The organism is Glaciihabitans sp. UYNi722, from assembly GCF_040549465.1.
Lineage (GTDB): Bacteria > Actinomycetota > Actinomycetes > Actinomycetales > Microbacteriaceae > Lacisediminihabitans.
In genome coordinates this window covers 1-56475 of record NZ_JBEPTL010000020.1, presented here as the reverse complement: position 1 = coordinate 56475, position 56475 = coordinate 1, and the positions used below count along the sequence as shown (strand labels likewise).

Here is a 56475-nt window from a genome sequence, read left to right as displayed (position 1 = left end):
CGGCCAGATCCGCTCGACCCTCGCGTCCGGTGGCTCTGCCAACGAACTCCTCGACCAGCGCAACACGCTCACCACCACGATCGCTGCTCTCACCGGTGGCACCGTGCGAGACCTGCCGGATGGCACGGCCGAGGTGCTGGTCGGCGGCAACGCCCTCGTCACCGGCGACACCTTCCGCGCCGTCAACGTCGTGGGCAGCACCACCATGGCCGGAGCGGGCGCCTCCGCAGTCACACTCGAATGGGCCGGTCGCCCCGGCTTCACCGTCGCCGTCGAGTCGGGCGAGATGGCCGGGTCGGTGGCGATGCTGGCCGCTGCCAATGCCACCGGGACCGGCGGTTCGATCGCCGAGGCCGCCGCGAGCTACAACGCTTTTGCCACCTATCTCGCTGACAAGGTGAACACGGCACACCAGGCCGGAGGCACCAGCAGCGGAGCGACCGGGCTCGACTTCTTCGGCGTCTCGGCCAGCGGGCCAGCGGCACTCGGGCTCAGCGTGATCCCGACTTCGGCCGCCGACATCGCCACCGGTACTCCTGGTGCGGGTGCGCTCGACAATGCCAATGCCGTCGCGATCGCCGCCCTCGGCAGCGCATCCGACTCCCCTGACTCCGTCTGGTCGACCTTCGTGACCACGATCGGCGTCACCACCAAGAGCGCGTTGCAGCAGGCGACGCTGGCCGAGTCGGCCGCGACATCCGCCTCCAGCGCGCAGCTGTCGAACTCCTCGGTCGACCTCGACGAGGAGAACGTCAACATGCTCACGTTCCAAACCGCATACCAGGGCGCCGCCCGCGTGATGACCGCCGTCGATCAGATGCTCGACGTGCTCATCAACCACACCGGAATCGTCGGAAGGTAGCCCATGCTCACCCGTGTGACCGCCCAGACCAGAATGACCACCGCGTCGTTGAACCTGCAGTCGAGCGCAGCCCAGCTCGCCCGCCTGCAGAACACCGCCTCGAGCCTCAAGAAGATCGCCGTGCCATCGGACGACCCGGCCGGCACGGCGGATTCGATGCGCGTGCGCGTCGCGCAGAGCGCCACAGCCCAGTACGGTCGCAACATCGACGACGGCGGCAACTGGCTCACCACCATCGACTCCGCCATGTCGGCCAGCACCGCGATCCTCAACAAGGTGCGAGACCTCACTGTGCAGGGCGCCAACGACGGAAGCCTGTCGGTGACCGCCAAGGAGGCGATCGCCAAAGAACTCGAGGGCCTCAGAAGCGACCTGCTCGCCCAGGCGAACACCACCTACCTCGGGCGCACCGTCTTCGCCGGCGATTCCGACACGGGTGTCGCCTTCACCGGCACGCCGGCCGCCTACACTTTCACCGGCACCGGCAGCCCCGTGCAACGCCCCATCGCACCGAACACCACAGTGCAGGTGGATGCCGACGGAGCCGCCGTCTTCGGCACCGGTGGGAGTTCCGTCTTCGCCCTGGTCGACAATATCGTCGCCGACCTGCGCGCCGGCGTGAACATCGGATCCCGTATCGGCGCCATCGACGACGCCACGACAGCGGTGGTCAGCGCCCAGAGCTCGGTCGGAGCACGTGCCTCCCAGATCACGAAAGCGAAGGACGCCAACTTGCAAACCTCAGGAGCGCTCGAGGCCCAACGAAGCGACATCGAGGATGTTGACCTCAGCCAGATCATCATCCAGTTGAAGCAGCAGGAGGTCACCTACCAGGCCGCCCTCGCGATCACCTCGCGCACCCTGCAGCCGACCCTGATGGATTTCCTCCGATGAGCGCCACCCTGACCTTCGTCACCCCGCCTCCCGGGCTGGAGCCTCTTCTCGACTTCACCCTCACCGACATCGAGGGCGCGAACGGCCTGTACTCGGTGCGCTCGGTCGACAACGACGCCATCCGCCTCTTCGTCATCGACGCCGCGCTGTACCTGCCCGACTACTCGCCGGAGATCACCGACGAGCAGGGTACCGCGCTCGACCTGAACACCCCGGAGGATGCCATGGTGCTCGTCGTGGCCAACCCCGGCGAGAACGGCACCAGTATGAACCTGATGGCGCCGATCATCGTCAACGCGAAAACGGGTTCCTGCGCGCAGGTCATCCTCGAAGGCCAGGACTGGCCGCTGAGGGCAGAGCTCTCCTTCGCCCGGTCGGCCTGAACGCCCGGTCGGCCTGAACGCCCGGTCGGCCTGATTCCGCGAAGGGGCGCCCTCGGATAGAGTGACGGCAACGAGACCGCGATCGTTCTCGGAAGGGCCGTCATGTCGGATCTGGTCGCCATTCCCTCCCCGGGGACTCCGCTGTACTACGGCGAACCGGGCAGACCTCTCGTCGTACTCGTGCACGATTGGTATGGCCGCTTACCGTGGCTGGAGAACTACGCACGAGGTCTCGAGCACCAGGGTTACCGTGTCGCAGTGCCCGACCTGTTTTCCGGCGTCGCAACGACCGACGAGGCCACGGCCGAAGAACTGATGAACGAGTTGGATGTCGCCACCGCGCTGGCCTCCCTCGACGAAGTGATCCAGGCCGCCCACACAGAGGGCACCGAGAGGGTCGGCGTCGTCGGCTTCTCGATGGGCGGATGGCTCGCTCTCCTGCACGCGCAGGGTGGCGCAGTGGATGCCGTGGTCGCCTACTACGCGACCCTCGGCGCTTCGCAGCACGGCGTCATCCCCTGCCCCGTGCTGCTGCAGTTCGCCGAGACCGACGACTGGCGGCAGGGGGAGGAGCCGGAGTCTTTCGTCGGCCGTCTCAAAGATCACGGCACCCCGGTGACCGAGTTCAGTTACCTCGGTACCGTGCACTCCTTCGCCAACGCGACCATTGTCGACAAGACCGACGTCAACGCGGCGGCGCTGGCATTCGCCCGCACCGCGTCATTCCTCACCGATCACCTGGTCGACTGACCCCGTCGCTCACCGAGCCCTACCGCTCACCGAGCCTGTCGAAGTGTGCTCTGTCGTCATGCGTCGTGCGTGACATCCCACAGGTGATGCACCGGGTCGTGGATGAAGTACTTCGCGAAGCTCGTGATCGTGAACTGCACGCCGTCGCTGCGACGTCCAGGCCGGCCCCAGGCATCATCCGGCACCGCGTCGAAGGCGTCGGCGAGAACCCGCGCCGCCCGGAGCAGTTCGTCGGACACGATCGCGGGATCCTGCTCGTTGTAGCGCTCGGCGAGCGCCGTGGCATCCTGGTCCCAGTTCGGGTAGAGCGGGTCGTCCTGCTCCAGCATCAGAGCCAGGCGCTCGGTGTAGAGCCTGATCACATCGCGCACGTGAGCTCCGTACTCCAGGGGCGACCAGGTGCTGTCGTCTGGGCGCAGCCGCACCTCGGCGCGGTGGAGAACGGTCGGCCATGACTGGGCATTCGCGCGGAGGATCGCCGCGACATCCGTCTCGCCGAAGCCGGATGCGTCGAAACCGCACTCCGGGCACGGCTTCTCGATGACCCAGGTCCAGTTTTTCGTGTCAGGTGTAATCGCCATGGCTCCATCGTGCGGCACGCCGATAACCGGATACCGTAGATTTTGTGCCAACTTTCCCCGATGATGTCGTATCCGCCGTGCTCACCCATATGAACAGCGACCATCGGGACGACAATCTGTTGATCGTGCGAGCCTTCGCCGACGCATCCGCGGATGCCGCCACCATGGTTTCACTCGACGGCGCCGGCGGCTACTGGACCTATGCCGCGGTCGGAGAGACGAGAGCGCTCACACTGCCGTGGTCTGTGGCGATCACCGAGCGGGCGGAGATCCGCCGCGAGATCGTCGTGCTCTACGAGGCCGCCTGCGAGCGCCTCGGCATCGAACGCCGCCCGCACTGATGTAATGACCGGTTGCCAATTACCTACCAAACTGTGATGGCGTCGAGTACGAATACCCAGCGGGAGCGACGTTCGTCGGACCCTGGAAGAGGAACTTCATGACCAGATCTCCTAACCGCCTGTTGGCCGTCGTCTTCGGTGCGGTCTATCTCGTTGTCGGGCTGCTCGGTTTCATCACGACCAGCGCGTCCAACACCGGCTTCTTCGAGACCTCGGGTGGCCTGCTGCTCGGCATCTTCGAGGTGAATGTCTTCCACAATGTCGCCCACCTGGTGATCGGTGCTGCGCTGCTGCTTGCCGGCCTGTCCGGGGTGAGCGCGGCGAGAACCGTGAATAGCGTGGTGGGTGCTACCTATCTCGTGCTCGGTATCGTCGGCCTCTTCATCACCGGTACTGATGCGAACATCCTGGCCCTCAACGGGGCGGACCACATCCTGCATTTCGCGAGTGCCGTGCTTCTTCTCGGCGTCGGGCTCGGGGCTGACAAGGGTGTCAGCCACGCCGCTGTCGCCTAGTCTGCGCCGACGACAGAGAAGCCGACAACGGAAAAGCCAACGACGGAGGCTGATGACGGCGACCATGCGGGAGGGGAGAGCCACCGTGTCACAGATCACGCGTACCTGGCTGGCGTTCATCATTCTTACGATCTCAACGTCCCCGGCCGGGCACTGAGGCCGTTTAGCTGTACCGGTCGCGCCTGTCCAGCCAGGCGCGGCCGGTGCTTTCGCGGTCGATTCGCAGATGCGCGCGAGCAGAGTCTGGCTAAACTTAGGGCAACCTAACCTCGATCCTCCGGAGCGCCCTGCCGTGTCTGCCGTCATTCCCTTCTCGCAGGCCCTTCGCGAGCGCACCTGGTCGAGCCACGGCGACAGCGAGGGGGCATCCTTTATGTCCGATCTCATGACAGGCAAAGGCACCCGCGACGACTACATCGCCCTCGTCACCCAGCACTACTTCATCTACGAAGCCCTCGAGGCGGCAGCGGCCGGAATGGCGGATGACGCGGTCGCCGCGCAGTTCATCTCACCCCAGCTCACCCGCCTTCCCGCCATCGAACAAGACCTGCACTTTCTGATCGGCGATGACTGGCGCGACACGGTCGTCCCACTCTCCACCACGCAGCGCTACGTCGACCGACTGAACACCGTGGCGGCAACCTGGTCGGGCGGGTTCATCGCCCACCACTACACCCGCTACCTCGGCGACCTGTCTGGCGGCCAGGTCATCCGCACACTGATGCAGCGCCAGTTCGGCTTCGAAACCAACGGTGTCGGGTTCTACCTCTTCGACCAGATCGCCAGACCGAAGCAGTTCAAGGAGACCTACCGCCACCAGTTGGATGCCGTCGGCTGGGATGCGGAGGAGCGTGAGCGCGTGATCGACGAAGTACTCATCGCCTACCGTTTCAACACGGAGCTCTTCGAAGACCTGTCGCGAGCGAAGGCCGCCGCTGCGTAGTAAACGCCCCACGTGGCCCCGGCGACGAACGGCTTTCGGGGTCGATGCGGCCGGATGGGGTCACCGCGTTGACCCCATCCGGCCGCATCGACCCGCTTTACCAGACGCGCACGTCGAGCACAGGAACCGCGGCGACCGATCAACTTGGGCAGTCCCCGCCCGATCTGGCGGCAGTTCAGGCCTCGATGCCCGGCACCGTTGTCGCGCGGCTCATGAAACGCTCGACATCCGGGTCGACGCGGATGTCGCTGGGTCGCAGCGGGCGGCTGAGGTACAGGCCCTCGAGTTCGGTGAGCCTGCTCAGTGCGACATAGGTCTGGCCGGCGCTGAAGGTGCCGGAGCCCAGATCCACGATCGCACGATCGTAGGTTTTACCCTGCGATTTATGGATGGTGACCGCCCAGGCCAGTCGGAGCGGAAACTGCTGAAACTCGGCGACGATGTCTTTGCGCAACTGTTTCGTGGTGGCCGAGTAGGTATATTTGAACTTCTCCCAGATGGCCGGCTGCACCTCGTGAATCTCACCGTCGACCTCCACGAAGACAGTGGAGGCGATCCTGGTGACCGTTCCGATGGTGCCGTTCACCCAGCGCTGGCCACCATCGGTGCCTGAGTCATTGCGCAGGAACATCACGCGCGCGCCGACCTTGAGATCGAGCGCTTCGTCGGCGGGAAAGGCCCTGCCGCCGAACTCTCCGGTGATCTCGGCCTTCGCCGTGAGAACCCGGCCGGGCAGACGCCCGAGCTCAGCGGCATTGATGCGATTGACGGTGTCGTTGCGGGTGGCCAGGGTGATCGTGCCATCCGTAGGCGCCGGCCTCGCACCTGTCTCGTTGAGTCTGCCCGCGATCTCTGCGGTGACATGCCCGTGGCGCACGGCGTTGAGCATGTATTTGAATTCGGCCTCGTGCTGGCGGTGGATGGTGGTGAGCTCGAAGATCCGTAGCTCGGTCTCCTGCCAGACTTTGGCGTCGAAGAACCACATCGAGCGGTACTGGTCGGAGAAGTAGGCGCGCTCGTCAGCATCGCCTGGCACGGGGGCCAGCTGGTATGGATCCCCAAACAGCACCACCTGCACTCCCCCGAAAGCAGTGAACGGCTTCTGGCGCGCCTGGCGCAGGCTGCGGTCGATGGCATCCACGAGGTCGGCGTTGACCATCGAGACTTCGTCGATCACGAGGGTGTCGATGGTGTTGAGCAGCTTGCGCAGATCGCCGCTCTGATCGATGTCGTGGTCGGCTATCACCCCGATCGGCAACCGGAACAGCGAGTGGATGGTCTGGCCGCCGACGTTGAGCGCCGCGACCCCGGTGGGTGCGGCGATAACGACCTGCTTGTCGGTGTTCCACGACAGATGGTTGAGAAGAGTGGACTTTCCGGTGCCCGCGCGACCGGTGACGAAGATGTTCTCCCTGGTGTTCTCGATCGTCTCGAACACCGCGGCCTGCTCGGCGGACAGGGCGAATCCACTCACGATAAGCCCTCCACCACGGTCGCCGAACAGTCTCTCCAATCTACCCTCGCTCGCGCGCACGGCACGCTGCGCGAGACGATCGGTGGACAACGCGCCAGCTTAGGATGTGGGGATGGAGCGCAAGGTACTCACCCGTCTGCTTGTGCTCGCAGGGCTCCTGGTGGTCGCCTTCGTCGGCACCGTCGCGACGCTCAACCTCACCCTGTACAGCGCCTCCGGCTTCGTCCACTCCTACCTCGACACGCTCGCCCGACACGACGTGGAGAGCACACTGGACATCCCCGGCGTGAGCCTGGACAGGAAGGCCTCGACGAAGCTGACCGCGCCGGGTGCACTGGGCGACCTCGCCGACATCCACCTGGTCAGCGATACCGACAACCGCGACGGCACGCACAGTGTGAAATACGGCTACGCCTTCGACGGAACGAAGGGCACGACCACCTTCCACGTGGAGCAGACCGGCGCACGCCTCGGGCTCTTCTCGGGTTGGCGCTTCGTGGAGAGCCCGGTGAGCACGCTGCAGGTCACTCCGAAGAACGACGCGGAGTTCGACGCCAACGGCGTGCACCTCGCTTCGACGGGCGGCGCGAGCGTGCCTGACAATTTCCTGGTCTTCACGCCGTCTTCTGTCGAACTCAGCCACAGCTCCGCCTTCCTTACCGCGCCGAAGACGACGGTGCTGGTGAGTGAGGTCGGGGGCACCGTGCAGGCTGCGGTCGACATTCGGGCGAACAAGACCTTCGTCGCGGACGTGCAGAAAGAACTGCGCAGCTACCTCGGCGACTGCGTCACACAGAGAGTGCTGCTGCCCACCGGATGCCCGATGGGCAAACCGATCACCGACCGGATCCAGAACGACCCAACCTGGTCGATGACCGCCTACCCGACTGTCGCGATCATCCCCGGGAGCAAGGCCGGTACCTGGCAGGTACCGGAGACGCCGGCGATCGCGCACCTCGTGGTGAAGGTGAAGTCGATCTTCGACGGCACGATCTCGAACTTCGACCAGGACGTGCCGTTCACCGTGCGCTACCTGATCACCTTCCAGGCCAACGGCGATCCGCTCATCACCGCCCAATACTAATCAGCGGCCCAGGGACCAGCGGCGCAGTACTGACAGCGCGGCGCCGGCGATCAGCCCCGCTGAGCCCTGTCGGCCAGCATCCTGTTGTACTCCGTGAGCTCGGCATCGCCATCGCGGTCGGCCTTGCGGTCCAGTCGATTGGCATCACGCTCGTCGCTGCGGCTCCACATGATCGCGACCGTGATGGCGAGGATCACCGTGGGGATCTCCCCCACGCTCCAGGCGATACCGCCGCCGGTCTGCTGGTCGGCAATCGCGCTAACACCCCAGGTGCGGCCCATCGCCCCGAACCAGTTGGCCAGCAGCAGGCCGGATCCGGTCATCAGCGACAGCCCGAAGAACGCATGGAAGGCCATGGTGGCCAGCAGCGTCAGCAGTCGCATCGGATACGGTGCGCGATGCGGCACAGGATCGACCCCGATCATCGACTGCACGAAGAGGTAGCCGGCGGTGAGGAAGTGCACGACCATCCAGGTATGGCCGATGTGGTCCGTCGTCGCCCAGCTGAACAGCGGCGTGTAGTAGAAGAGCCAGAGCGAGCCGACGAAGATCACCGCGGCCACGACCGGATTGGTGAGGATGCCGGCGGCCCTCGAATGCACGGCGAGCATGATCCACTCCCGCGTACCACGACTGCCGTCCCCCCGTTTCACGATGGTGCGCAGGGCGAGAGTGAGCGGTGCCGCTGGAACAAGCAGCACAGGGATCATCATCCCGAGGACCATATGGCCGAGCATATGCACACTGAACAGGTACTTCTCGTAGGCGTTGATGCCGCCGTTGGTCACATAGAAGAGCCCGGCAAGTCCGGCGAGCCAGAGCACAGTGCGATACCAGGGCCAGCGGTCACCGCGCTTGTGCAGGCGCCAGACACCGGCGAGGTAGAAGAACGCCAGGAAGGCGATGATCAGCATCCACATGAGGTCGAAGTTCCACGTGGTGAAGTAGCGCGCGAAGGTCAGCTCCGGTGGCAGCGGTGACTGCGTCAGGATCCAGGCCGGACTGGTGGTCACCGCCACCTGCGGAATGAGCGGGTCGGTCTTGGCCAGGGCGGCTGCGGCCCCCGAGGCGAGACCCATGAATCCGAGTTCGGCGGCGACCATCCACCAGAAGTAGCCGCGGCCGCCGTTGTCTGCGCGCTGCATCCTGGCCACCAGGAAGCGGCGCTGGGCGAGTCCGAAGATGCCGAGCGCGCCCAGCGCGAAGACCTTGATCAGCACGAGGATGCCGTAGGGCTTGAGCAGACTCTCGAAGTTGGGCACACGCAGCGACGCGTTCACGACACCGGAGGCACCGACGACGATGAAGCAGATGAACGCCAGCGTGGAGTAGCGCGAGATGATCGGTCCGATCCGCCCGTGCTCGAGCGTCTTGCGCGCCAGCACGATGGTGACCAGCCCGCCCAACCAGACGGCGGCGAAGGCGAGATGCAGGCCGAGTGAGGTGACGGCGGCGTCGTGGCCGACGGCATCCGAGGAGTGGCCCTGCTGCGCCTCCGGCAGCAGGCCGGTGGCCGCGAAGATCGTGACGAACACGAGCACGGTGCGGTTGCGAACAGCGAAGCAGAGCACAGTGACGGCGGCCGGGATCAGGGTGGAAGCGAGCGCGGCCTGCCCCACCTCCTCGCCGGTGAGAAACTGCCCGAGCTGGGCCCCGAAGGTCGAATCGAGGCTGATCGGCGCCGTGTGGAAATTCATGAAGGTCAGGAATCCGACGAGGGCGGCGGCGATCGACCAGAAGGCGGCGGCTCCGGCGGCGATGTCGAGGGTCCTGGCGAACTCCTTCTCTCTCTCGCTCATGGCGAAACAGACCAGGATCAGCGCGCCGATAGTGACGGAGGCGCCGAGGTTGAAAAGCACGTTGGCTGCCGGGAGGCCGTAGCGGACGACGGCGCCCGGGTCGAAAAAGCGGTACGGATCGGCCGCTCCACCGATCTTGAGAGCCACAAACAGGGAGGCGAAAGCGACGACCAGCAGCAGGGCTGGACCGGCGACTTTCACGAGTCTTGGCACGGCATCCAGCCTATTCGAGGCGCCTGAACGTTGGAGCCGTCAGCGTTCACGCCGCCCGCGTTCACGCGCTCCGGGCGTTAACGCCGAAGGGGATGCCGGCCAGTGGCCGACATCCCCTTGCGGTGAGAGAAGTGAACTACTTCGCAGCAGCCTTGAGCTTGCTGCCAGCGCTGACCTTCACGCCGTAACCGGCAGCGATCTGGATCGCCTCGCCGGTCGAAGGGTTGCGACCCGCGCGAGCGGCACGGTGCGTGCGCTCGACTGCGAGCCAGCCCGGAATCGTAACCTTGGTGCCTTCGCCGACCGAGGTCGCGAGGGTGCTGAACAGGGCGTCAAGGACGCCATTAACTGACGCCTGGCTCTGGCCAGACGCAGCGGCAACTGCCGCGACGAGCTCGGTACGGTTTAGTGACTTGTCAGCCATTGAAGTCCTCCTCGGACGTTGTGCTTTTCAGAACAAACATTCCTGCTCACGAGAACAGTTCTGTTGCTTGGATCGAGCGTTTCAGTTATATGCAAAGTCGGCCATCAGGACCGAAACCCTGCAACCGCCTGTAATTTACCAGCTTGACTTGGTAATTCCGGGCAATTCGCCCCGGTGCGCCATATCGCGGAAACGAACACGGGAAACCCCGAACTGGCTGAGGAAACCACGCGGACGGCCATCGATGGCGTCACGACCACGCACGCGCACCGGAGATGCGTTGCGAGGAAGCTTCTGCAGGCCGAGGCGAGCGGCTTCGCGCTCAGCGTCGGTCGACGTCGGGTCGACGAGAGCCTTCTTCAGCTCCAGTCGCTTGGTCGCGTACCGCGCAACCACGATCTTGCGCTGCTCATTGGCAGCGATCTTGCTCTTCTTCGCCATGCTTAGCGCTCCTCGCGGAATTCGACGTGCTTACGCACAATGGGGTCGTACTTCTTGAGCACGAGTCGGTCGGGGTCGTTACGACGGTTCTTCTTGGTCACGTAGGTGTAACCGGTACCGGCGGTCGAACGGAGCTTGATGATCGGACGAACGTCCTGTGACTTAGCCATCAGATCTTCTCCCCACGGGCCAGGATGTCCTTGACCACGGACTCGATGCCGCGAGCATCAATGACCTTGATGCCTTTTGCGCTCAGCGTGAGCGTGACGTTACGGCGAAGCGACGGTACGTAGTACGTCTTCTTCTGCACGTTCGGGTCGAAACGTCGCTTGGTGCGACGGTGCGAGTGCGAAATGTTGTGTCCGAAGCCGGGAACGGCTCCGGTCACCTGGCACACTGCGGCCATGGTTTTCCTCCAATACCGTAGAGAGGTCGTCTCTACCCAAGGTCTCTTGTCGGCACACACCATCCACCAAGAAACTGCTGATGGATTTGTGTACAGGCTCGGGCGCAAAATGCACCCAGCAGCGTCTAATACTACGGATTGGCGCCGCCGGGTGCAAGCGGAGCGGTGACGCGGCCCACTACTTGCAGACCTTGCCGATAGCGGTGAAGTCGTCTGATACTGCCGTGACGGATGCCTGCAGCTTGGTGCTGTCCGCGTTGGCCGGGTCCGCGAGGGCACCCTTGACCTGCGTGATCATCGCCTTCAGAGAATCGTCGGCCTTCGCTCCGGCCTTCTTGACATCCGCGTTGGTGACCTTCTTGAGCCCCGTGTCGAAGGCGTCGGCGACGCTCTGCAACTTGCCGACGGCGGCGGTCGGGTCGCTGGCGATGTTTCCGAGGCTCGCGTTGAGATCCGTCGACGCGGCACTGACCGAGCTCTCGAGAGCCTTGCAGGCCGCAGTCTTGCTCTGGCCTGCTGGAGCCCCACCGCCAGCGGCACTCCCGCCGCCGGAACAGCCGGCGAGGGCGATCAGTGTTGCGGCGGAAGCCGCGAGGATGGCGAATCTGTGTCGCGAAGAAACGGTCAAGGAGAACCCCCAGAGAGTTGTGGTCGTGTGCAGGACTCAAATGGCCCCAGCATTCGAGACTACGCCCCCGCCTCACAAAGAGAAGTTCGCTATTCTTCTCCCGCTGTTCGCGAGCAGGCGGCGCAGAGTCCGAACACGTCGACCACATGGTTCGGCTGGGTGAAGCCGTGCTCTGCCGCCACGGACTTCGCCCAGAGTTCTACGGCGTCCGCCTCGATCTCAACCGTGAGCCCACAGTTGCGGCAGATCAGGTGATGATGGTGCTGACCCGGCGTGCAGGCACGATAGAGGCTTTCGCCCTCGAGCGACTGGAGCGAGTCGGCCTCACCCTCGACGGCGAGGTCGGCGAGCGCGCGATAGACGGTCGCAAGCCCGATCGGCGAACCGGTGCCGCGCAGGCTGGAGTGCAGGCTCTGCGCACTCACGAAACCCTCGTTGCTGCCGAGCGCTTCGCGAACGGCCTCGCGCTGCCAGGTGTTTCGCTTCACGCCTCGATCCTAACTTTGGATGGCTGTGCGGAGGCTCGACGCCCGTTGTTTCCGCTTCGACCTTTCCGGGCGCCGATGATGCGGCAGACGACGTAAATCAGAAAGGAGATCGTGGTGACGTAGGGACTGATCGGCAGGCCGCCGCCCAGAGCGAGCAGGATGCCACCGACCACCGAGGTCACCGCGAAGATCACGCTGAGCAGGGGGGTCAGAAACGGCGACGCGGTCACTCGCATCGCCGCGGCGGCCGGCGTGACGAGCAGCGAGAGCACCAGCAGCGCCCCGACGATCTGGATAGACACCGCGGTGGCGAGTCCGAGCAGGATCATGAAGGCGATCGAGATGGTGGTGACGGGCAGGCCCTTGGCTCGCGCCACATCCGCATCCACGCTGGCGAAGCTCAGCGGACGCCAGACGACGAACAGCCCGATGATCACCACGATCGAGATGATGGTGAGCATCAGCAGTTGGGGGTCGTCGACCGAGACGATCTGCCCGGTCAGCAGGCCGAACTTGTTAGCACTCCTGCCCTTGTAGAGGGCGAGAAACAGAATGCCGAGCCCCAGCCCGAATGGCATGAGCACCGCGATGATCGAGTTGCGTTCCCTCGCCTTCGCCCCGAGGATGCCGATGAGCAGCGCCGCCAGCAGCGAGCCGCCGATCGATCCGGCGACGACGTTCACGCCGAACAGCAGGGCAGCGGATGCCCCGGCGAAACTCAGTTCGCTGATGCCGTGTACCGCGAAGGCGAGATCGCGGGTCATCACGAATGGCCCGATCAGGCCGCCGACGACGCCGAGGATCGCGCCGGCGACAATCGAGTTCTTCACCAGTACGAGCAACTCGCCGTAGTTCTCGAAGCCGAAGATCTGGTGCCAGAGATCCTGGTTCACTGTTCACCACCGGCCTTGATGTGGTGTTCGAGATGATCGTGCACGCCGTAGCCCTCCGGAGCGCCAAGCACCACGATGCGACCGCGGCTGCGGATCACCTCGACGGGGGTGTCGTACATGTACGACAGCACCTCTGAGCGCAGCACCTCATCCGGGGTTCCGACACGGAAGCGTCCGCCGGCGAGGTAGAGCACGCGGTCGACCATCCCCAGAATCGGGTTCACATCGTGGGTGACGAAGACGACGGCGGTGTTCAGTGCCTTGCGCTGCTCATCGATCAACTCACTCACCTGGCGCTGGTGGTGCAGGTCGAGGGAGATCAGCGGCTCGTCGCAGAGCAGCAGTCGCGGGTCTCCGGCTATCGACTGGCCGACCCTGATGCGCTGCTGCTCTCCGCCGGAGAGCGTCGCGACCGGCACGTTCGCGTACTCGATGGCACCCACCGATTCGAGGATGCCGTCGACTTTCCTGCGGACCGCCTTCGATGGCACCGGCAGCCCCCAGCGATTGCCGTTGACCCCGAAGGTGATGAGGTCACGGGCTCGCAGGGGAGTTCCCGGTTCGAGCAGCTTCTGCTGCGGGATGTAGCCGATCTTCCGGCTGCCACGCCCGACGGGAGAGCCAAGGAACTCGATCGATCCGGAGGTCAGTTTCTGCTGGCCGAGGATCGTCTTGAGCAGGCTTGTCTTGCCGGTGCCGTTCGGTCCGAGCACCGCGAGGAACTCGCCGGGCTGCACGTCGAGGTTGAGGTTCTGCCAGAGCTGACGGTCCCCGAACGACAGGGTCGCCGAGCGCAGGCTCAGTACCGGAGTTTCGGTATCGGGTTCCACGAGATCCTTAGCTACCGGGCCGAACGCCCGGCAGGTTACTTGGTGAGGGCGGCCTTCACCGCGTTGAGATTGTCGGTCATCCAGCCGAGATAGTCCTTACCGCTCGGCAGGGTTTCCGTGACCGGGACGACCGCCACACCCGCGCTCTTCGCCGCCGCGAGCACCTGCTCCGTCTCCGGACCGCTGGTCTGTTCATTGTAGGCAAGAAGCTTCACGGTGCCTTCGCTGAAGAGGGCAAGGGTGTCTTTGAGTACGACGGGGGAAACATCCGTTCCCCCTTCGATCGCCTTGCTGAACTTCTGCGGGGTCTTATTGACCAGGCCGGATGCCTCGAGCAGGTACAGCGGCACGGGTTCGGTAATCGCGACACCCTCACCCGAGAAGCTGGACTTGAGGTTGGTCTCGTCACTCTCCAGCCTGTCGAGGGCGTCCGTGAACTTCTTCGCGTTGGCGGTGAAGGTCTTCGCGCCGGACGGCTCGATCGCGGTGAAACGATCGACGATCGCGTCGACGACCCTGTGCACCGTGGGGAAGTCGTACCAGAGGTGCTCGTTGAACTCGCCCCCTGCCGGCTTCTGGTCGTAGCCGGAGATGTTGGCGGCGTTCAGCACCGCAACCTTCGAGTTGTTGGCGCCCTTAAGCAGAGTGCCGACGAAATCGTCGTAGCCGCCGCCGTTCTCGATCACGACCTGCGCCTTGGAGAGGGCGAGCTGCACCTGGGCGTCGGCCTCGTAGGAGTGCGGATCCTGCGACGGGTCGCTGATGATCGAGTCGACAGTGACCAGGTCGCCGCCGATCGTCGACGCGATATCACCGTAGACATTGGTGGATGCGACGACCCGGAGAGGTCCGTAGCCAGTGGTCGCACCGGCCGACGACGAATCCGCCGGGGACGAGCATCCGGCGAGCGCGAGGGACGCAGCGACCGCGCCGACGATGAGGATGGGGAGAGACTTCACGCGCATGAGGTGTGGAGCTTTCTAACTTGGGTATGGACAGTTGATAACTGTAATGAGATTCGTTATCAATAGTACACGCTGACTCGGGCCACTACTACCGAGTTGTGTGGCAACTGTTCCCGTCTGGCGCTTGTGTTCCCGTTCGACGGGGAACAAACGCGCCAGACGGGAACATTTGTCGGCACAGCAACGACCCCGCGCTAGTCGAGCAGGAGAGCAGGCTCCTCGATGATGCTCGCGACATCCGCGAGGAAGCGGCTGGCGACGTCCCCGTCCACGATGCGGTGATCGAAGCTCGCACCGAGCGTCGTCACGAAACGCGGACGCACCTCGCCATCGACCACCCACGGCTTCTGCTTGATCGTGCCGAGGGCGACGATCGCGACCTCCCCGGGGTTGAGGATCGGGGTGCCGGTGTCCATGCCGAAGACACCGATGTTGGTGACGGTGATGGTTCCATCGGCCATCTCGGCCGGCTGGGTCTTGCCGTCGCGCGCGGTGAGCGTGAGCTGCTCGATCGCCGAGGCGAGTTCGCGCAATGAGAGCTCCTGCGCTTCCTTGATGTTCGGCACGATGAGCCCACGGGGGGTGGCCGCGGCAATGCCGAAGTTCACGTAGTGCTTGACGATGATCTCGCTGTCAGTCCATTGCGCGTTGACCGTCGGGTTGCGGCGCACGGCCCAGATCATCGCTTTGGCCATGATCAGCAGCGGGGAGACCTTCACGCCGGCGAAGTCGGCGGAGTTCTTGAGCCGCTTGACGAACTCCATGGTGCGCGTGGCATCGACATCGACGAAGAGGCTCACGTGCGGCGCGCTGAAAGCACTCGAGACCATGGCGGTGGCGATCGCCTTGCGCACGCCCTTCACCGGGATGCGCTCCTCCCGATCGCTCGACCAGGCCGGCGTCTCAATGTTGCGGAACAGGCTCGCCTGCGAAGCGTGACGCACCACGTCGTCGCGGGTGATCTCGCCCGCGAGACCGGTGGGGTTCACCTCGGCGAGGTCTACGGCCAGGTCCTTCGCCAGCTTGCGGATCGGCGGCTTCGCGATGATGGCAGACGCGGATGCCGCGGGCACCGACGACGGACGCGCGGCGGGTGGCGGCGTACCGGTCGAAGCCGCAGCTGCCGCTCCAGCAAGTGCCGGGCGGCTGCGCCGGGACGACCCGTGACCCTTCAGCCCGTAGCCGACGAGCACGGCATCCTGCTTCTCGCCGCTCTCAGAGGCTGCCTTCTCGTGGGTGATGCTGCCTGCGGTGTCGGTGACCTCATCCGAGTCGATCACCGGGGGAGCCTCTGCGACCTCCGGCGTCGAACCCGCCGAGGAGACGGAGATGATCGGGGTTCCCACGTCGACGGTGGTGCCCTCCTGCACGAGGATCGCGGTGACGACGCCCTCGAATGGCGAGGGCAGCTCGACGAGCGACTTCGCCGTCTCGATCTCGACCAGCACCTGGTTGACGGTGACCGCGTCGCCCGGCTTGACCTTCCAGGCAACGATCTCCGCCTCGGTCAGGCCTTCGCCGACATCCGGGAGAGTGAATTCTGAGCTGCTCATGGTGTGCTCCTGTTGTGCTCTGAAAAGCGATGCTCTAGTAAGCCAGGGACCGGTCGACGGCCTCGAGTACGCGGTCGGCATCCGGAAGATAGGTGGTCTCGAGTTTGGCGGGAGGGAACGGTGTGTCGAACGCCGTCACCCGAAGCACCGGAGCCTCGAGCGTGTAGAAGGCCTTCTCGGTGACCGTCGCCGCGATCTCGGAGGCGATGCTCACGAAGCCAGGGGCTTCGGATGCCACGACGAGTCGACCGGTCTTCTGCACCGAGGCGAGAATCGGGCCGTAGTCGATGGGGGAGAGGGAGCGCAGGTCGATGACCTCGATGCTCGTACCTTCGACCTCCGCGAGTTCTGCGGCCTGCAGCAGAACGGTGACCATGGCGCCGTGTCCGACGACAGTGACCTCGCTGCCGGTGCGGACCACGCGGCTCGAATGCAGCGGCACGGCACTCGCCGAGAAGTCGACGGGACCCTTGTTCCAGTAACGGCTCTTCGGCTCGAAGAACATCACGGGGTCGTTGGAGGCAATCGCCTCCTGGATCATCCAGTAGGCGTCGTTGGGGGTACTCGGGCTCACCACGCGGAGTCCCGGTGTGTGGGCGAAGTACGCTTCAGGGCTTTCCTGGTGGTGTTCGACAGCGCCGATGTGTCCGCCGTAAGGCACGCGGATAACCACGGGCATGCTGACCTGGCCCTCGTGACGACTGGTGAGCTTGGCCAGTTGGGTGGTGATCTGGTCGAAGGCGGGGAAGATGAATCCGTCGAACTGGATCTCGCAGACCGGCCGGTAGCCGCGGAGGGCGAGACCGATCGCGGTGCCGACGATCCCGGACTCGGCGAGCGGGGTGTCGAAGACCCGCTTGGTGCCGAACTCGGCCTGGAGGCCCTCCGTCACCCGGAAGACGCCGCCCAGCGGACCGATGTCCTCACCCATGATGAGCACTTTGTCGTTCTCGCCGAGGGCCTTGCGCAAGCCGGCATTGAGGGCCTTGCCGAGGGGAAGATCCTGGGTCTCGGTCGGCATTGGGGCGGCCTCGACATCCGCCGTTTCGATGCTCACGCGTTACCTCCGAATGACGCCTCGTAGTCGGCGAGCCACTGCTTCTGGGCATCTATCACCGGATGCGGCTCGGAGTAGACATGGTTGAACAGCTTCTCCGCGGATGGCGGTGCCATTTCGAGGGTGCGCCGACGAAGATCGGCAGAGAAATCCTGGGCCTCGGTCGCGACCTCGGCGAAGAAACCGTCACCCTCGCCTTTGCTGCGCAGGAACGCCTCGAAGCGCTCGATCGGGTCGCGGGCGATCCAGCCCTGCAGTTCCACGTCGCCACGGTACTTTGTCGGGTCGTCACTGGTCGTGTGAGCGCCGATGCGATAGGTGAGGGCCTCGATCATTCGTGGGCCTCCGCCAGAACGGGTCTCTTCGAGATTCTTGCGCGTGACGGCGTAGCTGGCGAGCACATCATTGCCGTCGATCTGCACGCTGGGGATGCCGAAGCCCTGCGATCGCAGGTAGAGCGGAATGCGGGACTGAACGCTCACCGGCACTGAGATCGCCCAGTGATTGTTCTGCAGGAAGAACACCTGCGGGGTTTGGAAGCTGGCCGCGAAGACGAAAGCCTCGCTGACATCGCCCTGACTGGTCGCGCCGTCACCGAAGTAGACGATCACGGCCTCATCGGTCTCGGGATTGCCGGTGGCCGTCATGCCGTCGAAGTTGATGCCCATCGCGTAGCCGGTGGCGTGCAGTGCCTGCGAGCCGAGCACCAGCGTATAGAGGTGGAAGTTGTTGTTCGTCGCCGGGTTCCAGCCGCCGTTCGACACGCCGCGCATCAGGCCGATGATGTCGAGCACGTCGAGTCCACGGACCAACCCGACCGAGTGCTCGCGGTAGGACGGGAAGATGTGGTCCTGCGCGCGGGTCGCACGGCCGGATCCGACCTGGGCGGCCTCCTGGCCGTGGCTCGGCGGCCAGAGGGCGAGTTGCCCCTGGCGCTGCAGGTTCGTCGCCTCGAGGTCGAACCGGCGGGTGATGACCATGTCGCGGTGAAACTGGCGCAGGTCGTCATCGGCCAGTGCGTCTATGTAGGGGAGATACTCTGCGGCCGTGTCATCCGTCTGCAGAACGCCGTCGGCGGAGAGAAGTTGCACCGTCTGTGTGGGTTCTACCTCGGCGGTTCCTGCCACGGTGACCTCGCAGTCCTGTCTGTGCCCTGGGCCCGATGGGCCGGCATCCGGTAGTTCGATGCGGCGCCGCCCAAGCGACACCGAGGTTCTAATCTAACGTGGCCTTGCAGAGGGTACTTGGTAGGTTGGCGACAACCTCTGCGGAAGCTCTTAGGAGTTTGTCCACAGACTGCGCCTCCCCAATCGACACACGGATGCCCTCCGGAGACAGCGGGCGCACCACGATTCCGTTTCGGGCGAACACCTCAGTCGCCTCCTGGGTGTAGTCGCCGGTGGCAAGCCAGACGAAGTTGCCCTGCGGCTTCGGCACTGACCAGCCCTGATCGGTGAGCGCGAGCCAGACCTGGTCGCGAAGCGCCGCGATGCGGGAGACCCGCTCGAAGAGCTCCTCCTCATGCTCGAGGGACACCAGCGCCGCCTGCATCGCCGGTTGGGTGACGGAGAGCGGGATGGATGTGCTGCGCGCCGCATCGAGGATGTACTCTGGCCCGACCGCGTACCCGATCCGCAGCCCCGCAAGCCCGTAAGCCTTCGAGAAGGTGCGCAGCACGACGAGGTTCTGGTACCGCCCGTGCAGCATCGCACCATCGACAGCGGTCTCGTCGGTCACGAATTCGACGTAGGCCTCGTCGAGTACGACGAGCACATCCTGCGGCACGACGGTCATGAACCGGGCGAACTCGTCGGCCGTGACGATGGTGCTCGTGGGGTTGTTCGGGGTGCAGACGATGATGACGCGGGTGCGCTCGGTGATCCCCGCAGCCATCGCATCGAGGTCGTGCCGTTCATCCGGCGTATTCGGCACCTGGATGCTGGTGGCTCCCGATACCGAGACAAGCCCTGGATAGGCCTCGAAGGACCGCCAGGGGTAGAGCACTTCGTCGCCGGGACCCGCGGCAGCCTGGATCAGCTGGGAAAGAATGGAAACGGAACCCGCCCCGAGATGCACCTCGGCCACGCTCACGCCGAAACGCCCCGCGATCGCAGCTCGTAGTTCCATCCCGGCGCCCGGATAGCGGTTTACTCCAGAGGATTCGGCGAGGGCTGCAATGACCGCCGGAATGGGCTCGAAGGGGTTCTCGTTGGAGGACAGTTTGAACGCGTCCTCGGCAGCCGGCTTGCCCTGGCGATAGGCGGCCAACGCCACGATCTCGGGCCGCAGCTTGACGGGAGGCGTCTCGGGAATGGTCACCCCTCAAGCCTAGGCGCGCCCAGAACGATTGCACACGCGACCGCGGCACGGGCATAGTTGTGGCATGTCGAGATTTCTAGTGCGCCTGATCATCAATGCCGTGGCCCTGTGGCTGACCACTCTCATCGTCGCGGGGGTACGCGTGGTACCCTTCGGCAACCAGGACACCCTGGCCTGGGTACTCACCTACCTGCTGGTCGCCCTGATCTTCGGCATCGTCAACGGGGTGATCGGCAACTTCATCCGAATCGTCGCCTTCCCTCTCTATGTGCTCACACTCGGTCTCCTCGCTCTCGTGGTGAACGCGCTGCTGCTTCTCCTGGTGAGTTGGATCACCTCGCTTCTCGGTTTCGGTCTGGTGGTCGACGGTTTCTGGTGGGGTGTGCTCGGCGCCCTCGTGCTGGCCCTGATCAGCTGGCTCATCGGCATCATCATCCGTCCGCTGGTGGGGCGCGGCGGCCGGTAGTCATCACGGCCGGTCGTCGTCACGGCCGGTCCGCGCGTTCTGCGCTATACAGGGTGGACTCGACGGTGGTCGATTGACCGCCGAACTCGGCGAATTCACGGCCAGAGCGCACCAGTCGCTCCTCCTCGGATCCGTCGATCAGCCGCGCCGTCTCCAGGTACGGACCGATCTGATGCGCGGGGAAGACGACACCGGTCGACACCGGTCGATCCGCGAACACTTCGCGACGCACCAGCACCGGATCCGACCCCTGCCAGTTGCCCGCAAGCGCGGGCACGAGATCGTCGGTATGTTCCACGGCCACCCACGGCACGTCGGAGGGAATCTCGATCTGCGCCGCCGGTGCCCCGAGCGTGAAAACGCCCTTCGTGTTGTAGTCGCCGGAACCGGCGAGCTGCGCCGCGATCAGGCCGCCCTGGGAATGACCGTTGAAGACGACCGGTGAGTCGGCGTCGATGCCCTCCATGCGCATCGCCTCCGCCACCGCCCGATAGGAACCCGACTCCCCACCGGCCATCGAGTTCATGTTGCTGGTCATGTCCCACGGCTGATCGCCCGGCACAAGCGAGAAATCCCTGGTGCCGCTGACGTAGACCTCGTACCGGTTGGACCCGTCGGCCTGCTGGTACCTGTCGATGCGCACCTGCGCGGCGCCTCGCGGCAATCGCGCGGCCCGCTCCTCGAAGGTCAGCGGTGCCGTCGTGATCGTCGTGCCAGACCTCTGCACGGTCACCGGCGTTTCGGCGAGCGCCCCTGTCATGCCGCCGACGCCGACCACGATGGCCGAGGACGACGTGACCCCGAAAATGCCGAGGCCCTCATCGCCGAGGGCGTGGACCACATCGGGCGGCAGATGCAACACTCCACCACCGATGTCGTCGACGCTCATCACCAGCAGACGCACGAGCTGCACCGTGCGCGGATCGCTGAGAGCCGTGCTGTTCTTGCGGAACCATTCCGGGAGGCCAGCGAACAGTGCCTTACGCGACTGCTCAGGCATGAGCGCGAGCCCGACGGCTACGCCACCCGCCACCCCGACGATGGCCGGCAGTAGGGAGAGTGCGATGCTCGGCAGCATCATGCCGAAGAGCCAGCCGAACCTCGCCGCAAGCTCCTGCGTGAGCCGGGTGGCTGAGCGTTCGACGAAACCGTAAGCCTCTGCCGACTGTTCGAGCGCCAACCTCAGCTGAGCGGCGCGGGGTGCCGCCCTCGAAATAACCAGGGACGCGTCATCCATGTCTTCCTCGGCAGCGATGGCGCTCGCCGGCGCGTTCGCCCGCAGGGTTGCGGACGCCACGACCCTGTCGATCACGGCGAGTTGAGCAAGGCAGTCCACCAGCCGGGCGTGCAGCGCGTCGAGTTGCTGGGCCTGCACGAACAGTTCCTCCGTGGCGACGGCGCTCGAACCGCCACCGCTGACGACGATGTCACCCGACACGATCGGCCATCACGCTCACCGCTCTGCGGGTATGGGAGACAGCACTTCGGATCAGCATGTCGGCGCTCGCGAGATCCCGCCCGAGCGACTCGACAGCGGCGACATAGAGACGGTGGGCCTCTCCACGCCAGATCTCGCTGTGCGCGGCGTGCGGGATGCCCATGAGCGCCTCCTCGAACCGGTCCACCAGCGATTCCAGTGCCTGCAACTGCCGCTCGAGCGCTGCTCGCACTCGAACCTGCTCGGCCGAGACATCCACGACATCCGACATTCGTTCTCCCTTCGATGCGGCCATCCTGCGCCAACCAAGAGACCGGATGCGCGAGGTACAACAGAACAGAGAACCCGCTCGCACGCTCACATCCTGTGCAGGAGCAGACGACGCAATCTGCGCGACAATGGAGGCATGAGCTTCGACCGCACACTCGATGAGTCGGCGCTCTTCAGAATCTGCTTCGTGTGCACGGGCAACATCTGCCGCTCGCCGATGGCGGAGGTCGTCTTTCGTGACCAGGTGAAGAAGGCCGGCTACGAGGGAGCGGTCACCGTTATCTCCGCGGGAACCGGCGACTGGCACGTCGGCGAGCATTCCGACGCACGCACCATCGCGGCCCTCTCCGCCCGCGGATACGATGGCTCACGGCACAGGGCGAAACAGTTCGATCCCGACTGGTTCGACAACCTCGACCTGGTGGTCGTCTTCGACCGCAGCCAGGAACGCATCCTGCGGGCCTGGGCCAACACGGAACAGGATCGTGGCAAGGTGCAGATGCTCCTCAGCTTCGACAGCGACCAGGCAGCCCAGGTCGATGTTCCTGACCCGTACTACTCCGACGCCGCCATGTTCGGCAGCGTCCTCGGGATGATCGAAAAGTCCAGCGCGGCGCTCTTCCGCCAAATTGAGCCAGGAATCCGACGGGGAGTCTCGTGAGCCCACTGCCAGAACAACCACTGAGTCCGCTCGACGGCCGCTACAGGGCCGCCGTCGTCGAACTCGGCGAGCATCTCTCAGAGGCTGGCCTCAACCGCGCCAGGGTGCACGTGGAGGTGGAGTGGTTGATTTATCTCACCGACAACGAGTTCTTCGGCTCGAAGCGGTTCGACCCCGAGCAGGCTCGTGCCCTGCGCCAGCTGGTCGCCGACTTCGGGCAGGCCGACATCGACGAACTCGCCGTCCTCGAGGCGACCACCCGCCACGACGTGAAGGCCGTCGAGTACTACGTGCGCGCACGTCTCGCACAACTCGGACTCACGGATGTCGCAGAGCTCACCCACTTCGCCGCGACGAGTGAAGACGTGAACAACCTCTCCTACGCGCTCACCATCAGCGCCGCGGTACGAAACGTCTGGCTGCCGAAGGTGCATGCCGTGATCGACGCCCTCTACGAACGTTCCATCGCGCATCGCGACGCCGCAATGCTCGCCCACACGCACGGCCAGCCTGCGACCCCCACCACCGTCGGCAAGGAGTTCGCGGTGTTCGTTGGGCGCCTGCGCCGCATCATCGCCCAGATCGAGGCGACGGAGTACCTGGGCAAGTTCAGTGGCGCGACCGGCACCTTCGCGGCTCACGTCGCGGCCGACCCGACCAGGGACTGGCCGGCCATCTCGCGGGAGTTCGTGACCTCGCTCGGACTGAGCTGGAATCCGCTCACCACCCAGATCGAGCCGCACGACTGGCAGGCGGAGCTCTATCAGCGCGTCAGCCACGCCAATCGTGTGCTGCACAACCTGGCGACGGACATCTGGACCTACATCTCCATGGGCTACTTCAGCCAGATCCCGCAGGCCGGAGCCACCGGCTCCTCGACGATGCCACACAAGATCAACCCGATCCGTTTCGAGAACGCTGAGGCGAACCTGGAACTCTCCAGCGCCCTGCTCGACTCGCTCGCGGCCACCCTCGTCACCTCACGGCTGCAACGCGATCTCACCGACTCCACGACACAGCGCAATGTGGGCGTCGCTCTCGGTCACTCCGTGCTCGCTCTCGACAACATCCTGCGCGGCCTCGGCGAGATCGCCGTGAACCCCGTGCGGCTCGACGAGGACCTCGACGGTAACTGGGAGGTGCTCGGCGAGGCCATCCAGACGGTCATCCGGGCCGAGGTCACCGCCGGTCGCAGCTCGATCGCTGATCCCTACGCCATGCTCAAGGAGCTCACCAGGGGCAAGCGCGTCGACCAGGCGGAACTCGTGGCCTTCGTGCAAGCGCTGGATATCGGCGACGAGGCGAAGGCACGCCTGGTGGCGCTGACACCGGCCGGCTATATCGGTCTCGCCAGCCAACTCGTGGACTACGCGGCGGAGTAACGCCGACATCCGGCTCCCACTGTCCGGCTCCTATCTGTCCGCTGCCGTTTCGGCGTTCCGCTGCCGTTTTCGCAACAGCGGAACGCCGATTCGACAGCGCTCACAAGATCTCTGGGGGCTCAGCTGCGACTCTGGGCGTCCGACTAGTGGTCGCGTCCCTCGTTGTCCTGCTCGTCGAGGTCGGTCTTCTCGGCATCCCCCGGTTTGATCGCCAGCGAGAACATCGCGATTGCGACCAGCGACACGATGAACGCGATTCCGAAGAAGATCAGCGCCAGCATCGGCTCCCGCGTGGTCAGCAGAACTACAAGACCGATGAACACGGCGATAACCGCCGAGAGCACGATGAATTCGAGTGGGCGCAGGCGATCCTGGCGGCTGGGGGTTGTCACGCCTTGGTCTCCTCGTGTTTTGCTGCGTCGGCGGATGTCGCTGCCGGTGCGGTCTGGGTGCCCCACTTGGCCGAGAGACCGGCGATGAGCAGGTAGACGGCGATGATCGCCGCATAGGCGCCGAGCAGTCCGACTACCACGACGGACGCGTCAAGCACCCGATGCACGCCATCAGGCCCGGTGAAGCCCTGGCGGAACCCCGGCGGTATCAGCAGGAAGACGAGGGCGGCCACCGCGGTGAATACGCCGACTCCGACCCAGTCACCGGATGCCACGAACCGGCGTCGACTGCGGAGCCCGCTGTACAGCTCAAGGAAGCCGGTGATCGCGGCGAAGGCGGTGAGTGTGAAGAACAGCCCACGAACTCCTCCGTCATTGAAGGCGAGTGCGAGGATGCCGGCCGCCACAGTGATCGCTCCCTGCGCGATCAGGTACGAGCGCACCGGCGATTCGCCGAGTCGCAGGAAGGCCATCAGACCGACGACGATGCCGCTGACGATGCCGAAGACACCGAAGGAGACCAGCCCGAACTGTGCGGAGTGGTCGGCGGAGAACGTGATCACCAGCGCAAGCGCCGCTGCCGGGATAGCCCGTGCAATCGGCACCGGCCAGTAGGCCGCTCGTTGCGCGGCGTTGTCCTGCGTGGCAGCCACGGGACCTCTTTCTCGACTCAGCAACGCAGGCCAGTTTACGCTGCCGTCGCTGGGAGGTTCCGCCCTCCACCTGCGCCTCGATCAGCCGGCAGCCATGTCCTGGAAGCGGGAGAAGTGTCCTTGGAACGCCACGGTCACCGTGCGGGTCGGACCGTTACGGTGTTTAGCCACAATGAGGTCGGCCTCGCCGGCGCGCGGGTTGTCTTTCTCGTAGGCGCTCTCACGGTGCAGCAGGATCACCATGTCTGCGTCCTGCTCGAGCGACCCGGACTCACGAAGGTCGGAGAGGGCCGGCATCTTGTCCGAGCGCTGTTCAGGTCCACGGTTGAGCTGGGAGAGGGCGATCACGGGAACCTGAAGCTCCTTGGCCATCAGCTTGAGCGCACGGGAGAACTCGCTCACTTCCTGCTGGCGGGATTCGACGCGCTTGCCGGAGGTCATCAACTGCAGGTAGTCGATGATCACCATCTTCAGCCCAACCTTCTGCTTGAGCCTGCGGCACTTCGCCCGGATCTCTACCAGAGTCATGTTGGGGCTGTCGTCGATGTAGAGCGGTGCGTCGTTGATGCGGCCCCTTGTCGACGCGATCGTCGTCCAGTCGCGGGTGTCGACGGTGCCCTTGCGCATGTTCTGCAGTGGGACGGATGCCTCGGCCGACAGCAGGCGCATCGCGATCTCGGAGCGCCCCATTTCCAGCGAGAAGAAGATCGACGGCATGTCGTGCTTGATGGATGCCGCGCGCGCGAAGTCCAGCGCGAGCGTCGACTTTCCGAGTGCCGGACGTGCCGCCACGATGATCAGCTGCCCACCGTGCAGGCCATTCGTCAGCTCGTCGAGCTCGGCGAACCCGGTCGGGACTCCGGTCATCGATCCGTCGCGACCCTTCGCCGCCTCGATCTCGTCGATGGCCGTGGTGACCGCGACGGTGAGCGGGATGAAGTCCTCGGCCTCGACACCGCCGGTGACGCCATAGATCTCGGCCTGGGCGTTGTTGACCAGGTCGACGACCTCGCCCTCGCTGGCGTAACCCATCTGCACGATCCGGGTGCCGGCCTCGACCAGGCGACGCAGTACGGCCTTCTCGGCGACGATCGTGGAGTAGAAGCCCGCGTTCGCGGCGGTCGGCACGAGGCTGGTCAGCGTGTGCAGGTATTCCGCGCCACCGGCGCGGGTCAGTTCGCCCGTCTTGGTCAGTTCGTCGGTGACCGCGATGACATCGGTCGGTTCGCCGTGCGCGTAGAGCGAGAGGATCGCGTCGAAGATGATCTCATGCTTCGGCATGTAGAAGTCGACGGCACGCACCGACTCGATGACGTCGGCCACGGCATCCTTGCTGAGGAGCATGCCGCCGATCGCGCTCTGCTCTGCGAGCAGGTCGTGCGGGGGAGTGCGCTCGGAGTGTCGCTGGTCTGTCGCAAGTCCCAGGTGGGCGATCGACATCTTCCAGCTCCTTCAGAACTTCTGGCCATACTCACGAAACATCTGACTCACGAAACATCTGATTCACAAACATCGAGACCCACGAGACATCGGCGGATGCCGCACAGAAAAAGTCTCTCGTGACGCAGTTGTACCCCCTGCGACCGACACTCCACCCCTGTCGTCGGTTACCGGTTCCTGTTCCCCGGTGACGCACTGCTACACCTTAGGAAGGCGTGACGGGAGCCGCCAACCACCCCTGTGGATAAACCTGTGGGTAAAAGGGGCGAAACGCCGGTAGCCGTGTGAGCAACCTGTGGACTTATCTGTTAGTAACTAAAGAATTCTAGCCGTTGAGATGAGGTTGACCAGCATTTTTTACGACTTCACCCTGTGTGTAGAAACATGTTTACAGTTGCGGTTGAGGGTTGGTGCCGGAATCCCTCAACTGTGTACAAACAAGACTGCGTCGTCTCGAAAAAGCGTGAAAAAGGGGGCTGGCGGCCGACCCTTGTCGACTGCTAGCCCCCTGACAAAAAACGCTACTTCGCAGCGACCACCTGGATGGTGATCGTCGCGACCAGGTCGTCACGCAGGCGAACTGTCGCCTCATGTTGGCCGGTCGCTTTGATCGGGGTCGAGATCTCGATCTTGCGTTTGTCGACACTGCCGAGGCCAGCGGCGGAGACCGCGTCAGCGACATCCGTCGTCTTGACAGAACCGAAGAGGCGCCCGCCCTCGCCGGCCTTGACGGTCAGCTTGACCGTCGTGGCCTCGAGCTTGGCCTTGAGGTCCTGTGCTTCCTCGATCGTGGCGTGCTCGCGTGCGACGCGGGCGGCCTTGATCGATTCGACCTGCTTCTCTCCACCGCGGGTCCACGCAACAGCGAAGCCCTGAGGGATGAGATAGTTGCGGCCGTAGCCGTTCTTGACGTCGACGACGTCTCCGGGGGCACCGAGGCCGGTGACCTCGTGCGTGAGGATCAACTTAGACATGTGATGGCTCCTTAACGGCCTGAGCCGGCGTAGGGAAGCAGTGCCATCTCACGCGCGTTCTTGACGGCGCGGGCGATGAGGCGCTGCTCCTGCACGGAGACACCGGTGATGCGGCGGGCGCGGATCTTTCCACGCTCCGAGATGAACTTGCGGAGGGTTGCAACGTCCTTGTAGTCGATGACACCGACGCGAATGGACTTCGCGGGGGCGGCGTTCTTGCCACCCTTGAGAGTGCGGAGGGGCTTGCGGCGATCGCCGCTGCTCTTTCCAGCCATGGTTTCCTGCTTTCTGAAGAAGAAGTTGTATTTGGGGGCGAGCAGCCTAGAAAGGCGTCTCGTCGTTGTAGCTACCCGGGGTGTTCCACACGTCGCCGTTCGCCGACTCCGCAGCGGGAGCGGATGCTGCCCACGGCTCGTCTGCAACCTGTCCGCCGCCACCGCCCTGTCCACCCTCACGGGAGGAGGAGGTGCGGGTGACCTGGGCCGTCGCATAGCGAAGGCTCGGACCGATCTCGTCGACCTCGAGCTCGATGCTGGTGCGCTTCTCGCCCTCTTTGGTCTCGTACGACCGCTGCTTGAGGCGACCCGTTGCTACGACCCTCGAACCCTTGGTGAGGGATCCAGCGACGTGCTCAGCGAACTCGCGCCATACGCTCGCGCGCAGGAACAGCGCCTCTCCGTCTTTCCAGTCGTTGCTTGCCCTGTCGAAGCTGCGCGGAGTGGATGCGATGGTGAAGTTGGCAACCGCCAGCCCGTTCTGCGTGTAACGCAGTTCCGGGTCGCTCGTGAGGTTGCCCACCACGGTGATTACGGTTTCGCCGGCCATGGCTCAGTTACCAGCGGGGGTCTCGGCGGTTGCCGCGTTGGCTGCGGGAGCCTCGGCGGTTGCGTCCTCGGCTGCGGGAGCTGCCGGTGCCGGAGCTGCCGGTGCGGGGGCTGCAGCCGCAGGAGCTGCCGCCACATCCGCGACCTTCGCTGCGGTGCCGGCCTTCGCGGGAGCGGCTGCCTTGCGCGCGGCCTTCTCTGCGGAGAGCTTCGCCGCCTCTGCGACCTGGGCGATCGCCTCTTCTGCGCGGAGCACCTTGGTGCGCATGACTGCCTCGCTGAGCTTCAGCTGGCGGTCGAGCTCGACTGTCGAGTCGGGGTTGGCCGTCAATGCGACGACCGCGTAGATGCCTTCCGACTTCTTGTTGATCTCATAGGCAAGGCGACGACGACCCCAGATGTCGACCTTGTCGATGGTTCCACCGTCATTGCGAATGACGTTGAGGAACTTATCGAGTGACGGGGCAACGGTTCGCTCATCGATCTCTGGATCGAGAATTACCATTAGTTCGTACTGATGCATAACTAACCCACCTCCTCTGGACTAGAACGGCCACAGACGATCTGTGACAGGAGGGTTTTGGCATCGTCGCCAGACCGAATGGCCTTGGACAACCTGCCTAGTGTAGTCAGTTACCGCCGTATCTATCAAGGAGCTCTACACGAATGACCCTCAAGGTCGCCATTGCCGGTGTCGGAAACTGTGCCAACGCACTCGTCCAGGGGGTCACGTTCTATCGTGATGTCGATGACACTGATGTGGTTCCGGGCCTCATGCACACCCGTTTCGGCGGGTACTCGATCCGCGACATCTCCTTCGTGGCGGCCTTCGACGTCGATGCGGCGAAGGTCGGACTCGACCTCGCGGATGCCATGTGGCAGAGCGAGAACAACACGCTGCGCTTCGCGGAAGTCGCGGCATCCGGCATCACTGTGCAACGCGGACCGACCCTCGACGGCCTCGGCGAGTATTACCGCGACACGATCAGTGAATCGGATGCGCCCGATGTCGATGTGGCGCAAGTGCTTCACGACTCCGGCGCGGAGGTGCTGGTCTGCTACCTTCCGGTCGGCTCGGAGGGGGGCGCGAAGTTCTACGCCCAGGCGGCACTCGACGCCGGCGTCGCTTTCGTCAACGCACTGCCGGTCTTCATCGCCAGCGACCCGATCTGGGCCCAGAAATTCGTGGATGCCGGTCTGCCGATCGTCGGCGATGACATCAAGAGCCAACTCGGCGCCACCATCACCCACCGCGTTCTTGCCAGGCTCTTCGAGGAACGCGGACTCGTGCTCGACCGTACCTACCAGCTCAATGTCGGCGGCAACATGGATTTCAAGAACATGCTGGAGCGCCGCCGCCTCGAGTCGAAGAAGATCTCGAAGACGCAGTCGGTGACGAGCAACATCGACGCGCAACTCAACTCGCGCGACGTGCACATCGGGCCGAGCGACCACATCCCGTGGCTCGACGACCGCAAGCTCGCCTTCGTGCGGCTCGAGGGGCACGGTTTCGGCAACGCGCCCACCTCGCTGGAGTACAAGCTCGAGGTCTGGGATTCGCCCAACTCCGCCGGCGTCGTGATCGACGCGATCCGGGCGGCCAAGATCGCACTCGACGCGGGCCTCGGCGGACCGGTGGAGGCGGCGTCCGCCTACTTCATGAAGAGCCCGGCGCAACAATATCCGGACCCCGTTGCCCGGGAGCTGCTGGAGCAGTACATCCGCGACCACGGCTGACGCCCCCGCGCGCTGACTTTTGTTATGCGCGCGGGTGTTGTAACCACCGCGCTGATAACACAACGGCGCGGCTATTGCGGTCGGGTTGCCCACCAGGCGCGCAGGCGCTCGGTCGCGACATCCGTTCCGAGCTGGCCCTCGTCAAGTCGCAGTTCGAGCAGGAAACGGTAAGCCTCGCCCACCTCGCGCCCGGGCTTCAGCCCCAGGATCGCCATGATCTGCTCGCCATCGAGGTCGGGACGGATGGCCGCGAGCTCTTCCTCTTCGCTGAGCGCCACGATGCGGTGCTCGAGGTCGTCGTAGGCGAAGCCGAGCCCGTCGGCCTTGCGGCGGTTGCGGGTGGTCACATCGGCGCGGGTGAGGATGTGTAACCTCGCGAGGAGCGGGCCGGCATCGCGCACGTAGCGGCGCACGGCGGAATCCGTCCACGCGCCCTCGGTGTAGCCGAAGAACCGCAGGTGCAACTCGATCAGCCGTGACACATCGGCCACCGTGTCATTGTCGTAGCGCAGCTCTTTCAGGCGTTTTCGTGCCAGCTTCGCACCGACCACGTCGTGATGGTGGAAGGTGACGACGCCGCCGGGCTCCGTGCGCTTGGTGGCCGGCTTGCCGATATCGTGCAGCAGGGCAGCCAGGCGGAGGACCAGGTCTGGTGCCTCACCCGGATGCCGCAACTCCTCCAACTCGATGGCCTGGTCGAGCACGGTCAGGCTGTGCTCGTACACGTCCTTGTGGTGGAAGTGCTCGTCGATCTGCAGTTTCAGCGCAGGGAGCTCAGGCAGCACGATCGCCGCGATGCGACTGTCGACGAGCAGCTGGAGGCCCGCGCGGGGAGCGGTGCTCTTCAAGAGTTTGCCGAGTTCGTCTCTCACCCGCTCCACCGAGATGATCGAGATGCGGTCGGCGAGGGCGTGCATGGCCGCGGCGGTCGGCCCGGCCACCGTGAAACCGAGCTGCGAGGTGAAACGGGCGGCTCGCATCATCCGCAGCGGATCGTCGCCGAATGAGACCTCCGGCGCGCCCGGCGTGGTCAGGCGGCGGGCGACGAGGTCTTCCACTCCCCCTGAGGGGTCCACGAGCACCTGCTCCGGAAGGCGGAGGGCCATCGCGTTGACGGTGAAGTCGCGACGCACCAGATCACCCTCGAGAGTGTCGCCGAACTCGACGACAGGTTTGCGCGTCTCGCCGTCGTAGGCGTCGGAGCGGTAGGTCGTGATCTCGACGGTGTGCCCGTCGATGCGCGCGCCGATGGTTCCGAATGCCCGACCGATGTCCCAGTGAGCGTCGGAGATTGGCGTGACCATGGCAAGAATTTCGTCGGGGAGCGCGTTCGTCGTGAAATCGAGGTCGCTGAGCGTGCGTCCGAGAAAGGCGTCGCGCACCGGTCCACCGACCAGGGCGAGTTCGAAGCCGGCCGCGCTGAACGCCGAGGACAACCGGGAGATATGTGGTGCGGCAGCCAGGTCTGACAGTCGCTGAATTGCCGAACCGACGCTTTCCATGGCCCCAACACTAGCGGCGGGCGGGCGGCACCACCTCAGGGGTTGCGGAGACTCAAGACCCTAGAATCACTTGGAGCGGCCGAGGTAGATTACCGGCCGCCACCTGCCTATGAGACTCCTCACATCCCTGATTGCGCTGGCCATGGCCATCGGAGCCGTCGTGCTGCCCTCTGCAGCACAAGCGGCGGATGCCCCGGCCGCCACGGTGGCGTTCGCCCCCCAGAATTCCGGCGTGCTGTCACCCGGGCAAGACCTGGTGCTCGATGGAACGCTCAGCAATCCGACCACCGTCTCGATTCCCGCGGGCACGGCCTCCGTCTATGTGACCCAGTCGATAGTGAAGTCGCGCTCGGAACTGTCCGGCTGGCTGAACCCGGAGACGACCTCGGCGAATGACGAGCTCGGAACCAAGCTGATCGACGTGCCGACCCCTGAGATTCCGGCCGGTCGGAGCAACATCCCGCTGCGGGTCACCGTGCCGGCCGCGGCGATTGCGCTTCCGGCCGACTGGGGAGCCCACACCCTCGCCGTTCGCGTCACGGCCGGCGACACCGAGGTTGGGCAGGGTCGCAGCAGCCTCGTCTGGTATCCGGGAGGGGTCACACCGCAAACGCGGCTGGCCATGGCCCTGCCGTTGAGCGTGCCTGCAGGCACTGAGGGACTCATCCCGTCCGACCAGCTGGCCAGCTACACCGGAGCCGGCGGACTGCTCACCAGAGAGCTCGACTTCGCCATCACGGACCCGAACATCGCCATCGGCATCGACCCGCGCATCATCGCCTCGATCGCCATCCTCGGCACCAGTGCTCCGGAATCGGCCAGGCAGTGGCTGCTGCGCCTCGACGCGGTCGCTAACGAGACCTTCGCGCTCAGCTACGCGGATTCGGATCTCGCCGTCGCGAGCCAGGCCGGCTTGAAGAGCCCGCCAGTTCCCGATTTCATCATCGACCCGAAACTCTTTCCGAACGCGACTGTCGTGCCGACACCCAGCACCGGAACACCGCCGAACACGCCGACACCCTCCGCTACCGGAGCACCGACGGTTCCGACGGTTCCGACGCCGCAGAACGTGACGGATTGGGCGTACACGCTCACGGGCATCGCCTGGCCATCCGACGGCACGGTCGTTGGCCCCGACCTCGACAACTTCGCAGCGAATGGTCTCACCACAACGATCCTGTCCTCGACCAACCTGTCGTTCGGCGACCTCGACTACACGCCGACGGGAGCAGCCAGGATTGGGGATGACGCGACGGTCGTCTCCGACAGCGCAGTGTCCGCCCTCTTCCGGGCAGCGACCGAGGCCTCGAACCAGGCGGAATGGCGCATCGCCATGGCCAAGCTCACCGCCACCCTCGCCGTGGTGAGCGCAGAGCGACCGACCGACGCGCGCACCATCCTGGCAACACTGGACAGAACCAACCCCGGCGACCAGTTCTTTCTCTTCGACACCGTGAAGGCACTGTTCGCGCTGTCCTGGGTCGGGCCGGCACCGCTCAGCGATCTCACGACCGCGGCCGCCGCCAGCCCGGCGACCGCGACCATCACCGCACAGCCGGAGGCCGCCGACCGTGTGGTCAGCACGGCCGCGATGTTCGCTGCAGAGACCAGCGTCGGATCCTTCGCGTCTGTGCTCGTCGATCCTCGGAACCTTACGGTGGAGCGCCGACAGAGTCTTCTCGCGCTGCTGGCCAATTCCTGGGTGAGCAATCCGGACTGGCAGGCAGCAGCGACGAAATACCTGACGCGGTCCACAGAGCTCACCAAGTCGGTGAAGATCGCCGAGACGGGGTTCCAATTCCTCCCGTCGAGTTCCAGCCCGCTGCGCATCACCGTGAGCAATACCCTCGACTATCCCGTGAAGGTGAACGTGGCCGTGCGATCGCCAAGCGGCATCCTCGACATCTCCACGGCGCCGGTGGAGCTCACGATCGAGGCGAACTCGCAGGCAAAGGCCTCCGTGCCGTCGAAGGCTCTGGCCAATGGCGATGTCACGGTACGCGCGTCGCTCAGCAGCGCGTCTGCCGTTCCGATCGGCACCCCGGCTTTCATCAAAGTGGAGGTGCGCGCGCAGTGGGAGACCGCCCTGACCGCAATCATCGCCCTACTCATCGTCGGCGTCTTCGGCTTCGGCATCTACCGCAATATCGCCAAGCGGCGTAGGGCGAAGAAAGCCCGCGCAGAGGGCGAAGTCGCTTCGGATGACGAGACGGCCGCGGATGACGAGAGTGTTTCCGAAGTCCCGGCTAACGAGGCTCATTCCGAGGACCCGGCGGATGACGCACCCGCCGAAACGGCACTTCCGACCGAATCACCCGACAGGTGACCGAGGCATCCGAGGTCGCGGAGCCTTCGCAGGGGATGGGCCGCGCCAGTGCGATCCTCGCCGCCGGCACTGTGGTCTCGCGGATCCTGGGGTTCGTGCGCGCAGCGGTGCTGACCACGGCGATAGGTGGTTTCGCCGCAGGCGACGCTTTCGCCGTCGGAAACCAACTGCCCAACAACATCTATGCGCTGATCGCTGGCGGCGTCCTCAGCGCGGTGCTGGTTCCCCAGATCGTGAAGGCGGCCGCGCACGCCGATGGCGGGCAGCAATACATCAACCGGGTGGTGACCCTCGGAATCGTGATTTTCGCAATTGTCGCGGTGATCGCGACTCTCGCCGCACCATTCCTGGTGAGCGTTTACGCGCAATCCTCGTCACATTCGGGTCACGGGTTCTCCCCTGCCGCCTTCACGCTCGCGACAGCGTTCGCGTATTGGTGCCTCCCACAGATCTTCTTCTACGCGCTCTACAGCCTGCTCAGCGAAGTGCTCAACGCCCGCAAGATCTTCGGTCCGTTCACCTGGGCACCGGTGCTCAACAACATTGTGGCGATCGCCGGCCTCATCGTCTTCATGCTGCTGTTCGGTGCATCCGCAGAGAACCAGACCGTGGAGACCTGGGATACCTCGAGGATCGTCCTTCTCGGGGCCACGACTACGCTCGGAGTAGCTGCCCAGGCGCTCGTACTGTTCCTCTTCTGGCGCCGTGCGGGCCTCACATACCGGCCGGACTTCCGTTGGCGCGGCGTCGGACTCGGTGCAACGGGGCGCGCCGCCGGCTGGCTCTTCGGCATGATCCTGATCACGCAACTCGCCGGTATCGTGCAAAGTCGCGTGGCCTCGATCGCATCGGGGGACAACGCCTCGCTATTCGTCCTGCAGAACTCGTGGCTCATCTTCATGCTGCCGCATTCGGTGATCGCCGTCTCGATCGCGACCGCCTACTTCACCCAGTTGAGCGGTCACGCCAGTCGCGGGGACCTCGCCGGCATGCGCCAGGATCTCTCCGCGTCGTTGCGCAGCATCGGCCTGCTCATCGTCTTCGCCGCGGTGGCCCTGTCGGTTGTCGCCTATCCCTTCGCCCGGGTCTTCATCGACTCCGGATTCGACGACGTTCGAGGAATGGGCAACGTCATCCTGGCCTTCATGCCCGGGCTGATCCTGTTCAGCATGCTGTTCGTGCTGCAGCGAGTTTTCTACGCCCTCGGCGATACTCGCACGCCGTTCTTCATGCAGTGCGTGCAGTCTGGGCTGTTCGTGATCGGTGCCCTGCTCTGCATCCTGCTCCCCACCGACCTCATCAGCGTGGGCATCGCGGCTGTAACCTCCACAGCCGGTAGCGCCCAGGCCGTGGTGGCGATCGTGCTGGTTCGCCGTCGACTCCGGGGAATGGATGGCGCGCGGGTGCTGCGTCGTCACCTGCAGTACCTGGGTCTCGCCCTCCTGGCCGGCGTCGTCGGCATTCTCGTGCTCTGGCTGCTCGGAGGATTCTCCGCCGCCGGATTCGCGCAGTCGGGCAAGTTGCCCGCCATCCTCGCGATCATCATCACCGGTGCGCTGATGACCGCGGTCTACTTCGGCATGCTGCTCGCAATCCGCAACCCGGAGATCCACTCGGTGAGCGGCACACTGACCGCCCGTTTCCGACGCAAAGGCTGAAGCTGGGAGCGGCCCGAACGACCGCTCGACCCTTCCCAGCTCGCGGAATAGTGTGCGAATAGGATGTGTTGTAGACGACAGTGGAGCGGACAAAGCCCGTGGCCACATCATCCAAGGAGATGTTCCTCTTGCGCCAGACCATCATCATCGGCTCGGGTCCCGCCGGTTACACCGCGGCGATCTACGCCGCGCGTGCCAACCTCAGCCCCCTGCTCATCGCGAGTTCGGTCGAGGCGGGCGGCGAACTCATGAAGACCACCGAGGTCGAGAACTACCCGGGCTTCCCCGAGGGAATCCAGGGTCCGGAACTCATGGTGGCCATGCAGGCGCAGGCTGAACGCTTCGGCACGGATGTCGTGCTGGATGACGTCACGAACCTCGACCTGACCGGGGAGATCAAGACGGTCACCCTCGGCAACGGCGACAAGCACGAAGCTCTGTCGGTGATCTTCGCGACCGGATCCGCTTACCGCAAGCTCGGCATAGCCGACGAGGAGCGACTCAGCGGCTACGGGGTCTCCTGGTGTGCCACCTGCGACGGTTTCTTCTTCCGCCAGAAGACGATCGCGGTCGTCGGCGGCGGCGACTCGGCCATGGAGGAGGCGACCTTCCTCACCAAATTCGCCGACAAGGTGTACGTGATCCACCGTGGCTCGACGCTCCGCGCCTCGAAGACCATGCAGGATCGCGCCTTCGATAACCCCAAGATCGAGTTCCTCTTCACCAAGACCGTCGAGCACATCTACGGCGACACTGCCGTCAGCGGCGTCGGCCTCGTCGATACCGTTGACGGAACCGAGACCACGCTCGACCTCAGTGGCCTCTTCATCGCGATCGGCGCCGACCCACGCACCCATCTGGTGCACGGGCAGCTCGACCTCAACTCCGACGGCACCATCACCGTGGAGGGACGCAGCTCACGCACCAACCTCCCCGGCGTGTTCGCAGCCGGCGACGTGCTCGACCCGACCTACCGCCAGGCCGTCACGGCAGCGGCATCCGGAACCGTCGCGGCCCTCGACGCCGAGCACTACCTGGCGGCACTCCCCCAAGCCCTCCTCGCCCAGGCGAGCGCTGAAGAGTCGAACGCTGAGGTCGAACCAGAAACTGTCCTGGCCTAGCGCCAGCGCAACCTATTAATCGCATCACTGAAAGAGAGATCACAATGTCCAAAGATGTAACCGACGCCAGCTTCCAGGCCGACGTGCTCGACTCCGAGAAGCTCGTGCTGGTGGACTTCTGGGCCGAATGGTGTGGCCCGTGTCGCGCCGTCAGCCCCATCCTCGACCAGATCGCCACGGAACACTCCGACAAGATCGAGCTCGTCAAGGTGAACGTCGACGACAACATGGAGATCGCCGCGAAGTACCAGATCACCTCCATCCCCGCGATGAAGCTGTTCAAGAAGGGCGAGGTCGTCAAGAGCGTTATCGGTGCCAAGCCGAAGCCCGCCCTCGAGGCCGACTTCGCCGAGTGGCTCCAGTAGCAGACCCTGCTTTCGAAGGGCCCGCTCACTCACCGGTGAGCGGGCCCTTTCTCGTAGACGCCCCCGCGGCAACCTGGCCGGCGCGGATGTACGTCTATTCTTGAATCTTCACTAGCCACCGGCCCCTCGGGACAACCAATGACAACCCACGGCACCCCTCGACCTGAGTCGGGGCAGCACGGATCGGGAACCAACCTCGACCCGTGGTACGACCTCTACGCTGACCGTACCGCGGGGCTCAGCGCTTCAGAGGTGCGCGCGCTGTTCGCCGTGGCCTCTCGCCCAGAGGTGGTTTCGCTGGCCGGCGGAATGCCCTTCGTCTCCGCATTGCCCCCTGAGTTAATCGCGGGTGCCTTCGAGCGAGTGATACGTGACAGGGGGCCACAGGCGCTGCAGTACGGCTCCGGCCAGGGTGTACCGGAGCTGCGGGAGCAGATCCTCGAGATCATGGCCCTGGAGGGCATCAGGGCGAGCGTGGACGACGTGGTGGTCACCACCGGGTCCCAGCACGCCCTCGAACTCGTGACCAAGCTCTTCATCAACCCGGGGGACGTGGTGCTCGCCGAAGGGCCGAGCTACGTCACCGCAATGGTGGTCTTCAATTCGTTCCAAGCCGACATCCAGCACGTTCCAATGGACGAACACGGGCTCATTCCGCAGGCGCTTCGCGAACACATCGCCCGCCTCGCTGCGGAGGGCAAGAACATCAAGTTCCTCTACACGGTTCCGACCTTCAGTAACCCTGCCGGAGTGACCCTCACCTGGGAGCGCAGGCTCGAGATCCTGGAGATCTGCCGCGCTAACGACATCCTCGTTCTCGAAGACAACCCCTACGGGCTGCTCTATTTCGACTCTCCACCGCCGCAGGCCATGCGTTCCGTCGAAGAGGACGGCGTGATCTACCTCGGAACCTTCTCCAAGACCCTCGCACCAGGATTCCGCGTGGGTTGGGCGCTTGCTCCGCACGCCATTCGAGAGAAACTCATTCTCGCCAACGAGGCCGCGGTGCTCTCACCCAGTTCGTTCAGTCAACTCATGATCTCCGAGTATCTGAACACGGCGGACTGGAAGGGCCAGATCAATACCTTCCGCGGCATATATCACGAGCGGCGTGATGCCATGCTCGCTGCGTTGGCAGAATATCTGCCCCAGTTGACCTGGACCGTACCGAACGGCGGCTTCTACATCTGGGCCACGATGCCCAATCACCTCGACTCCAAGGCGATGCTCCCGCGAGCCGTCAAAGAGCTCGTGGCCTATACGCCAGGCACCGCTTTCTATGCGGACGGCAACGGCCGCAACAACATCCGACTCTCCTTCTGCTACCCCACGCCATCCTTCATCCGCGAAGGTATCCGTCGACTATCCACGGTCATCAACGGCGAGCTCGACCTGCTCACCACTTTCTCGCAGACCTCGCCGCTCAGGACGGTTCCTCTCCAACGGGGTATCGCCAGCCCACCGCCGAACATCGATTAGCCAACTGAGCAGCATTTTTCCCGGTTCAAGAGAGACGGCTGACAATGAATGAATTCACCCACCGCACGGTTGTCGTGCTCGCTGGCGGTATCTCGCACGAGCGCGATGTCTCCCTGCGCTCCGGCCGCCGCGTCGCCGACAGCCTCCAGCAGCACGGAATCACCGTCGTGCTGAAAGATCCGGACGCCGCGCTACTGGCCTATCTCACCGAAACACGTCCCGACGTAGTGTGGCCGGCCCTCCACGGCGCAAGCGGCGAGGATGGCGCCCTGCGCGGTCTGCTCGACTTCATCGGCATCCCCTACGTCGGATCGACCTCCGATGCGGCGCGGCTCGCCTGGGACAAGCCGACCGCGAAGGTCCTCGTCGGGCGCGCTGGTGTCGCCACTCCGCGATCGATCACCCTGTCAAGGGATGCTTTCCGCGAACTCGGAGCGACCAGCGTTCTCGACAGCCTCACCAACGAACTACCGGTGCCGCTTGTGGTCAAGCCGGCCCAGGGTGGATCAGCTCAGGGCGTCACTCTCGTCGACGATCGAGACGATCTTCCTCGCGCCATGGTGGAGGCCTACACCTACTGCGATGTAGCCCTGATCGAACAGCGCATCGTCGGCACCGAGATCGCTGTCGGCATTATCGACAGCGGCGACGGCCCCGTCGCGCTACCCGCGGTGGAGATCCAGCCGTTGTCAGGCGTGTACAGCTTCGAGGCCCGCTATAACGCAGGGGAGACACGCTTCTACACTCCTGCGCGACTGAGCGAAGAGATAAGCGCTCGCGCGGCGGAGGTCGCGCTTCAGGCACATCGCGCGCTCGGGCTACGTCACCTCTCGCGCGTGGACATGATCGTCGACGGAGCGGGAACACCATGGTTCCTTGAGGCCAACGTCCTTCCAGGGCTCACCGAGACCTCATTACTGCCGCAGGCTCTCGAGGCAGCCGGACACGATCTCGGCTGGGTCTACTCTGCTCTTGCCGAAGCTGCCATCAAGGAAAGTCGCGCCTGATCAGCCGAAACCGGGCTCGTTGAGCTCGGCGAGAATGCGATTGAGGTCTGCCACGGTCGCGAAGTCGATCACGATAGTGCCCTTGTTGGAGCCGAGGCTCACCTTCACCCGCGTATTGAGGCGGTCGCCCAGACGTTCGGCGATCTCATCCAGCTGTCCCTGGCGTTTTCCCGCGCTCGGTTTGGCGGATTTGGCCGGCTTCGTGCTCACCAGCCCTGCGGCTGCTTCCGCGGCACGCACGGAGAGATCTTCGTTGACAATTTTGTCGGCGAGGCGCTCCATGGTCGCCTCGTCACCAGCCGAGAGGATGGCGCGAGCGTGTCCTGCGCTTAGTACGCCGGCCGCAACGCGGTTCTGAATCGCGGTCGGCAGGCGCAGCAGGCGGAGGGTGTTGGTGATCTGCGGACGCGAGCGCCCGATCCTGCCGGCCAGTTCATCCTGGGTAATGCCGAAGTCGGCGAGGAGCTGCTGGTACGCGGAAGCCTCCTCCAGCGGGTTCAGGTTCGCGCGGTGCAGGTTCTCCAGCAGGGCATCGCGCAGCATCGCCTCATCGGCGGTGTTCTTAATGACGGCGGGGATGGTCGTCAGGCCGAGACTCATGCTCGCCCGAAGTCGACGCTCACCCATGACCAGCTCGTAGCGGGGTTCACCCACAGCGGCGCCCAGGATTGGACGCACCACGATCGGTTGGAGAACGCCCACCTCGCGAATGGAATCGATCAGCTCGTCGAGGTCTTCTTTGACGAACTCCTTGCGCGGCTGGGCGGCGTTCGGGACGATGTCCGTGGGGGAGAGGTTGGCCAGTTGCGCGCCGGGAACGGCTACGAGGCCCTCCGCCGCAGTTTTCGCCGAGGGGAAGAAGACGTCGACTGGTCGCTCGGAGCTGCCCTGGTCGCTGGGAATGAGCGCGCCAATGCCCCGCCCGAGACCGGTTCTTTTCGGTGCTGCCATTACTGTGGTGCCCCTCGTCGTGCGATTTCCGCGGCCGCTTCGAGATAGGAAAGCGACCCGGGAGAGTTGGTGTCGTAACTGATTACGCTCTGACCATAGCTTGGTGCTTCAGAAATTCGCACCGACCTGGGGATGAGTGTTGATAACACCTGGTCGGGGAAATGATCGCGCACGTCCTGGGCGACCTGATTGGCGAGGTTGGTGCGTCCGTCATACATGGTGAGCAGGATGGTGGACACATTCAGCACCGGATTCAGGTGGCGCTCAATCAGCTGGATGTTGTTGAGCAGCTGGCTCAACCCCTCGAGAGCGTAGTACTCGCACTGAATCGGGATGAGAACCTCCTGGGCGGCCACGAAAGCATTGATTGTGAGGAGTCCGAGCGAGGGGGGGCAATCGATGAATACGTAGTGGAAAGGTTCTTCGCTCTCGGCGAGGAATCGCTCGAGTGAGGTACGGAGCCGTTGCTCACGGGCAACCATCGACACCAACTCGATCTCGGCGCCAGCGAGGTGGATTGTGGCCGGCACGCAGTACAGTGCGTTGAATTCCGGACTCTTCTGCACGACGCCGCTCATCGGTTCGTCGTTGATGATCACGTCATACACGCTGATCGTGTCCGAACGGTGCTCGATCCCTAGCGCTGTGGATGCATTCCCCTGCGGATCGAGATCGATCACGAGCACGCGAGCCCCATTGCGAGCAAGCGCGGCCGCCAGATTCACCGTTGTGGTGGTCTTGCCGACGCCGCCCTTCTGGTTGGCGACGGTGAACACGCGAGTTTGCTCCGGGAGCGGCAGAGCTTCGGCCGCCAGTGCCTGCCGGCGGCGAGTGATCTCTGAGAGCTCACGGGCCAGGGGAGTGTCATCGACTTTGAAGGGTTTGGCTGCCGTCGGCACGCTGGCTTTCCCGGCGGATGAATCTGCCAGGTCCTGCTCCTCATCGTCTAAGGCCGGGTCATCTGAGCCAACGCCGTCTGATTCGGAAGTTTGCGCTTCATGCTCGACCTCACCGGACCCGGTCGTGTCATCCGGCGCGGCCTCAGGTTCGGCGACAGTCGGCACCGCAGACTCCACATCCGCAGACTCCGACTCCACGACCTCTGATTCCGAAACCTCGGGATCGCTCGTAGAAACCTCGTCGACGGCAGGCGTGTCGACCTCGGGGTCGGGATGTTTCACGTGAAACCTTCTTGATATCCAGGATGGTGGCATAAGTACACAACATAACTACACAGCGGGTATGGCAACAGTGGCGACGGCGTCGCGGAACACTCGACCAACGCTTCGAGCTAGACTTTCGCAGCGCTAAGAGTGATCAATCAACTGTAGCTCGAAACACCCTCGTGACATCCGGCACAGTGCCCTCACCGAGGGTCACTATCTCCACGTCGGTCAGGTGCATACGCCGGATGACCTTAGCGGCGGCATCCATCTCGGCACCCACGCTTGCGCCTTTGAGAAACAGTAGTTCGCCCCCGGACCGCACCAGCGGAACAGTGAGCGGGATCAGCTTCGACAGTGCGCTCACCGCTCGAGCCGTCACCTGATCCAGCCTCGGCGAGACCTTCGCCTCTTCGGCTCGTGCGCGAAGAACCTCGACGTTGGCCAGACCCAGTCGCGCAGCCTCTGCGGTGAGCCAGTCGACACGGCGCTCCATCGGCTCGATGAGGACGAATTGTACGTCAGGACGCGCAATGGCCAAAACCACCCCGGGGAGACCAGCGCCGCTGCCTACGTCTCCCACGCGACCAGGCCTCAACAGGGGCGCGACGAGAGCGCAGTTGAGAATGTGCCGGTTCCAGAGGCGCGGGATTTCCAGTGGGCCGATCAGGCCCAGCTCTTCTCCCCGCACCGCAAGCTCGTTGGCGAAGGAGCGGGCAAGATCAACGCGATCACCGAAGAGATCGGATGCCGAGGCTGGCTCCGCTTCGAGCTCAGGAGGAACCACGGAATCAGGCACGTAAATGTTTCACGTGAAACTAGGAACGGCTGATGACGGTGTGGCGATCAGAACCCTCGCCCTCGGATTCCGAAACGAAACCGCGGCCAGCGACGAGGTCGTGGACCAACTTGCGCTCGTAGGATGACATCGAGGGGAGAGCAGCGGACTGCGCGCCACCCTCGATCCGATCTATAGCGCGGTCGACCAGAAGGGCGAGTTCAGCCTCGCGGGCCTGGCGCGATCCGCCGACGTCGAGGATGAGGCGAGAGAAGACGCCGGTCTTTGCCTGGACGGCGATTCGAGTCAGTTCCTGGAGCGCATTTACCGTTTCGGGCTTCGAGAGCAGGCGCAGGTTGCTGTCCTGGCTGGAGTTGACCGACAGATATGCGCGACCATCGCGTGCGTCGATGTCGATGTCTCCATCGAGATCGGTGATGTCGAGCAACTCCTCGATGTAGTCGGCGGCGATGTCGCCCTCTTCTTCGAGCTGACTGACCGTGCGAACAGACTGGGCGTCACTGCCGTTCTGCGCGTCGCCGGCTGACTGCGCGTCCTCCGCGGTTAGGTTCTCTTCTGCGGTCTCGGTCGTTTCTATATTCTCTACGGCCGGAGTCGTCTCTGCCACGGGAATCTCTCTTTCTTGGGGGAATTTGGGGAGTCGAGCAACGCGCTACTTCTTACCGCTGGTCTTCTTTTTGTTGCGGTTCTTCGCATTCACGGGCTGAACTCGCTGCGTGGTGATCTTCGGCTGCTCGATCTCCTCGTCAGGACCATCCTCGATAATCGTGATTCCGCGGCGCTGAGCTCTCTTCGCCATGCGTGTCTCACGAGCGAGGGCCGCCTCACTACCGGGTGTCGGCATATTCCTGATCACCAGGAACTGCTGTCCCATCGTCCAGAAGTTGGAGACGAGCCAGTAGAACATCACGCCGAGAGGGAAGGTGAAGCCGGAGAACAGGAACACGAACGGGAGGATGTACAGCAGGATGCGCTGCTGCTTGTAGCTTGGGCTCGCCTTCATCTCTGCTGACTGGTTCTTCGACATGATCTGCAGCTGGGTGATGAACTGCGAACCGGTCATCAGGATGACCATGATCACCGCGATGACCTTGACGACGCCGACGCCGGTGGAGAAACTCTCATGCAGTGGGGCTACGCCGAAGAGTGATGCGCTACCGAAGGATTCGGAGAGTGGCCCGTTGAGTAGCCCCACACCCGCGTGATGGGTCTTCTGATATCCCTGGGCTGTGCTCAACACCGAGAACAAACTGAAGAAGATCGGCATCTGAATGAGCAGAGGCAGACAGGAACTCAGTGGGTTCGTACCGGTCTTTTTATAAAGCTCCATGGTCTCGCGCGACATCGCCTCGCGCGAGAACTGGTCTTTCTTGCCCTTGTACTTGTCCTGGATCTTCTTGAGCTGTGGTGCGACCTCGAGCATTCGCCGCTGGCTCTTGATTTGACGAACGAAGATCGGGATGAGTGCGGCGCGGATGACGAGAACGAGGCCGACGATGGACAGCACCCAGGTCAGGCCGGCGTTGGGATCGAGTCCCAGGAAGGACCACAGCCAGTGCCATCCGACAAGAAGGAGTTCAACGACCCATTTGATGGGCCAGAGAATCGTATTGATGATGGGGATGTCCATGCCGGGGATCAGACCTTTCCGTGGCCATTGGATACAACAAAACCGAAACGCGTGATCGCGTACCTCTGCACTACTCGCGGTGGAACATCGTCGACGCCACCGGCGGCCCACGGATGACAGCGAGCGATTCTGCGGATGCCGAGCCAGCTACCGCGGATCAGCCCGTACTGCTGGATCGCCTGCATTGTGTACGACGAACACGAGGGGTAATAACGGCAGACATCGCCGTAAAGCGGGGAGATGACTGCACGGTAGAGCCGCAGGATCAAGACGCTGATGTTGCGGGGAAGAAGAAAGATGAACGCAAGAACATGATTCATGCTCGCGTCACACCCCTGCCTACAGCATCGGAAATCTCAGAACGCAGAATAACCCAGCTAGCCTGCGCTGCGCCTGGCAATGCCCTGATCACGATGTCTGTGCCGGGAGCGACACTCGAAAGCGACTCGTGGCTGACGGCTTTCAGACGACGTCTCACCAGGTTGCGTTTCACGGCCACCCCCACGCTCTTCGAGACGATGAAGCCGAAGCGAGCCTGCTCGAGCGAATCCGTGTGCATCACATACACGACCGCGTGTTCCGTGGAGATCCGGCGACCCCGGCGCACAAGACGGCGGTAATCATCCGCCCGGACGAGCCGGTTGGCTTTGGCCAACACCGACGGCGGTTATGCGGAGAGTTCGGTGCGTCCCTTACGACGACGCGCACCCAGGATGGCACGACCGGCGCGGGTACGCATTCTCAGACGGAATCCGTGCACCTTGGCACGACGCCTGTTGTTCGGCTGAAAAGTTCTCTTGCTCATGATTTGATCTCCACGTGTTGGAACTCCGCAAGGCCAGCTCAACGAGACAGAGCACTGGAAGCCAGGGAAGTGAAGGTTGGCCGTCAAGGCCGAAGTCAACTGATTAAAAATACGGTCTTAAACGCCTGCGGTCAAACTCTGGAGCGGATGTCGGCATTATCCACATCCATTCCATTCAGGCGTGGCAGCGACATGCCGTCACAAACTAAGGTGGTGGGACTGCACAGACGGTGGATAACCCTGTGAATAACTATCCCGAGATGTTGCGAGGCAAGAATGACTGAAACCACGGATCCAACCCAGGATATCTGGCATTCTGTGTTGTCGAGTCTGCGCGACGATGAGCGAATTACCCCGCAATTGCAGGGATTCCTCAGCCTGGTGGAGCCCAAGGGCGTCATGGCCGGCACCCTCTATCTCGAGGTACCGAACGACCTCACCCGCGGAATGCTGGAGCAGCGCATCCGTCTCCCCCTCCTCAATGCGATCACCGCCCTGGACGAAGACCACTCGGTGAGCAACTTCGCCATCGTGGTCAATCCCGAGATCACTCACGATTCGTTGAGGGAACCGAGTGAATCGACGATCGAACAGCCCTACATCGAAAAGCCCGCGCCGACGCCCGCGCAGTCGGATGCCGCGATCACCACCAACCCGCGCCGAGCAGACTCCCGGCTCAACCCGAAATACAACTTCGACAACTTCGTCATTGGCGGATCCAACAGGTTTGCGCATGCCGCGGCTGTCGCTGTGGCCGAGGCACCAGCGAAGGCCTACAACCCCCTCTTCATCTATGGTGACTCCGGACTCGGCAAGACTCACCTCCTCCACGCGATCGGTCATTACGCCGAGAGCCTCTATCCGGGCATCCGGGTGCGCTATGTGAGCTCGGAGGAATTCACCAACGACTTCATCAACTCGATCGCCAACAATAGAGCGTCCGTCTTCCAGGCGCGTTACCGCGAGATCGACATCCTCCTGATCGACGACATCCAGTTTCTGCAGCGAGCCGTCGAAACCCAGGAGGCGTTCTTCCACACCTTCAATACCCTGCACGATCACAACAAGCAGGTCGTCATCACCAGCGACCTGCCTCCGAAAGCACTCACCGGATTTGAGGACCGGATGCGGTCACGGTTCGAATGGGGCCTCATCACCGACGTGCAGGCACCCGACCTCGAAACCCGCATCGCCATCCTCCGTAAGAAGGCACAGAGCGAGAAGCTCCAGGTGAGCGCGGAGATCCTCGAATATATGGCGACGAAGGTGTCCTCGAACATTCGCGAACTCGAGGGAACCCTCATCAGGGTCACCGCCTTCGCGAGCCTCAACCGCACGCCAGTCGACATGGCCCTGGTGCAGACAGTGCTCAAAGACCTGATCACCCTCGACGACGACAACGTGATCTCTCCGGTCGACATCATCAATCACACCGCCGACTACTTCAAACTCACCGTCGACGACCTCTACGGCTCCTCTCGCTCACAGGCTGTAGCCACTGCCAGACAGATTGCGATGTATCTCTGTCGTGAGATGACGAACCTGTCGCTTCCTAAAATCGGACAGCTGTTCGGCAACCGCGACCACACCACCGTGATGTACGCGAACAAGAAGATCAGCGAGCTTATGAAGGAGCGTCGGTCCATCTATAACCAGGTCACCGAGCTCACCAGTCGCATCAAGCAGAACCATCGCTACAACAAGGACTAGTGGTAGACAGCGCGGTCTCTACATGTGCATAACTTGTGGATAACTGTGGAAAACGCCGAGGTGACATGTGGGACTCGCCGAGGGGCCTGTGGAATCGACGGTGCCCGTCGTTCGAACTGCAGGAGTTATCGGCCTCGGATGCCACAGCCTGCGCACATCTCACACCGTTGTAGTTCCCCGCCCACGATTGGTCCTTTCGAAGTTATTCACAGTTCCCACAGCGGTTAAGAGTGTTAATCCTTTAATTAATTGATATTGGAAGAGATAACCTCTGGGTTCCGGGGTTTGGTGCCTGTGCCAGTATTAACCTCCCGTATCAACATTCATCGTGGCTCGACATATTACGAACACAACAAGGGGTGCCCATGAAGTTCCAAGTCAATCGTGACGTCTTCAGTGAGGCTGTTTCCTTTGCCGTGAAGTTGTTGCCTCAGCGCACCACGCTTCCGATCCTGAGCGGTGTGCTGATCGAGACCACAGAGTCCGGATTAACCCTCTCCTCTTTTGACTACGAAGTTTCGGCCCAGACCGAGATCGCCGCCGATATCTCGGAGCAGGGCAAAATCCTGGTCTCCGGTCGTCTCCTTGCCGACATCGCGAGCCGGCTTCCGAATGCGCCGCTGCAGTTCTCCACCGATGAGGGGCGCATCACCGTCGCCTGTGGTACCGCCAACTTCACCCTGCTCAGCATGCCGGTGGAGGAGTATCCGACTCTTCCGCAGATCTCGGCGCAATCCGGCATCCTTCCGGCCGAGTCCTTCGCCGCCGCCGTTTCGCAGGTGGCCGTCGCAGCATCCCGTGATGACGTAACCCCCGTCATCACCGGCGTGCAGCTCGAGGTCAGCGAGAACAGCCTGACCCTGGTGGCCACCGACCGTTACCGGGTAGCGGTACGCGAGATCGAATGGGATTCCGGAGATTCGTCGTCGACAGAGACGATCACGGCACTGGTCCCGGCACGAACACTGCAGGAGATCGGCAAGACCTTCGGCCACAGCGGAAACATCTCGGTGGCGATAACCAACACCGACGACCGTGAACTCATCGCATTCAGTGCCGAGAAGAAGACTGTCACTTCTCTTCTCATCAAGGGAAATTTTCCGCCGGTCAAGCGCCTCTTCCCCGAAACCGTCGACAATTACGCGGTCATCAACACCGGTGAACTCATCGAGGCTGTTCGCCGGGTGTCTTTGGTGCTCGAGCGTGAGGCGGCGCTGCGCTTCACCTTCACCATCGACGGGGTTACGCTCGAAGCAATCGGATCCGAGCAGGCCCAGGCATCCGAGACCATCGATGCCCACCTGAGCGGCGGCGACACCGTCGTCTCTCTCAAGCCGGCATTCCTCCTGGACGGGTTGGGAGCCGTCCATTCCGAATTCGTTCGCATTTCGTTCACCAAGACCGAGAACCCTAATAAGCCCGGACCGGTGTTGATCACCAGCCAGTCGTCGAAAGACCAGCCGGGAGCAGATAACTACAAATACCTCCTGCAGCCCAATCTCCTGTTGCGCTAATCCCACGTTGCTTGAAGAAGCACATCGCTCGAAAGAAGCACTGAAATGCACATCGGCCTCATCGGTCTTGGAAAAATGGGTAGCAACATGCGTACCCGCCTCCGTGCACACGACATCGAGGTCACCGGTTACGACCGCAATCCCGACGTCAGGGATGTCGCGAGTCTCGCCGATCTGGCCAAGGCGCTTCCCACACCGCGCATCGTCTGGGTGATGGTTCCCTCCGGTGAGATCACCACCTCGGTCATCACCGACCTGGCTGCTGAGCTCGACAAGGGCGACATCATCATCGACGGTGGCAACTCGCGCTTCACCGAGGACTTCACCCACGCAGCACAGGTCGCCGAGAAGGGTATCGAATTTGTGGATGCCGGTGTCTCCGGGGGTGTCTGGGGATTGAAGAACGGCTACGGCCTGATGGTGGGCGGTCACAAGAAGAACATCGACATCCTGATGCCGATCTTCGATGCGCTGCGTCCGGAAGGACCTCGCGATGAGGGCTTCGTCCACGTGGGCGAGGTCGGCTCCGGGCACTACGCCAAGATGGTGCACAACGGCATCGAATACGCATTGATGCAGGCCTATGCCGAGGGCTATGAGTTGCTCGAAAAGCGCGATGACATCATCAAAGATGTCACCGGTACCTTCAAGGCCTGGCAGCGTGGAACTGTGGTGCGGTCCTGGCTGCTCGAGTTGCTGGTCCGGGCCCTTGAGGAAGATCCCGAGTTCAAGGATATCGAGGGTTACGTCGAAGATTCGGGCGAGGGTCGCTGGACCATCGAAGAAGCACTCGCGAATGCTGTCCCGGTTCCGACCATCAGTGCTTCGATCTTCGCCAGGTTCGTTTCGCGCCAGCCAGAGGGTTCTCCCGCGATGAAGGCTGTTGCGGCGCTCCGCAACCAGTTCGGCGGGCACTCGGTCAAAGCTGTCGACTAGTCACGTGACCGCGTGATCGTCACCCATCTCAGTCTCAGCGATTTCCGTAATTACACGACGGCGGAGGTCGACCTCGTCTCCGGTGCCAACCTGTTCGTGGGCAGCAACGGGCAGGGTAAGACGAACCTTGTCGAGTCGCTCGGATATCTGAGCACTCTCGGGTCCCATCGGGTCTCGGTCGATCATGCGATGATCCGCCAGGGTGAGGATTCGGCGATCATCCGTGCCCGCCTCCAACACGGCGAACGACAGGTTCTCACCGAGGTACAGATCAACAGGTCATCCCCGAATCGCGCGCAGGTGAACCGATCGGTGATCAAGACCCGGGAACTGCCGAGGTATTTCTCAAGCGTTTTGTTTGCTCCGGAAGACCTGTCGCTGATTCGCGGAGAGCCTTCGGGCCGCCGCCGATTTCTCGACGAACTGCTGGTGCTGCGTTCCCCGCGCCTCTCGGCGGTACTCACCGATTACGAACGCGTGGTCAAGCAGCGCAACACACTTCTGAAGTCCGCACGGGCATCCGGACTCAAGGAGACTCAGCTCGGTACCCTCGAAATCTGGGATGACCGCCTTGTCTCGCTGGGTTCCGAACTGATCGAGGCAAGAACCTCGCTGGTGGCGGAGCTGCTGCCAGAGGTCGCTGCGGCTTATACGGCGGTGGCCGGGGAGGATCACCATGCGCGCCTCGCCACCCAATTCAGTATTTTCGCCGGAGCTGCGGACCTGGACGGCGCAGAGGCAGCACCGGCAGCTCTCCGTCGCGACCGCCTCGCGGCGGGAGAGGCGGCCGACGGATTTCGCGAAGCTCTCGCACGGTTGAGAAGGAACGAACTCGACAGGGGAATCACCCTCGTCGGCCCGCACCGCGACGACCTCGTCCTCGAGCTCAATGGGTTACCAGCCAAGGGGTACGCCAGTCACGGCGAATCATGGTCGTTTGCTCTTGCCCTGAAACTGGCCTCCGCCACCCTGTTGAGAAGAGAGTCGGTATCGGGGGATCCTGTACTGATGCTGGACGATGTCTTCGCCGAACTAGATGAATCCCGGCGTCTTCGCCTCGCCGCCGCGGTCGAAGACTTCGAACAGGTGCTCATCACGGCCGCCGTCTATGACGACGTACCAAAGCAGTTGACCGGCAACACCGTGAAAATCGCACACGGCACGATCGTGGGAGATGCCGAATGAAGGATGACCGGCCCGTTTCGGAGTCGGTCGGGGTCTATCTGCGGTTTCGTCGGGTGTTCGGCGACGGTTCTTCCCGCTCCAGCGACGCCCGCAAGCGAGCGAAGAGGGAGCCGGGCTCGAGCATCCCGTTCGGTAATGGCCGCGATCCGGAAGGTCTCGGGTCGATCGTCGACGCGCTCACGACGCGACTTGGGTGGAGCTCCCCGCTCGCCCGTTCGGAACTGCTCTCCTCCTGGGCGGATATCGCCGGCGCCGAGACCGCGGAACACTCCTCTCCGGTGGGGATCGAGGATGGCGTGCTGACCGTGCATTGCGACTCGACGGCCTGGGCGACCCAGTTGCGATTAATGCGCGTGCAGGTGATGAACCAGATCGCCGTGAGGTACCCGGATGCCGGCATCCTCTCTGTACGTTTTGATGGACCCAACGCTCCCTCCTGGAAAAGAGGTCTCAGATCTATCCCAGGGCGCGGTCCGCGCGATACTTACGGCTAGCTAGGCAAAATCGGTCGACCGAGCAGAATAAAGTCCCCAGACGGGCGATTTCGGCCCTGTGAGGGGCCTTCATTTGGTAGAATCGAAAGGTCGTCCTGGCAGCTATCCTTCGGTAGCCCGGCCGCGAACGGCGTACCGATCTACCCGGCAGGAGCCCAATTTCATATGCCAGCGAACCGCTCGAATTCCGAATCTGAAGATAACTACGGCGCAGATCAGATCCAGGTCCTCGAGGGGCTTGAAGCAGTGCGTAAACGACCCGGCATGTACATCGGCTCCACGGGCCCTCGCGGACTCCATCACCTTGTGACCGAGGTGGTCGACAACTCGGTCGACGAGGCCCTCGCCGGTTTTTGCGACACCATCATCGTGACGATGCTCGCTGATGGCGGCATCCGTGTGGTCGACAATGGCCGTGGAATTCCCGTCGATCTCAACAAGGCAGAAAACAAATCGTCGGTTGAAGTCGTCATGACGATCCTTCACGCGGGCGGCAAGTTCGGCGGGGGCGGGTATGCGGTGTCTGGCGGTCTGCACGGTGTCGGTATCTCCGTGGTCAACGCCCTCTCCTCCCGGGTAGACACCGAGGTGCGCCGTCAGGGCGCGGTCTGGAGGATGAGCTTCACCAACGGTGTGCCGGATGCTCCTCTCGCCAAGGGCGAGGCGACCAAGGAGACCGGCACCAGCCAGACTTTCTGGCCGAACGCCGACATCTTCGAGACCGTCGAGTTCGACTACGAGACACTGCGGTCCCGCTTCCAGCAGATGGCCTTCCTCAATAAAGGACTGTCGATCACCCTCATCGATGAGCGTGACCACGATGATTCTGCTATCCCGGTCGAGGGGAGGGAGCCGGTCTCGATCACCTATCTCTACGAAAAGGGTCTCGTCGACTACGTCGAGTATCTCAACTCCGCGAAGAAGCTCGAGGTGGTGCACCCCGAGATCATCTCCTTCGAAATGGAAGACACCGACGCGAAGATCTCCATCGAGGTGGCCATGCAGTGGACCAACTCCTACCAGGAGAGCGTGCACACCTTCGCGAACACGATCAACACCCACGAGGGTGGAACCCACGAAGAGGGTTTCCGAGCTGCACTCACCACGCTGGTGAACAAGTACGCACGCGAGAAGGCGATCATCAAAGAGAAGGATGAGAACCTCACCGGCGACGACGTGCGCGAGGGTCTCACCGCGGTCATCTCCGTCAAGCTCGCGGAACCGCAGTTCGAGGGCCAGACCAAGACCAAGCTCGGCAACACGATCGCCAAGTCTTTTGTGCAGCGCATCACCGGCGATCAGCTCGGTGACTGGTTCGATCGCAACCCCACGCAGGCGCGCGATGTGATTCGCAAGGCGATCCAGGCATCCGCCGCCCGGATGGCCGCACGAAAAGCGCGCGAACAGACCAGGCGCAAGGGCCTCCTCGAGTCGGGCGGCATGCCCGGCAAGCTGCGAGACTGCTCGAGCAATGACCCGAGCCTCAGTGAAATCTTCATGGTCGAGGGTGACTCGGCCGGCGGCTCGGCCGTGCAGGGGCGCAACCCCGAGTTCCAGGCGATCCTCCCGCTACGCGGCAAGATCCTCAACGTCGAGAAGGCGCGACTCGATCGCGCACTCGCCAACAACGAGGTGCAGGCGATGATCACCGCTTTCGGCGCTGGCATCGGCGAGGACTTCAATCCAGAGAAGGCTCGCTACCACAAGATCGTGCTGATGGCCGATGCTGACGTCGACGGCCAGCACATCACCACCCTGCTGCTGACGCTGCTCTTTCGCTATATGCGTCCGCTGATCGACCTCGGCTACGTCTACCTCGCCCAACCGCCGCTGTATCGCCTTAAGTGGAGCAACTCACCTCACGAGTATGTCTACAGCGACCGCGAGCGCGACGCACTGCTGGCCGAGGGCGCCACTGCCGGCAAGCGGATGCCGAAGGAGAGTGGCGTACAGCGCTACAAAGGGCTCGGCGAGATGGACTACAAGGAACTGTGGGAGACCACCATGGATCCGGTAACCCGAACCCTCCTGCAGGTAACGCTCGACGATGCTGCCGCCGCCGACGAGATTTTCGACACGCTCATGGGCGAAAACGTCGAGCTGCGACGCAACTTCATCCAGAAGAACGCCAAAGACGTGCGCTTCCTCGATATTTAGTCCCTCGTTCCCCGAGGTTCTCGGGGAACACGACCGACGCGGTCCTTCGACATGATCGAGGACCGGGAATAGAGAACTTATGGCTGACGAAACAACCCCAGAGGGCACAGACGCTACCGAGGAACAGATCGCGGGCCGCGAGATCGACCTGAGCCACGACAAGGTGAGCCAGGTCGACCTGCAGCTCGAGATGCAGCGTTCGTACCTCGACTATGCGATGAGCGTCATTGTCGGTCGGGCCCTGCCGGAGGTGCGTGACGGTCTCAAGCCCGTGCACCGTCGCGTGATCTACGCGATGTACGACGGTGGCTACCGGCCCGACAAGGGCTTCTCCAAGTGCACCCGCGTCATCGGCGACGTGATGGGCCAGTTCCACCCGCACGGTGACTCCTCTGTGTATGACGCACTGGTGCGCCTGGTGCAGCCATGGAGCCTCCGCTACCCACTCGCCCTCGGACAGGGAAACTTCGGTTCACCGGGCAATGACGGCGCTGCGGCGCACCGGTACACCGAAACCAAGATGGCACCTCTCGCGATGGAGATGGTTCGCGACATCGAAGAAGAGACCGTCGATTTCGTCGACAACTACGACGGTCGCACCCAGGAGCCCTTCGTTCTGCCGAGCCGGTTCCCCAACCTCCTGGTCAACGGATCCGTCGGTATCGCCGTCGGCATGGCAACCAACATCCCGCCACACAACCTGCGCGAGGTCGGCGCGGCCGCACTCTGGCACCTCGCCAATCCGGATGCCAGCCAGGAAGAGCTCGTCGAAGCTCTCATCCAGCGCATCAAGGGCCCCGACTTCCCCACCGGTGCCCAGATCCTGGGCCTCAAGGGCATCCAGGACGCCTATCGCACCGGCCGCGGATCCATCACGATGCGGGCCGTCGTCAACGTGGAGGAGCTTCAGGGCCGCACCTGCCTCGTCGTCACCGAACTGCCATACCAGGTCAACCCCGACAACCTCGCGTTGAAGATCGCCGAGCTCGTCAAAGAGGGCAAGATCTCCGGAATCGCAGACATCCGTGACGAGACCTCCGGCCGCACCGGCCAGCGCCTCGTGGTCGTGCTCAAGCGCGACGCGGTCGCCAAGGTCGTGCTCAACAACCTGTACAAGCACACGCCGCTGCAGGAGAACTTCGGCGCCAACATGCTGGCGATCGTGGACGGCATCCCGCGCACACTGCCGATCGACGGATTCATCACCGCCTGGGCCGATCACCAGATCGATGTGATCGTGCGCCGCACCATCTACCGTCTGCGTAAGGCTGAGGAGCGCGCCCATATCCTGCGCGGCTATCTCAAGGCGCTCGACGCGCTCGACGAGGTCATCGCCTTGATCCGTCGGTCCGCCACCGTGGACGACGCGCGCGCGGGCCTCATCACGCTGCTCGACGTGGACGACATCCAGGCCCGCTCCATTCTCGACATGCAGTTGCGTCGTCTCGCGGCCCTCGAGCGCCAGAAGATCATCGACGAGCACGACGCGATCGAGATGGAGATCGCCGACTACCAGGCGATCATTGCGAGCCCACAGCGCCAGCGCGACATCGTGAGCGAAGAACTCACCGACCTGATCGCCAAATACGGTGACGAGCGTCGCACTGAGATCATGTTCGGGTTCGACGGCGACATGAATGTCGAAGACCTCATTCCCGAGGAGGAAATGGTCGTCACCGTCACCCGCGGTGGCTACATCAAGCGCACCCGCAGCGACAACTACCGCAGCCAGCACCGCGGCGGCAAGGGCGTCAAGGGCGCGCAGCTCAGGGCGGATGACGTGGTTGACCACTTCTTCGTCACCACCACCCACCACTGGCTGTTGTTCTTCACCAATAAGGGCCGCGTCTACCGCGCCAAGGCCTATGAGGTACAGGAGGGCGGCCGCGACACCAAGGGCCAGCACGTCGCCAACCTTCTCGCCCTGCAGCCTGATGAGGAGATCGCCCAGATCCTTGACATTCGCGACTACGCGGCGGCGCGCTACCTCGTGCTCGCCACTCGCGGCGGCCTGGTCAAGAAGACCGCGCTCACCGAGTACGACACGAATCGTACCGGTGGCATCATCGCGATCAACCTCCGCGACGACGACGAGCTGACCTCGGCGATGCTGGTGGAGGAGCACTCCGATCTTCTGCTGGTCTCGCGCAAGGGAATGTCGATCCGGTTCACGGCATCCGACGATGCGCTGCGTCCGATGGGGCGCGCGACCTCCGGTGTGATCGGGATGCATTTCCGCGACGACGACACCCTGCTGGATGCGTCCGTCGTCTCCGACGCCGGATACGTCTTCGTGGTGACAGAGGGCGGTTACGCCAAGCGCACCTCGGCGGACCAGTATCGACTGCAGAACCGTGGCGGTTTGGGCATCAAGGTGGCCAAATTGGCCGAGGCTCGGGGTGACCTGGCGGGCGCTCTGATCGTCGAAGACGACGACGAGGTGCTTGTGGTTCTTGCCAGCGGCAAGGTGGTACGCTCGTCTGTCGCCGAGGTTCCGGCCAAGGGTCGTGACACCATGGGGGTTGTGTTCGCACGTTTCGCGGACGACGACAGGATCATCGCAGTAGCGAAGAACAGTGAACGCAATCTGGACGTGGATGGCCAGGAAGCTCCGGAGGAGGAGTCACCGGCCGCCGAAGACCAGACCGGGAAGGACGAAACAATAGATGAGTAGCCTCGCAGAGAGACTCCAGCGAAAATCGCAGAAAGCCAGTGCGACGAAGCAGGTTCGCCTCAAGCTCGTGTACGTCGACTTCTGGTCGGCGGTGAAGCTTTCCTTTCTGATCGCCCTGACGCTCGGCATCATCCTGGTCGTGGCGACCGTGCTGGTCTGGGTGCTGTTGAATGCGCTCCAGGTCTTCAGTGCCATCGACGGTTTGATGAGCAACATCCTGAACCAGAAGTTCAGTGTGACGACGCTGCTGCCACTCACCCAGGTGGCCCTGTTCGCCGTGGTGGTGGGCCTGCTGAACACCGTAGTTGGCACGGTTCTCGGTGCGATTGCAGCGATGCTCTACAACTTCAGCGTGCGTATCACCGGTGGATTGCTCGTCGGCTTCACCAACAACTAGGGCCAATTGGGTAACTGCGCCACAGGTACGGTACTCTCGTATCTGCCCTGAGCCGATCAGGGACATGGGGATATAGCTCAGGCGGTTAGAGCGCTTCGCTGATAACGAAGAGGTCCCAGGTTCAAGTCCTGGTATCCCCACTCAGAATTTTGACCGGATTCTGGCATCCGGGGCCTTAGCTCAATTGGTAGAGCGCCTGCTTTGCAAGCAGGAGGTCAGGGGTTCGATTCCCCTAGGCTCCACAACACGGCGTGTCTTGGGACAGCGGAAACCGTTGAACCCCTGGGTTCAACGGTTTCCTTGGTTGTGGGCCCGGTAGTCCCTCTGCCGTGGGGGTGGGGGGGGGGGGGGGGGGGGGGGGGGGGGGGGGCGCCGCCCCCCCCCCCCCCCCCCCCCCGCGCCCCCCACCCCCCCCCCCCCCCCCCCCCCCGCCCGCCCCCCGCCCCCCCCCCGCAACAAATCCCCGCCAAATGCCCCGCCCCCCGACCGCCCATTATGGCGTATATTGTTTCCTTCCTGCCG

Annotated in this window: 59 protein-coding genes, 2 tRNA genes and 1 pseudogene (1 of these 62 only partly in view); 28 read left to right on the top strand and 34 right to left on the bottom strand. The window is 63.6% G+C overall.

The genetic code is table 11. The annotated features are described in order from the left end of the window. The 4 genes from flgK to ABIB56_RS14145 all read left to right on the top strand — a co-directional run. On the top strand, positions 1-862 hold the 3' portion of the coding sequence (gene flgK, locus ABIB56_RS14160; protein WP_354569864.1) for a flagellar hook-associated protein FlgK. Its footprint begins 563 nt before the window's first position; the window shows 862 of its 1425 coding nt (coding positions 564-1425); the start codon falls outside the window, past its left edge; its stop codon occupies positions 860-862. A gap of 3 nt (positions 863-865) precedes the next feature. Then, a complete protein-coding gene (gene flgL, locus ABIB56_RS14155) occupies positions 866-1756 on the top strand; it encodes a flagellar hook-associated protein FlgL (protein ID WP_354569863.1) in 891 nt (296 codons plus the stop codon). Continuing rightward, positions 1753-2139: a flagellar assembly protein FliW gene (locus tag ABIB56_RS14150; protein WP_354569862.1), complete on the top strand. Its 387-nt coding sequence runs from the start codon at positions 1753-1755 to the stop codon at positions 2137-2139. Before flgL ends, ABIB56_RS14150 begins: the two co-directional genes overlap by 4 nt. Before the next feature lie 102 nt (positions 2140-2241). Continuing rightward, positions 2242-2889: a dienelactone hydrolase family protein gene (locus ABIB56_RS14145; RefSeq protein WP_354569861.1), complete on the top strand. Its 648-nt coding sequence runs from the start codon at positions 2242-2244 to the stop codon at positions 2887-2889. Between the two features lie 56 nt (positions 2890-2945). Here ABIB56_RS14145 and ABIB56_RS14140 read toward each other — a convergent pair whose 3' ends face one another. Further along, positions 2946-3470 carry a DinB family protein gene (locus ABIB56_RS14140; protein WP_354569860.1) on the bottom strand — a complete coding sequence of 175 codons (525 nt, stop codon included), beginning with the start codon at positions 3468-3470 and terminating at the stop codon, positions 2946-2948. A 44-nt stretch (positions 3471-3514) separates the two neighbouring features. On the opposite strand from ABIB56_RS14140, the gene ABIB56_RS14135 reads away from it, so the two are divergent. The 3 genes from ABIB56_RS14135 to ABIB56_RS14125 all read left to right on the top strand — a co-directional run bounded on the left by ABIB56_RS14135 (position 3515) and on the right by ABIB56_RS14125 (position 5269). Further along, on the top strand, positions 3515-3811 hold the full coding sequence (locus ABIB56_RS14135; protein WP_354569859.1) for a DUF2470 domain-containing protein: 297 nt from the start codon (positions 3515-3517) through the stop codon (positions 3809-3811). Between the two features lie 98 nt (positions 3812-3909). Continuing rightward, complete coding sequence (locus tag ABIB56_RS14130) at positions 3910-4326, top strand: DUF4383 domain-containing protein (protein WP_354569858.1); 417 nt, start codon at positions 3910-3912, stop codon at positions 4324-4326. Between the two features lie 292 nt (positions 4327-4618). Beyond that, a complete protein-coding gene (locus ABIB56_RS14125) occupies positions 4619-5269 on the top strand; it encodes a biliverdin-producing heme oxygenase (protein WP_354569857.1) in 651 nt (216 codons plus the stop codon). Positions 5270-5444: 175 nt separating this feature from the next. Here the strand turns inward: ABIB56_RS14125 and ABIB56_RS14120 are convergent, their stop codons facing one another. Next, positions 5445-6743, bottom strand: a complete 1299-nt coding sequence (locus ABIB56_RS14120) for an ATP-dependent DNA helicase (RefSeq protein ID WP_354569883.1) — start codon at positions 6741-6743, stop codon at positions 5445-5447. 112 nt (positions 6744-6855) lie between these two features. On the opposite strand from ABIB56_RS14120, the gene ABIB56_RS14115 reads away from it, so the two are divergent. Further along, positions 6856-7827 carry a hypothetical protein gene (locus ABIB56_RS14115; protein ID WP_354569856.1) on the top strand — a complete coding sequence of 324 codons (972 nt, stop codon included), beginning with the start codon at positions 6856-6858 and terminating at the stop codon, positions 7825-7827. Positions 7828-7877: 50 nt separating this feature from the next. On the opposite strand, the gene ABIB56_RS14110 is transcribed toward ABIB56_RS14115, so the two are convergent. The 14 genes from ABIB56_RS14110 to ABIB56_RS14045 form a co-directional block, all read right to left on the bottom strand. Continuing rightward, a complete protein-coding gene (locus ABIB56_RS14110; RefSeq protein WP_354569855.1) occupies positions 7878-9839 on the bottom strand; it encodes a bifunctional copper resistance protein CopD/cytochrome c oxidase assembly protein in 1962 nt (653 codons plus the stop codon). A gap of 136 nt (positions 9840-9975) precedes the next feature. Beyond that, the gene (locus ABIB56_RS14105; RefSeq protein WP_354569854.1) at positions 9976-10263 is read right to left on the bottom strand and encodes an HU family DNA-binding protein; all 288 of its coding nucleotides are present in this window, start codon (positions 10261-10263) and stop codon (positions 9976-9978) included. A 135-nt stretch (positions 10264-10398) separates the two neighbouring features. After that, positions 10399-10704, bottom strand: coding sequence for a 30S ribosomal protein S14 (gene rpsN, locus ABIB56_RS14100; protein WP_147784259.1), 306 nt, complete (start codon positions 10702-10704; stop codon positions 10399-10401). A gap of 2 nt (positions 10705-10706) precedes the next feature. Next, on the bottom strand, positions 10707-10874 hold the full coding sequence (gene rpmG, locus ABIB56_RS14095) for a 50S ribosomal protein L33 (RefSeq protein WP_502917612.1): 168 nt from the start codon (positions 10872-10874) through the stop codon (positions 10707-10709). Further along, complete coding sequence (rpmB, locus tag ABIB56_RS14090) at positions 10874-11110, bottom strand: 50S ribosomal protein L28 (RefSeq protein WP_092550451.1); 237 nt, start codon at positions 11108-11110, stop codon at positions 10874-10876. The genes rpmG and rpmB overlap by 1 nt, the downstream gene beginning before the upstream one ends. A gap of 178 nt (positions 11111-11288) precedes the next feature. Continuing rightward, positions 11289-11738 (bottom strand): hypothetical protein, encoded by a 450-nt coding sequence (locus ABIB56_RS14085; protein ID WP_354569853.1) that lies wholly within the window; start codon positions 11736-11738, stop codon positions 11289-11291. A gap of 89 nt (positions 11739-11827) precedes the next feature. Next, complete coding sequence (locus ABIB56_RS14080; RefSeq protein WP_354569852.1) at positions 11828-12226, bottom strand: Fur family transcriptional regulator; 399 nt, start codon at positions 12224-12226, stop codon at positions 11828-11830. Beyond that, entirely contained in the window at positions 12223-13119 is an 897-nt protein-coding gene (locus ABIB56_RS14075; protein ID WP_354569851.1) for a metal ABC transporter permease, read from the bottom strand. Before ABIB56_RS14075 ends, ABIB56_RS14080 begins: the two co-directional genes overlap by 4 nt. Then, a complete protein-coding gene (locus ABIB56_RS14070) occupies positions 13116-13949 on the bottom strand; it encodes a metal ABC transporter ATP-binding protein (RefSeq protein ID WP_354569850.1) in 834 nt (277 codons plus the stop codon). Before ABIB56_RS14070 ends, ABIB56_RS14075 begins: the two co-directional genes overlap by 4 nt. Before the next feature lie 35 nt (positions 13950-13984). Continuing rightward, complete coding sequence (locus ABIB56_RS14065) at positions 13985-14914, bottom strand: metal ABC transporter solute-binding protein, Zn/Mn family (RefSeq protein ID WP_354569849.1); 930 nt, start codon at positions 14912-14914, stop codon at positions 13985-13987. A 194-nt stretch (positions 14915-15108) separates the two neighbouring features. After that, positions 15109-16467, bottom strand: coding sequence for a dihydrolipoamide acetyltransferase family protein (locus tag ABIB56_RS14060; protein WP_354569848.1), 1359 nt, complete (start codon positions 16465-16467; stop codon positions 15109-15111). Positions 16468-16501: 34 nt separating this feature from the next. Beyond that, positions 16502-17488, bottom strand: coding sequence for an alpha-ketoacid dehydrogenase subunit beta (locus ABIB56_RS14055; RefSeq protein WP_354569881.1), 987 nt, complete (start codon positions 17486-17488; stop codon positions 16502-16504). A gap of 32 nt (positions 17489-17520) precedes the next feature. After that, positions 17521-18651 (bottom strand): thiamine pyrophosphate-dependent dehydrogenase E1 component subunit alpha, encoded by a 1131-nt coding sequence (locus tag ABIB56_RS14050; RefSeq protein WP_354569846.1) that lies wholly within the window; start codon positions 18649-18651, stop codon positions 17521-17523. An 88-nt stretch (positions 18652-18739) separates the two neighbouring features. Beyond that, entirely contained in the window at positions 18740-19843 is a 1104-nt protein-coding gene (locus ABIB56_RS14045) for a histidinol-phosphate transaminase (protein ID WP_502917611.1), read from the bottom strand. 64 nt (positions 19844-19907) lie between these two features. Here ABIB56_RS14045 and ABIB56_RS14040 point away from each other — a divergent pair, with 64 nt between their 5' ends. Continuing rightward, positions 19908-20309 carry a phage holin family protein gene (locus ABIB56_RS14040; protein WP_354569845.1) on the top strand — a complete coding sequence of 134 codons (402 nt, stop codon included), beginning with the start codon at positions 19908-19910 and terminating at the stop codon, positions 20307-20309. Between the two features lie 19 nt (positions 20310-20328). Here ABIB56_RS14040 and ABIB56_RS14035 read toward each other — a convergent pair whose 3' ends face one another. Continuing rightward, the gene (locus ABIB56_RS14035) at positions 20329-21747 is read right to left on the bottom strand and encodes a hypothetical protein (protein WP_354569843.1); all 1419 of its coding nucleotides are present in this window, start codon (positions 21745-21747) and stop codon (positions 20329-20331) included. After that, positions 21737-22042, bottom strand: a complete 306-nt coding sequence (locus tag ABIB56_RS14030; protein ID WP_354569842.1) for a hypothetical protein — start codon at positions 22040-22042, stop codon at positions 21737-21739. Before ABIB56_RS14030 ends, ABIB56_RS14035 begins: the two co-directional genes overlap by 11 nt. A 111-nt stretch (positions 22043-22153) precedes the next feature. Between ABIB56_RS14030 and ABIB56_RS14025 the strand changes: the two genes are divergently transcribed. Beyond that, positions 22154-22678 carry a low molecular weight protein-tyrosine-phosphatase gene (locus ABIB56_RS14025; protein WP_354569841.1) on the top strand — a complete coding sequence of 175 codons (525 nt, stop codon included), beginning with the start codon at positions 22154-22156 and terminating at the stop codon, positions 22676-22678. Then, complete coding sequence (gene purB / locus ABIB56_RS14020; RefSeq protein WP_354569839.1) at positions 22675-24060, top strand: adenylosuccinate lyase; 1386 nt, start codon at positions 22675-22677, stop codon at positions 24058-24060. The genes ABIB56_RS14025 and purB overlap by 4 nt, the downstream gene beginning before the upstream one ends. A 143-nt stretch (positions 24061-24203) precedes the next feature. Here purB and ABIB56_RS14015 read toward each other — a convergent pair whose 3' ends face one another. From ABIB56_RS14015 to rpsF, 7 genes and pseudogenes are all read right to left on the bottom strand, one after another. Continuing rightward, a complete protein-coding gene (locus tag ABIB56_RS14015) occupies positions 24204-24452 on the bottom strand; it encodes a hypothetical protein (RefSeq protein ID WP_354569838.1) in 249 nt (82 codons plus the stop codon). Beyond that, complete coding sequence (locus tag ABIB56_RS14010) at positions 24449-25105, bottom strand: hypothetical protein (RefSeq protein ID WP_354569837.1); 657 nt, start codon at positions 25103-25105, stop codon at positions 24449-24451. The genes ABIB56_RS14015 and ABIB56_RS14010 overlap by 4 nt, the downstream gene beginning before the upstream one ends. A gap of 81 nt (positions 25106-25186) precedes the next feature. Continuing rightward, on the bottom strand, positions 25187-26545 hold the full coding sequence (gene dnaB / locus ABIB56_RS14005; RefSeq protein ID WP_354569836.1) for a replicative DNA helicase: 1359 nt from the start codon (positions 26543-26545) through the stop codon (positions 25187-25189). Positions 26546-27066: 521 nt separating this feature from the next. Further along, positions 27067-27519 carry a 50S ribosomal protein L9 gene (gene rplI, locus ABIB56_RS14000; RefSeq protein ID WP_354569835.1) on the bottom strand — a complete coding sequence of 151 codons (453 nt, stop codon included), beginning with the start codon at positions 27517-27519 and terminating at the stop codon, positions 27067-27069. Positions 27520-27530: 11 nt separating this feature from the next. Then, complete coding sequence (gene rpsR, locus ABIB56_RS13995) at positions 27531-27794, bottom strand: 30S ribosomal protein S18 (protein WP_196830392.1); 264 nt, start codon at positions 27792-27794, stop codon at positions 27531-27533. Between the two features lie 46 nt (positions 27795-27840). Continuing rightward, a complete protein-coding gene (locus ABIB56_RS13990) occupies positions 27841-28344 on the bottom strand; it encodes a single-stranded DNA-binding protein (RefSeq protein ID WP_354569833.1) in 504 nt (167 codons plus the stop codon). 159 nt (positions 28345-28503) lie between these two features. After that, positions 28504-28866, bottom strand: a pseudogene (rpsF, locus tag ABIB56_RS13985) (30S ribosomal protein S6); the annotation flags it as partial. Between the two features lie 143 nt (positions 28867-29009). Between rpsF and ABIB56_RS13980 the strand changes: the two are divergent. Then, positions 29010-30080 carry an inositol-3-phosphate synthase gene (locus tag ABIB56_RS13980; RefSeq protein ID WP_354569832.1) on the top strand — a complete coding sequence of 357 codons (1071 nt, stop codon included), beginning with the start codon at positions 29010-29012 and terminating at the stop codon, positions 30078-30080. Between the two features lie 71 nt (positions 30081-30151). Here ABIB56_RS13980 and ABIB56_RS13975 read toward each other — a convergent pair whose 3' ends face one another. Then, positions 30152-31582 carry a CCA tRNA nucleotidyltransferase gene (locus ABIB56_RS13975; protein ID WP_354569830.1) on the bottom strand — a complete coding sequence of 477 codons (1431 nt, stop codon included), beginning with the start codon at positions 31580-31582 and terminating at the stop codon, positions 30152-30154. Positions 31583-31691: 109 nt separating this feature from the next. Between ABIB56_RS13975 and ABIB56_RS13970 the strand changes: the two genes are divergently transcribed. From ABIB56_RS13970 to ABIB56_RS13945, 6 genes are all read left to right on the top strand, one after another. Continuing rightward, positions 31692-33908, top strand: a complete 2217-nt coding sequence (locus ABIB56_RS13970; protein WP_354569829.1) for a DUF6049 family protein — start codon at positions 31692-31694, stop codon at positions 33906-33908. Next, positions 33905-35566 carry a murein biosynthesis integral membrane protein MurJ gene (gene murJ / locus ABIB56_RS13965; RefSeq protein ID WP_354569828.1) on the top strand — a complete coding sequence of 554 codons (1662 nt, stop codon included), beginning with the start codon at positions 33905-33907 and terminating at the stop codon, positions 35564-35566. The genes ABIB56_RS13970 and murJ overlap by 4 nt, the downstream gene beginning before the upstream one ends. 128 nt (positions 35567-35694) lie before the next feature. Beyond that, positions 35695-36687, top strand: a complete 993-nt coding sequence (gene trxB, locus ABIB56_RS13960) for a thioredoxin-disulfide reductase (protein ID WP_354569879.1) — start codon at positions 35695-35697, stop codon at positions 36685-36687. 44 nt (positions 36688-36731) lie between these two features. Continuing rightward, complete coding sequence (trxA, locus tag ABIB56_RS13955) at positions 36732-37052, top strand: thioredoxin (RefSeq protein WP_502917610.1); 321 nt, start codon at positions 36732-36734, stop codon at positions 37050-37052. Between the two features lie 138 nt (positions 37053-37190). Continuing rightward, entirely contained in the window at positions 37191-38531 is a 1341-nt protein-coding gene (locus ABIB56_RS13950; protein WP_354569827.1) for an aminotransferase-like domain-containing protein, read from the top strand. Positions 38532-38575: 44 nt separating this feature from the next. Next, positions 38576-39538, top strand: coding sequence for a D-alanine--D-alanine ligase family protein (locus ABIB56_RS13945; protein WP_354569826.1), 963 nt, complete (start codon positions 38576-38578; stop codon positions 39536-39538). Here the strand turns inward: ABIB56_RS13945 and ABIB56_RS13940 are convergent, their stop codons facing one another. From ABIB56_RS13940 to rpmH, 8 genes are all read right to left on the bottom strand, one after another. Beyond that, on the bottom strand, positions 39539-40489 hold the full coding sequence (locus ABIB56_RS13940) for a ParB/RepB/Spo0J family partition protein (RefSeq protein ID WP_354569825.1): 951 nt from the start codon (positions 40487-40489) through the stop codon (positions 39539-39541). Beyond that, a complete protein-coding gene (locus tag ABIB56_RS13935; protein WP_354569877.1) occupies positions 40489-41388 on the bottom strand; it encodes a ParA family protein in 900 nt (299 codons plus the stop codon). Before ABIB56_RS13935 ends, ABIB56_RS13940 begins: the two co-directional genes overlap by 1 nt. Positions 41389-41806: 418 nt before the next feature. Further along, the gene (gene rsmG / locus ABIB56_RS13930; RefSeq protein WP_354569876.1) at positions 41807-42439 is read right to left on the bottom strand and encodes a 16S rRNA (guanine(527)-N(7))-methyltransferase RsmG; all 633 of its coding nucleotides are present in this window, start codon (positions 42437-42439) and stop codon (positions 41807-41809) included. Between the two features lie 31 nt (positions 42440-42470). Beyond that, positions 42471-43058, bottom strand: coding sequence for a Jag family protein (locus tag ABIB56_RS13925; RefSeq protein ID WP_354569824.1), 588 nt, complete (start codon positions 43056-43058; stop codon positions 42471-42473). Positions 43059-43103: 45 nt separating this feature from the next. Further along, positions 43104-44081 carry a membrane protein insertase YidC gene (yidC, locus tag ABIB56_RS13920; RefSeq protein ID WP_502917609.1) on the bottom strand — a complete coding sequence of 326 codons (978 nt, stop codon included), beginning with the start codon at positions 44079-44081 and terminating at the stop codon, positions 43104-43106. Between the two features lie 8 nt (positions 44082-44089). After that, entirely contained in the window at positions 44090-44401 is a 312-nt protein-coding gene (gene yidD / locus ABIB56_RS13915; protein WP_354569823.1) for a membrane protein insertion efficiency factor YidD, read from the bottom strand. Further along, the gene (gene rnpA / locus ABIB56_RS13910; RefSeq protein ID WP_354569822.1) at positions 44398-44739 is read right to left on the bottom strand and encodes a ribonuclease P protein component; all 342 of its coding nucleotides are present in this window, start codon (positions 44737-44739) and stop codon (positions 44398-44400) included. Before rnpA ends, yidD begins: the two co-directional genes overlap by 4 nt. A 9-nt stretch (positions 44740-44748) precedes the next feature. Further along, on the bottom strand, positions 44749-44886 hold the full coding sequence (gene rpmH, locus ABIB56_RS13905) for a 50S ribosomal protein L34 (RefSeq protein ID WP_010204566.1): 138 nt from the start codon (positions 44884-44886) through the stop codon (positions 44749-44751). A gap of 276 nt (positions 44887-45162) precedes the next feature. Between rpmH and dnaA the strand changes: the two genes are divergently transcribed. From dnaA to ABIB56_RS13855, 10 genes are all read left to right on the top strand, one after another. Continuing rightward, positions 45163-46596 carry a chromosomal replication initiator protein DnaA gene (dnaA, locus tag ABIB56_RS13900; RefSeq protein WP_354569821.1) on the top strand — a complete coding sequence of 478 codons (1434 nt, stop codon included), beginning with the start codon at positions 45163-45165 and terminating at the stop codon, positions 46594-46596. 365 nt (positions 46597-46961) lie between these two features. Continuing rightward, positions 46962-48110, top strand: coding sequence for a DNA polymerase III subunit beta (dnaN, locus tag ABIB56_RS13895; protein WP_354569820.1), 1149 nt, complete (start codon positions 46962-46964; stop codon positions 48108-48110). 45 nt (positions 48111-48155) lie between these two features. After that, the gene (gene gnd / locus ABIB56_RS13890; protein ID WP_354569819.1) at positions 48156-49046 is read left to right on the top strand and encodes a phosphogluconate dehydrogenase (NAD(+)-dependent, decarboxylating); all 891 of its coding nucleotides are present in this window, start codon (positions 48156-48158) and stop codon (positions 49044-49046) included. A 12-nt stretch (positions 49047-49058) separates the two neighbouring features. Continuing rightward, complete coding sequence (gene recF / locus ABIB56_RS13885; RefSeq protein WP_354569818.1) at positions 49059-50231, top strand: DNA replication/repair protein RecF; 1173 nt, start codon at positions 49059-49061, stop codon at positions 50229-50231. Next, entirely contained in the window at positions 50228-50725 is a 498-nt protein-coding gene (locus ABIB56_RS13880; protein WP_354569817.1) for a DciA family protein, read from the top strand. The genes recF and ABIB56_RS13880 overlap by 4 nt, the downstream gene beginning before the upstream one ends. 165 nt (positions 50726-50890) lie before the next feature. Further along, positions 50891-52882: a DNA topoisomerase (ATP-hydrolyzing) subunit B gene (gene gyrB, locus ABIB56_RS13875; RefSeq protein ID WP_354569816.1), complete on the top strand. Its 1992-nt coding sequence runs from the start codon at positions 50891-50893 to the stop codon at positions 52880-52882. Positions 52883-52961: 79 nt separating this feature from the next. Further along, positions 52962-55556, top strand: a complete 2595-nt coding sequence (gyrA, locus tag ABIB56_RS13870; RefSeq protein WP_354569814.1) for a DNA gyrase subunit A — start codon at positions 52962-52964, stop codon at positions 55554-55556. Further along, the gene (locus tag ABIB56_RS13865) at positions 55549-55953 is read left to right on the top strand and encodes a DUF3566 domain-containing protein (protein WP_354569812.1); all 405 of its coding nucleotides are present in this window, start codon (positions 55549-55551) and stop codon (positions 55951-55953) included. The genes gyrA and ABIB56_RS13865 overlap by 8 nt, the downstream gene beginning before the upstream one ends. Before the next feature lie 66 nt (positions 55954-56019). Next, positions 56020-56093, top strand: a tRNA-Ile gene (locus tag ABIB56_RS13860). A gap of 29 nt (positions 56094-56122) precedes the next feature. Next, positions 56123-56195: transfer RNA gene (locus tag ABIB56_RS13855), tRNA-Ala, on the top strand. Positions 56196-56475: the final 280 nt, after the last annotated feature.

Bases quoted from the DNA above. Each gene is read 5' to 3' on its own strand.
- rplI (WP_354569835.1), bottom strand. From the start codon at position 27,519: ATGTCTAAGTTGATCCTCACGCACGAGGTCACCGGCCTCGGTGCCCCC.
- rpsN (WP_147784259.1), bottom strand. From the start codon at position 10,704: ATGGCGAAGAAGAGCAAGATCGCTGCCAATGAGCAGCGCAAGATCGTG.
- ABIB56_RS14060 (WP_354569848.1), bottom strand. From the start codon at position 16,467: ATGAGCAGCTCAGAATTCACTCTCCCGGATGTCGGCGAAGGCCTGACC.
- ABIB56_RS13970 (WP_354569829.1), top strand. From the start codon at position 31,692: ATGAGACTCCTCACATCCCTGATTGCGCTGGCCATGGCCATCGGAGCC.
- gyrA (WP_354569814.1), top strand. From the start codon at position 52,962: ATGGCTGACGAAACAACCCCAGAGGGCACAGACGCTACCGAGGAACAG.
- yidC (WP_502917609.1), bottom strand. From the start codon at position 44,081: ATGGACATCCCCATCATCAATACGATTCTCTGGCCCATCAAATGGGTC.
- ABIB56_RS13945 (WP_354569826.1), top strand. From the start codon at position 38,576: ATGAATGAATTCACCCACCGCACGGTTGTCGTGCTCGCTGGCGGTATC.
- ABIB56_RS14115 (WP_354569856.1), top strand. From the start codon at position 6,856: ATGGAGCGCAAGGTACTCACCCGTCTGCTTGTGCTCGCAGGGCTCCTG.
- ABIB56_RS13940 (WP_354569825.1), bottom strand. From the start codon at position 40,489: ATGGCAGCACCGAAAAGAACCGGTCTCGGGCGGGGCATTGGCGCGCTC.
- gyrB (WP_354569816.1), top strand. From the start codon at position 50,891: ATGCCAGCGAACCGCTCGAATTCCGAATCTGAAGATAACTACGGCGCA.
- ABIB56_RS14145 (WP_354569861.1), top strand. From the start codon at position 2,242: ATGTCGGATCTGGTCGCCATTCCCTCCCCGGGGACTCCGCTGTACTAC.
- ABIB56_RS14150 (WP_354569862.1), top strand. From the start codon at position 1,753: ATGAGCGCCACCCTGACCTTCGTCACCCCGCCTCCCGGGCTGGAGCCT.
- ABIB56_RS13865 (WP_354569812.1), top strand. From the start codon at position 55,549: ATGAGTAGCCTCGCAGAGAGACTCCAGCGAAAATCGCAGAAAGCCAGT.
- yidD (WP_354569823.1), bottom strand. From the start codon at position 44,401: ATGAATCATGTTCTTGCGTTCATCTTTCTTCTTCCCCGCAACATCAGC.
- trxA (WP_502917610.1), top strand. From the start codon at position 36,732: ATGTCCAAAGATGTAACCGACGCCAGCTTCCAGGCCGACGTGCTCGAC.
- ABIB56_RS14140 (WP_354569860.1), bottom strand. From the start codon at position 3,470: ATGGCGATTACACCTGACACGAAAAACTGGACCTGGGTCATCGAGAAG.
- flgL (WP_354569863.1), top strand. From the start codon at position 866: ATGCTCACCCGTGTGACCGCCCAGACCAGAATGACCACCGCGTCGTTG.
- ABIB56_RS14030 (WP_354569842.1), bottom strand. From the start codon at position 22,042: ATGGCCGCATCGAAGGGAGAACGAATGTCGGATGTCGTGGATGTCTCG.
- ABIB56_RS13880 (WP_354569817.1), top strand. From the start codon at position 50,228: ATGAAGGATGACCGGCCCGTTTCGGAGTCGGTCGGGGTCTATCTGCGG.
- ABIB56_RS14065 (WP_354569849.1), bottom strand. From the start codon at position 14,914: ATGCGCGTGAAGTCTCTCCCCATCCTCATCGTCGGCGCGGTCGCTGCG.
- ABIB56_RS14055 (WP_354569881.1), bottom strand. From the start codon at position 17,488: ATGCCGACCGAGACCCAGGATCTTCCCCTCGGCAAGGCCCTCAATGCC.
- ABIB56_RS13950 (WP_354569827.1), top strand. From the start codon at position 37,191: ATGACAACCCACGGCACCCCTCGACCTGAGTCGGGGCAGCACGGATCG.
- dnaB (WP_354569836.1), bottom strand. From the start codon at position 26,545: ATGTCGATCGCCCACCTGGGACTTGCGACAGACCAGCGACACTCCGAG.
- ABIB56_RS14105 (WP_354569854.1), bottom strand. From the start codon at position 10,263: ATGGCTGACAAGTCACTAAACCGTACCGAGCTCGTCGCGGCAGTTGCC.
- rpmB (WP_092550451.1), bottom strand. From the start codon at position 11,110: ATGGCCGCAGTGTGCCAGGTGACCGGAGCCGTTCCCGGCTTCGGACAC.
- ABIB56_RS14025 (WP_354569841.1), top strand. From the start codon at position 22,154: ATGAGCTTCGACCGCACACTCGATGAGTCGGCGCTCTTCAGAATCTGC.
- ABIB56_RS14130 (WP_354569858.1), top strand. From the start codon at position 3,910: ATGACCAGATCTCCTAACCGCCTGTTGGCCGTCGTCTTCGGTGCGGTC.
- rpmG (WP_502917612.1), bottom strand. From the start codon at position 10,874: ATGGCTAAGTCACAGGACGTTCGTCCGATCATCAAGCTCCGTTCGACC.
- ABIB56_RS13975 (WP_354569830.1), bottom strand. From the start codon at position 31,582: ATGGAAAGCGTCGGTTCGGCAATTCAGCGACTGTCAGACCTGGCTGCC.
- ABIB56_RS14040 (WP_354569845.1), top strand. From the start codon at position 19,908: ATGTCGAGATTTCTAGTGCGCCTGATCATCAATGCCGTGGCCCTGTGG.
- ABIB56_RS13990 (WP_354569833.1), bottom strand. From the start codon at position 28,344: ATGGCCGGCGAAACCGTAATCACCGTGGTGGGCAACCTCACGAGCGAC.
- ABIB56_RS13980 (WP_354569832.1), top strand. From the start codon at position 29,010: ATGACCCTCAAGGTCGCCATTGCCGGTGTCGGAAACTGTGCCAACGCA.
- dnaA (WP_354569821.1), top strand. From the start codon at position 45,163: ATGACTGAAACCACGGATCCAACCCAGGATATCTGGCATTCTGTGTTG.
- rpmH (WP_010204566.1), bottom strand. From the start codon at position 44,886: ATGAGCAAGAGAACTTTTCAGCCGAACAACAGGCGTCGTGCCAAGGTG.
- gnd (WP_354569819.1), top strand. From the start codon at position 48,156: ATGCACATCGGCCTCATCGGTCTTGGAAAAATGGGTAGCAACATGCGT.
- dnaN (WP_354569820.1), top strand. From the start codon at position 46,962: ATGAAGTTCCAAGTCAATCGTGACGTCTTCAGTGAGGCTGTTTCCTTT.
- rpsR (WP_196830392.1), bottom strand. From the start codon at position 27,794: ATGGCTGGAAAGAGCAGCGGCGATCGCCGCAAGCCCCTCCGCACTCTC.